This window comes from Rhizobium sp. BK418, assembly GCF_004341105.1.
Lineage (GTDB): Bacteria > Pseudomonadota > Alphaproteobacteria > Rhizobiales > Rhizobiaceae > Rhizobium.
The window spans coordinates 1-56,047 of sequence record NZ_SLZK01000003.1 but is presented as its reverse complement, the minus strand read 5'-3'; the positions used below and the strand labels follow the sequence as shown (position 1 = coordinate 56,047).

The 56,047-nt window shown below is 59.5% G+C and carries 55 protein-coding genes, 1 tRNA gene and 2 pseudogenes (1 of these 58 cut by a window edge); 27 read left to right on the top strand and 31 right to left on the bottom strand.

The features are described 5' to 3' along the window. The 4 genes in view from EV281_RS11800 to EV281_RS11785 are tightly spaced (at most 36 nt apart) and all read left to right on the top strand, a layout consistent with a single transcriptional unit that may run on beyond the window. Positions 1-54 carry the 3' end of an alpha/beta hydrolase gene (locus EV281_RS11800; protein WP_132653291.1) on the top strand. It extends 657 nt beyond the left edge of the window, so the window shows 54 of its 711 coding nt (coding positions 658-711); its start codon lies off the left edge, out of view; its stop codon occupies positions 52-54. Next, positions 47-400 (top strand): extradiol ring-cleavage dioxygenase, encoded by a 354-nt coding sequence (locus EV281_RS11795; protein ID WP_132653290.1) that lies wholly within the window; start codon positions 47-49, stop codon positions 398-400. Before EV281_RS11800 ends, EV281_RS11795 begins: the two co-directional genes overlap by 8 nt. A gap of 36 nt (positions 401-436) precedes the next feature. Further along, positions 437-1,234 carry a class III extradiol dioxygenase family protein gene (locus EV281_RS11790; RefSeq protein WP_348631026.1) on the top strand — a complete coding sequence of 266 codons (798 nt, stop codon included), beginning with the start codon at positions 437-439 and terminating at the stop codon, positions 1,232-1,234. Beyond that, the gene (locus tag EV281_RS11785) at positions 1,234-1,560 is read left to right on the top strand and encodes a YciI family protein (RefSeq protein ID WP_132653289.1); all 327 of its coding nucleotides are present in this window, start codon (positions 1,234-1,236) and stop codon (positions 1,558-1,560) included. The genes EV281_RS11790 and EV281_RS11785 overlap by 1 nt, the downstream gene beginning before the upstream one ends. Before the next feature lie 148 nt (positions 1,561-1,708). On the opposite strand, the gene EV281_RS11780 is transcribed toward EV281_RS11785, so the two are convergent. The 5 genes from EV281_RS11780 to EV281_RS11760 are packed head-to-tail and all read right to left on the bottom strand — an operon-like array spanning position 1,709 to position 6,034. Next, complete coding sequence (locus EV281_RS11780) at positions 1,709-2,575, bottom strand: DUF1932 domain-containing protein (protein WP_132653288.1); 867 nt, start codon at positions 2,573-2,575, stop codon at positions 1,709-1,711. 45 nt (positions 2,576-2,620) lie between these two features. Beyond that, entirely contained in the window at positions 2,621-3,667 is a 1,047-nt protein-coding gene (locus tag EV281_RS11775; protein WP_207896874.1) for a 4-oxalomesaconate tautomerase, read from the bottom strand. Positions 3,668-3,671: 4 nt separating this feature from the next. Beyond that, positions 3,672-4,343, bottom strand: coding sequence for a 4-carboxy-4-hydroxy-2-oxoadipate aldolase/oxaloacetate decarboxylase (locus EV281_RS11770; RefSeq protein ID WP_207896871.1), 672 nt, complete (start codon positions 4,341-4,343; stop codon positions 3,672-3,674). Next, positions 4,343-5,071 (bottom strand): PIG-L deacetylase family protein, encoded by a 729-nt coding sequence (locus tag EV281_RS11765; RefSeq protein WP_132653286.1) that lies wholly within the window; start codon positions 5,069-5,071, stop codon positions 4,343-4,345. The genes EV281_RS11770 and EV281_RS11765 overlap by 1 nt, the downstream gene beginning before the upstream one ends. A 3-nt stretch (positions 5,072-5,074) precedes the next feature. Then, positions 5,075-6,034, bottom strand: a complete 960-nt coding sequence (locus EV281_RS11760; protein WP_132653285.1) for a VOC family protein — start codon at positions 6,032-6,034, stop codon at positions 5,075-5,077. Between the two features lie 416 nt (positions 6,035-6,450). Between EV281_RS11760 and EV281_RS11755 the strand changes: the two genes are divergently transcribed. From EV281_RS11755 to EV281_RS11745, 3 genes are all read left to right on the top strand, one after another. After that, positions 6,451-7,371, top strand: coding sequence for a methylenetetrahydrofolate reductase (locus tag EV281_RS11755; protein ID WP_132653284.1), 921 nt, complete (start codon positions 6,451-6,453; stop codon positions 7,369-7,371). Between the two features lie 32 nt (positions 7,372-7,403). Continuing rightward, positions 7,404-8,600 carry a LysR family transcriptional regulator gene (locus EV281_RS11750; RefSeq protein ID WP_165911880.1) on the top strand — a complete coding sequence of 399 codons (1,197 nt, stop codon included), beginning with the start codon at positions 7,404-7,406 and terminating at the stop codon, positions 8,598-8,600. 80 nt (positions 8,601-8,680) lie between these two features. After that, complete coding sequence (locus EV281_RS11745; protein ID WP_132653282.1) at positions 8,681-9,640, top strand: NAD(P)-dependent oxidoreductase; 960 nt, start codon at positions 8,681-8,683, stop codon at positions 9,638-9,640. Positions 9,641-9,679: 39 nt separating this feature from the next. On the opposite strand, the gene EV281_RS11740 is transcribed toward EV281_RS11745, so the two are convergent. The 3 genes from EV281_RS11740 to EV281_RS11730 are packed head-to-tail and all read right to left on the bottom strand — an operon-like array spanning position 9,680 to position 12,097. Beyond that, on the bottom strand, positions 9,680-10,606 hold the full coding sequence (locus tag EV281_RS11740) for a dihydrodipicolinate synthase family protein (RefSeq protein ID WP_132653281.1): 927 nt from the start codon (positions 10,604-10,606) through the stop codon (positions 9,680-9,682). Beyond that, positions 10,603-11,307, bottom strand: coding sequence for a ribonuclease activity regulator RraA (locus EV281_RS11735; protein WP_132653280.1), 705 nt, complete (start codon positions 11,305-11,307; stop codon positions 10,603-10,605). The genes EV281_RS11740 and EV281_RS11735 overlap by 4 nt, the downstream gene beginning before the upstream one ends. A 10-nt stretch (positions 11,308-11,317) precedes the next feature. Next, complete coding sequence (locus EV281_RS11730; protein ID WP_132654260.1) at positions 11,318-12,097, bottom strand: SDR family oxidoreductase; 780 nt, start codon at positions 12,095-12,097, stop codon at positions 11,318-11,320. Between the two features lie 99 nt (positions 12,098-12,196). Between EV281_RS11730 and EV281_RS11725 the strand changes: the two genes are divergently transcribed. Next, positions 12,197-13,078, top strand: a complete 882-nt coding sequence (locus EV281_RS11725; protein WP_132653279.1) for a LysR family transcriptional regulator — start codon at positions 12,197-12,199, stop codon at positions 13,076-13,078. 3 nt (positions 13,079-13,081) lie between these two features. Here the strand turns inward: EV281_RS11725 and EV281_RS11720 are convergent, their stop codons facing one another. The 5 genes from EV281_RS11720 to EV281_RS11700 all read right to left on the bottom strand — a co-directional run bounded on the left by EV281_RS11720 (position 13,082) and on the right by EV281_RS11700 (position 19,028). After that, positions 13,082-13,906 (bottom strand): glycoside hydrolase family 16 protein, encoded by an 825-nt coding sequence (locus EV281_RS11720; RefSeq protein WP_132653278.1) that lies wholly within the window; start codon positions 13,904-13,906, stop codon positions 13,082-13,084. A 50-nt stretch (positions 13,907-13,956) separates the two neighbouring features. Next, entirely contained in the window at positions 13,957-15,438 is a 1,482-nt protein-coding gene (locus EV281_RS11715; RefSeq protein WP_132653277.1) for a lipopolysaccharide biosynthesis protein, read from the bottom strand. A gap of 94 nt (positions 15,439-15,532) precedes the next feature. Beyond that, positions 15,533-16,777, bottom strand: coding sequence for a glycosyltransferase family 4 protein (locus tag EV281_RS11710; protein ID WP_132653276.1), 1,245 nt, complete (start codon positions 16,775-16,777; stop codon positions 15,533-15,535). Further along, positions 16,774-18,165 carry a glycosyltransferase family 4 protein gene (locus EV281_RS11705; RefSeq protein ID WP_132653275.1) on the bottom strand — a complete coding sequence of 464 codons (1,392 nt, stop codon included), beginning with the start codon at positions 18,163-18,165 and terminating at the stop codon, positions 16,774-16,776. The genes EV281_RS11710 and EV281_RS11705 overlap by 4 nt, the downstream gene beginning before the upstream one ends. 119 nt (positions 18,166-18,284) lie before the next feature. Continuing rightward, positions 18,285-19,028 (bottom strand): Crp/Fnr family transcriptional regulator, encoded by a 744-nt coding sequence (locus EV281_RS11700; protein ID WP_184326759.1) that lies wholly within the window; start codon positions 19,026-19,028, stop codon positions 18,285-18,287. 465 nt (positions 19,029-19,493) lie between these two features. Between EV281_RS11700 and EV281_RS11695 the strand changes: the two genes are divergently transcribed. Continuing rightward, positions 19,494-20,207, top strand: coding sequence for a sugar transferase (locus EV281_RS11695; protein WP_132653274.1), 714 nt, complete (start codon positions 19,494-19,496; stop codon positions 20,205-20,207). A gap of 98 nt (positions 20,208-20,305) precedes the next feature. Here EV281_RS11695 and EV281_RS31995 read toward each other — a convergent pair whose 3' ends face one another. Further along, complete coding sequence (locus EV281_RS31995) at positions 20,306-20,428, bottom strand: hypothetical protein (protein ID WP_281026257.1); 123 nt, start codon at positions 20,426-20,428, stop codon at positions 20,306-20,308. Here EV281_RS31995 and EV281_RS11690 point away from each other — a divergent pair. The 4 genes from EV281_RS11690 (at position 20,418) to EV281_RS11675 (ending at position 25,960) form a co-directional block, all read left to right on the top strand. Continuing rightward, positions 20,418-22,046, top strand: a complete 1,629-nt coding sequence (locus EV281_RS11690) for a Wzz/FepE/Etk N-terminal domain-containing protein (protein ID WP_245508258.1) — start codon at positions 20,418-20,420, stop codon at positions 22,044-22,046. The genes EV281_RS31995 and EV281_RS11690 overlap by 11 nt on opposite strands. Further along, a complete protein-coding gene (locus tag EV281_RS11685) occupies positions 22,043-22,993 on the top strand; it encodes a glycosyltransferase (RefSeq protein ID WP_132653272.1) in 951 nt (316 codons plus the stop codon). The genes EV281_RS11690 and EV281_RS11685 overlap by 4 nt, the downstream gene beginning before the upstream one ends. An 8-nt stretch (positions 22,994-23,001) precedes the next feature. Further along, positions 23,002-24,375, top strand: coding sequence for a polysaccharide biosynthesis/export family protein (locus tag EV281_RS11680; protein WP_132653271.1), 1,374 nt, complete (start codon positions 23,002-23,004; stop codon positions 24,373-24,375). Positions 24,376-24,508: 133 nt separating this feature from the next. After that, on the top strand, positions 24,509-25,960 hold the full coding sequence (locus EV281_RS11675) for a hypothetical protein (RefSeq protein ID WP_132653270.1): 1,452 nt from the start codon (positions 24,509-24,511) through the stop codon (positions 25,958-25,960). Between the two features lie 29 nt (positions 25,961-25,989). Here EV281_RS11675 and EV281_RS11670 read toward each other — a convergent pair whose 3' ends face one another. Then, a complete protein-coding gene (locus tag EV281_RS11670; protein WP_132653269.1) occupies positions 25,990-26,286 on the bottom strand; it encodes a hypothetical protein in 297 nt (98 codons plus the stop codon). A 278-nt stretch (positions 26,287-26,564) separates the two neighbouring features. Here EV281_RS11670 and EV281_RS11665 point away from each other — a divergent pair, with 278 nt between their 5' ends. The 5 genes and pseudogenes from EV281_RS11665 to EV281_RS31410 all read left to right on the top strand — a co-directional run bounded on the left by EV281_RS11665 (position 26,565) and on the right by EV281_RS31410 (position 30,725). Continuing rightward, positions 26,565-27,476 carry a glycosyltransferase gene (locus EV281_RS11665; protein ID WP_132653268.1) on the top strand — a complete coding sequence of 304 codons (912 nt, stop codon included), beginning with the start codon at positions 26,565-26,567 and terminating at the stop codon, positions 27,474-27,476. 69 nt (positions 27,477-27,545) lie between these two features. After that, positions 27,546-28,559: pseudogene (locus EV281_RS11660) on the top strand (glycosyltransferase family 2 protein); the annotation flags it as partial. Positions 28,560-28,932: 373 nt separating this feature from the next. Beyond that, the gene (locus EV281_RS11650) at positions 28,933-30,144 is read left to right on the top strand and encodes an alpha/beta hydrolase (RefSeq protein WP_132653267.1); all 1,212 of its coding nucleotides are present in this window, start codon (positions 28,933-28,935) and stop codon (positions 30,142-30,144) included. 3 nt (positions 30,145-30,147) lie between these two features. Next, positions 30,148-30,554: pseudogene (locus EV281_RS32055) on the top strand (AAA family ATPase); the annotation flags it as partial. Further along, entirely contained in the window at positions 30,534-30,725 is a 192-nt protein-coding gene (locus tag EV281_RS31410; RefSeq protein ID WP_184327384.1) for a hypothetical protein, read from the top strand. The pseudogene EV281_RS32055 and the gene EV281_RS31410, both read left to right, overlap by 21 nt. 20 nt (positions 30,726-30,745) lie before the next feature. On the opposite strand, the gene EV281_RS11640 is transcribed toward EV281_RS31410, so the two are convergent. Beyond that, on the bottom strand, positions 30,746-31,501 hold the full coding sequence (locus tag EV281_RS11640) for a transporter (protein ID WP_132654256.1): 756 nt from the start codon (positions 31,499-31,501) through the stop codon (positions 30,746-30,748). Positions 31,502-32,227: 726 nt separating this feature from the next. Between EV281_RS11640 and EV281_RS11630 the strand changes: the two genes are divergently transcribed. Next, positions 32,228-34,168 (top strand): mechanosensitive ion channel family protein, encoded by a 1,941-nt coding sequence (locus tag EV281_RS11630; RefSeq protein WP_132653266.1) that lies wholly within the window; start codon positions 32,228-32,230, stop codon positions 34,166-34,168. Between the two features lie 37 nt (positions 34,169-34,205). On the opposite strand, the gene EV281_RS11625 is transcribed toward EV281_RS11630, so the two are convergent. The 4 genes from EV281_RS11625 to EV281_RS11610 all read right to left on the bottom strand — a co-directional run bounded on the left by EV281_RS11625 (position 34,206) and on the right by EV281_RS11610 (position 37,171). Next, on the bottom strand, positions 34,206-35,261 hold the full coding sequence (locus tag EV281_RS11625; protein ID WP_132654254.1) for a nitronate monooxygenase family protein: 1,056 nt from the start codon (positions 35,259-35,261) through the stop codon (positions 34,206-34,208). Between the two features lie 69 nt (positions 35,262-35,330). Next, on the bottom strand, positions 35,331-35,570 hold the full coding sequence (locus tag EV281_RS11620) for a 4-oxalocrotonate tautomerase family protein (RefSeq protein ID WP_132653265.1): 240 nt from the start codon (positions 35,568-35,570) through the stop codon (positions 35,331-35,333). A 57-nt stretch (positions 35,571-35,627) separates the two neighbouring features. Then, positions 35,628-36,341 (bottom strand): SDR family oxidoreductase, encoded by a 714-nt coding sequence (locus tag EV281_RS11615; RefSeq protein WP_132653264.1) that lies wholly within the window; start codon positions 36,339-36,341, stop codon positions 35,628-35,630. A 47-nt stretch (positions 36,342-36,388) separates the two neighbouring features. After that, positions 36,389-37,171 carry an MBL fold metallo-hydrolase gene (locus EV281_RS11610; protein WP_132653263.1) on the bottom strand — a complete coding sequence of 261 codons (783 nt, stop codon included), beginning with the start codon at positions 37,169-37,171 and terminating at the stop codon, positions 36,389-36,391. A 79-nt stretch (positions 37,172-37,250) separates the two neighbouring features. Here EV281_RS11610 and EV281_RS11605 point away from each other — a divergent pair, with 79 nt between their 5' ends. Next, complete coding sequence (locus tag EV281_RS11605) at positions 37,251-38,138, top strand: LysR family transcriptional regulator (RefSeq protein WP_132653262.1); 888 nt, start codon at positions 37,251-37,253, stop codon at positions 38,136-38,138. 33 nt (positions 38,139-38,171) lie between these two features. Here EV281_RS11605 and EV281_RS11600 read toward each other — a convergent pair whose 3' ends face one another. The 7 genes from EV281_RS11600 to EV281_RS11570 all read right to left on the bottom strand — a co-directional run bounded on the left by EV281_RS11600 (position 38,172) and on the right by EV281_RS11570 (position 45,707). After that, positions 38,172-38,936, bottom strand: coding sequence for a FadR/GntR family transcriptional regulator (locus tag EV281_RS11600; RefSeq protein WP_207896870.1), 765 nt, complete (start codon positions 38,934-38,936; stop codon positions 38,172-38,174). 24 nt (positions 38,937-38,960) lie between these two features. Next, positions 38,961-40,022: a four-carbon acid sugar kinase family protein gene (locus EV281_RS11595; RefSeq protein ID WP_132653260.1), complete on the bottom strand. Its 1,062-nt coding sequence runs from the start codon at positions 40,020-40,022 to the stop codon at positions 38,961-38,963. Next, positions 40,019-41,011: an oligopeptide/dipeptide ABC transporter ATP-binding protein gene (locus tag EV281_RS11590; RefSeq protein ID WP_132653259.1), complete on the bottom strand. Its 993-nt coding sequence runs from the start codon at positions 41,009-41,011 to the stop codon at positions 40,019-40,021. Before EV281_RS11590 ends, EV281_RS11595 begins: the two co-directional genes overlap by 4 nt. Further along, positions 41,011-42,018: an ABC transporter ATP-binding protein gene (locus EV281_RS11585; protein ID WP_132653258.1), complete on the bottom strand. Its 1,008-nt coding sequence runs from the start codon at positions 42,016-42,018 to the stop codon at positions 41,011-41,013. The genes EV281_RS11590 and EV281_RS11585 overlap by 1 nt, the downstream gene beginning before the upstream one ends. After that, positions 42,015-42,974 carry an ABC transporter permease gene (locus EV281_RS11580; protein WP_132653257.1) on the bottom strand — a complete coding sequence of 320 codons (960 nt, stop codon included), beginning with the start codon at positions 42,972-42,974 and terminating at the stop codon, positions 42,015-42,017. Before EV281_RS11580 ends, EV281_RS11585 begins: the two co-directional genes overlap by 4 nt. A 2-nt stretch (positions 42,975-42,976) precedes the next feature. Further along, complete coding sequence (locus EV281_RS11575) at positions 42,977-43,933, bottom strand: ABC transporter permease (RefSeq protein ID WP_132653256.1); 957 nt, start codon at positions 43,931-43,933, stop codon at positions 42,977-42,979. 133 nt (positions 43,934-44,066) lie between these two features. Next, positions 44,067-45,707 (bottom strand): ABC transporter substrate-binding protein, encoded by a 1,641-nt coding sequence (locus EV281_RS11570; protein ID WP_132653255.1) that lies wholly within the window; start codon positions 45,705-45,707, stop codon positions 44,067-44,069. A 275-nt stretch (positions 45,708-45,982) separates the two neighbouring features. Here EV281_RS11570 and EV281_RS11565 point away from each other — a divergent pair, with 275 nt between their 5' ends. From EV281_RS11565 to pdxA, 4 genes are all read left to right on the top strand, one after another. Continuing rightward, positions 45,983-46,888 carry a dihydrodipicolinate synthase family protein gene (locus tag EV281_RS11565; protein WP_132653254.1) on the top strand — a complete coding sequence of 302 codons (906 nt, stop codon included), beginning with the start codon at positions 45,983-45,985 and terminating at the stop codon, positions 46,886-46,888. A gap of 11 nt (positions 46,889-46,899) precedes the next feature. After that, positions 46,900-48,096, top strand: coding sequence for an exo-alpha-sialidase (locus EV281_RS11560; RefSeq protein WP_132653253.1), 1,197 nt, complete (start codon positions 46,900-46,902; stop codon positions 48,094-48,096). Positions 48,097-48,421: 325 nt separating this feature from the next. Then, the gene (locus EV281_RS11555) at positions 48,422-49,555 is read left to right on the top strand and encodes an iron-containing alcohol dehydrogenase (RefSeq protein WP_132653252.1); all 1,134 of its coding nucleotides are present in this window, start codon (positions 48,422-48,424) and stop codon (positions 49,553-49,555) included. Positions 49,556-49,583: 28 nt separating this feature from the next. Continuing rightward, a complete protein-coding gene (gene pdxA, locus EV281_RS11550; protein ID WP_132653251.1) occupies positions 49,584-50,579 on the top strand; it encodes a 4-hydroxythreonine-4-phosphate dehydrogenase PdxA in 996 nt (331 codons plus the stop codon). A 130-nt stretch (positions 50,580-50,709) separates the two neighbouring features. On the opposite strand, the gene EV281_RS11545 is transcribed toward pdxA, so the two are convergent. After that, positions 50,710-51,492, bottom strand: coding sequence for a FadR/GntR family transcriptional regulator (locus tag EV281_RS11545; protein ID WP_132653250.1), 783 nt, complete (start codon positions 51,490-51,492; stop codon positions 50,710-50,712). Between EV281_RS11545 and EV281_RS31105 the strand changes: the two genes are divergently transcribed. After that, positions 51,425-51,577, top strand: coding sequence for a hypothetical protein (locus EV281_RS31105; protein ID WP_165911876.1), 153 nt, complete (start codon positions 51,425-51,427; stop codon positions 51,575-51,577). The genes EV281_RS11545 and EV281_RS31105 overlap by 68 nt on opposite strands. 103 nt (positions 51,578-51,680) lie before the next feature. On the opposite strand, the gene EV281_RS11540 is transcribed toward EV281_RS31105, so the two are convergent. Then, a complete protein-coding gene (locus EV281_RS11540; RefSeq protein WP_132654252.1) occupies positions 51,681-52,667 on the bottom strand; it encodes a substrate-binding domain-containing protein in 987 nt (328 codons plus the stop codon). A 48-nt stretch (positions 52,668-52,715) separates the two neighbouring features. After that, positions 52,716-53,696 (bottom strand): NAD(P)-dependent oxidoreductase, encoded by a 981-nt coding sequence (locus EV281_RS11535; protein WP_132653249.1) that lies wholly within the window; start codon positions 53,694-53,696, stop codon positions 52,716-52,718. Positions 53,697-53,896: 200 nt separating this feature from the next. Between EV281_RS11535 and EV281_RS11530 the strand changes: the two genes are divergently transcribed. Together EV281_RS11530 and EV281_RS11525 are read left to right on the top strand one after the other, a co-directional pair. After that, positions 53,897-54,694 carry an ATP-binding cassette domain-containing protein gene (locus tag EV281_RS11530; RefSeq protein WP_245508291.1) on the top strand — a complete coding sequence of 266 codons (798 nt, stop codon included), beginning with the start codon at positions 53,897-53,899 and terminating at the stop codon, positions 54,692-54,694. Positions 54,695-54,734: 40 nt separating this feature from the next. Continuing rightward, positions 54,735-55,733, top strand: coding sequence for an ABC transporter permease (locus EV281_RS11525; protein WP_132653247.1), 999 nt, complete (start codon positions 54,735-54,737; stop codon positions 55,731-55,733). A gap of 229 nt (positions 55,734-55,962) precedes the next feature. On the opposite strand, the gene EV281_RS11520 is transcribed toward EV281_RS11525, so the two are convergent. Then, a tRNA-Met gene (locus EV281_RS11520) sits at positions 55,963-56,039 on the bottom strand. Between the last annotated feature and the right edge of the window lie 8 nt (positions 56,040-56,047).

Here is a 56,047-nt window from a genome sequence, read left to right as displayed (position 1 = left end):
ACGGCCGCAATCATCGGCTGGCTGACGCGCAGATTTGGAGGAGTGAATGCTTGAGAAGACCGCGACCATTCCCGATACGCCGCTCTTCGATCGAGCCGGCTCGATCCGTGGCTATCGGCTCAACAAGATGGCGATGGCGCTCAGTCAGCCGGAGAATCGCGAAGCCTTCAAAGCGGACGAAGATAGCTACCTCGCTCGGTTCGGCCTGGGTGACGAAGAGAAGACCGCTGTCAAAAATCGTGACTGGCGCGAAATGGTGCGCCTCGGCGGCAATCTGTTCTTCATCCTCAAGATCGCCGCTGTCGACCCGACGCCGATCACGGAGATCGGTGCCGCACAGGCCGGCATATCGCACGAGGATTTTCTCTACGGAAGATTGGGGAAGAAGAGACATGGCTAAGATCATCGGCGGCCTCGGAACAAGCACGTCCCCTCGATCGCCGCCGCACTCGACAAAGGCCTGCGCGACACGCCCGACTGGAAGCCTTTCTTCGACGGCTACGAGGCCGGCAAGCAGTGGATGCGCGAGGCGCGACCCGATATCGCCGTCGTTGCCTTCAACGATCACGGCAACAGCTTCTTCCTCGACCGTGTGCCGACCTTCGCCGTCGGCGTGGCGGAGACCTATCATCCGGTCGATGAAGGTTGGGGACCGCGGGCCATTCCGAGCTTCGAAGGCGCCGTCGATTTCTCCTGGCATTTCGTCGACAAGCTTGTCGAGCGTCATTTCGATCCGCTGATCTGCCGCGAAATCGAGGTCGATCACGGCCTGCAGGTGCCGATGGCGCTCTTCTTCGGCCGGCCGGAACGCTGGCCCGTCAAGGTCCTGCCGATCTGGGTGAACACAATCCAGTACCCGATCCCGACACCGCAGCGCTGCTGGGAGCTGGGCAAGGTGCTGCGTGAGGCAATTGAAAGCTGGCCGGGCGACGAACGCGTCGTCATCCTCGGTACCGGTGGCCTGTCGCACCAGCTTCAAAGTGCCCGCGCCGGATTCATCAACCAGGCAGCCGACCGCGCCTGGCTGAATGGCATTGCCATCAATCCGGAAACCTACAGCGCCATGAGCCGCGAAGATTACGTCGAGCAATTCGGTTCCGAAGGCGCCGAACTCATCATGTGGCTGGTCATGCGTGCTGCGATGGACGAGCGGGTCAACCTCATCCACAAGCACTATCATGCCCCGGCCTCCATGACCGGCGCCGGCATGGTCGTTCTGGAAAACGCCGCCTGATGCCCGCCTACTTCCTCATGCGCTGCCTGCATCACGCCGGTCAGGATGCGGCCCGCGATCTCCACCGGCCCGCTCATCGCGCCTGGGTGCAATCCGGTGGCGAGGGCCTTACGATCGTGTTGATCGGCTCTGCTCTCCAAGATGAGAACGATACCGCCATTGGCAATTTTGGCATATTGGAAGCGACCGGTATCTCAGAGGCGAAGGCCTTTGCAGAAGGCGACCCCTTCAACAAGGCAGGTATCGTGGCAAAGATCGAACTGACGGCGCTGCCCGCGACATTCCAGGCCGGACGCATCAGCGATCCGATGACGCCACGAGCATAGATCCGGGTTCCGCCAGGAGCGGTAGGGATGCCCCGGAGAGGGGCGATGAGGGGGCCGGCGAAGCAAGAGAGGGAACGGCCGGAACGCGAGGGACGGTCGCTTGCGAGCTACGGCCCCCTCACCCAAGCCGTGACGGACCCTTGCTTGCTCAGCTCTTGTCCGGCTTCAATCGAAGCTCCAGCACGCGTGCGACGGATTCTTCCAATCCTTCGGTCTGATCAACGCCGCAGCCGCCCATGCGCTCCTGCACTTCGGCGATCTCTGCCGCCAACCCGCCGCGAAGCCCGAGTGCATTGAGCGTTGCGGCACTCTCTCGCATTTCAGCCGCTCGCCGCCGGCCATGCCGGGTCGTCCGCTCCATCTGGTATTCGGCAAATTGCGGCCAGCTGAGACCGGGGAAAGAACCGGAGAGCGAGGAGAGGATTTCGTCGTAGCAACCGGATGCCTTTGCCGCGAGCAAAGCCTCGACGGTGATCGCCTCCAGTCCCTTCACGAAAAGCGAACGTACCATCTTGATCGCTGTCGCGGCACCGGGCGCTATGCCTACAATCTCGGCAGCAAAACCGAGGCCCAGAAGTTCAGGCAACAATCTTTCGGCCGGCGCTCCGGCAAGCAGTACCGGCGTCTGGTGCTTTCGCGGATGCACCGGCGCCATGACGGCCATATCGAGATAATCGCCGCCGGTCGCTTCCACAGCGGCGGCCGTTTCCCGCTTTCTGCCGGGAGAGACCGAATTGATATCGATCACCACCTGCCCTTGGCGCAGGTTCGGCAGGAGCGGCTCGATTGCCAGCAGGCTTTGATCGGCTGTGACGGCGCTGAACACCCAGTCAGCCGCCGAAAGCCCGGCAATAGTCTCCGAAATCTCGGCGCCGCGCGTCCGCATCGCGTCCCGCACGGCCTCTCCATTGGAGGCGAGCAGGATATCATAGGCAATGAAGCGCAGGTCAGGCCGGCTGAGTCCCTCGTGAAATGCCCTCGCCGCTTCGCCGTACCCAAGAAATCCGATCCTCATGCCAGCCTCCACCTGCAGGGGTCACGTCGCGCCCGCGTGCTGCGCCTATGCAAAGACATATCCATCAAAAAGCTTGCGAGCGGTGCGCAGCACGGCCGCACCAGTCACCACACCATCCCTGACCGTTGCAATCACGCTCATCTCGCCGGTCGGATGCTCGACCGAGATCAGCTTCTCGCCGCCATCGGGCACGACAGCCAGTTCTGCTGCCGGGCCTTCCGGCAGCAGGCAGGCCGTTGCCACACTGACGGCACCGAGCACGCCGATCGCATCATGGCAACGATGCGGAATGAAGGTGCGCGTCGAGATTGCACCGCCGGCTTTTGCAGGCGAGATCATGGTCATCTTCGGCACCGATTTCTTCGTGACATCACCGAGATTCATCTTCGGTCCGGCCTTTAGCCGGATCGCCTCAAGCTTCGACCGCAGTTCCTTATTGGCTTCGAGCTCGTCAGGCGTTTCCGTACCCGCGATGCCGAGATCGCTGGCCAGCATGACGACACAGGGCATACCGTTGTCGATCAGCGTGCACGCGATACCTTCCATGATATCGACCGCGTGCCCCGTCGGCAGAAGCGCACCGCAGCTCGAACCCGCGGTATCGGCAAAAGTGATCGGCACTGCAGCTGCCGCGCCCGGCACGCCGTCGATACGGGCATCCCCTGCATAGGTCACGCGACGACCCGGCGTTGATATCTTCGCGGTAGCGATCTGGCCGGTATTTTCCATGAAGATGCGCACATCCGTCTGCCCATCCCCAGCCTCGATCAGGCCGCGCTCGATGGCGAAGGGTCCGACACCGGCAAGGATGTTGCCGCAGTTCTGCGCATCGGTGACGATTGGCTCATCGACGAAAACCTGCAGGAAGAGGTAATCAACGTCGACGCCGAACCGCTCCGACCGTTTTATCACGGCCACCTTGGACGTCAGGGGGTCTGCACCTCCCATACCGTCGATCTGCCGTGGATCGGGCGACCCCATGACGCGGAGCAGAAAATCATCGCGGTCCTTCGGCAGGTCTTCTGCCAGAAAATAGCCGCCCTTGGACGTGCCGCCGCGCATCCACATGCAGCGTACACCCTCTGGCGCAATGGGCTTAGACATATTTCAGCCCCTTCTCCGCCAGTCGCTCCCGCATCTTATAGATATCAAGACCGAGTTCGCCGGCGGCAAGCCGCCGCCGCTTGTCTTCTTCTGCCGCAACACGCTGCTCCGCCTTTGCGGCAACCTCGGCCGCCTCTTCCCGCCGCACGACGCAGACCCCGTCGTCATCGGCGACCACAACGTCGCCGGGATTGACCAGCGCGCCGGCGCAGACGACTGGAATATTGACCGAACCCAGCGTCTCCTTGACCGTGCCCTGCGCAAAGATCGCCTTGGACCAGACCGGGAAATTCATCGTCTTGAGATCGGCAACGTCGCGCACACCGGCGTCGACCACGAGCCCGCGGCAGCCTCTTGCCATGGCCGACGTTGCCAAGAGATCGCCGAAATAGCCATCCTCGCAAGGGCTGGTCGGGGCGAGCAGCAGGAGATCTCCTTCCCTGATCTGTTCGATGGCCACATGCAGCATCCAGTTGTCGCCTGCAGGCGCGGAAATGGTAACGGCGCTCGCCGCAATCCTAGCGCCTGGATAAATCGGCCGCATGTAGCTCGCAAGCAGTCCCTTGCGACCCTGCGCCTCATGCACGGTCGCCACCCCGCAGGCAGCGAGGCGATCGATGACGGACTGCTCCGCCCGCTCGATGTTCTGAACGACGACACTCATCAGAGTTCATCCACGGTTCGCGGGAAGACGGACTGGAAGCCTTCAGCATGCGTCGCCTTGCGGCCGCCCGATTGACCGCCGGAATTGCGCATGAAGTGGTTGCCGCGGTTTTCTGCGACGTTCTTGTAATATTGCCAGAGGTGTTCCTGCCCCTCCATGCACTGGATCGCCGCCCACTTCTTCTCCCAGACCGGTGAAATATCGAGGAAGACGTCAGGCTTCCATTCCATCTGCTCGGTCTGGTGCGGCTCGAAGAGATAGAGCTGTGGTGCACCGAGGATCTTCTCGCCGGGATTATGCCCCCAGGCCTGCGCGATCATCCGAGCTTCGAGCGCCACCTGCGTCGCATACATGTGATCGGTATTGTAGGGATCCCACTTGGAATGGCTGAGCATGAATTCCGGCTGCACGGCACGGATCACATCGACCAGCCGGAACTTTGCCTCCTGATCGACGACCAGCGGATAGTCGCCGAGATCGAAGAACTGGATATCGTGCACACCAAGCGCCTTGGCCGCATTTTCGGCCTCGACGCGCCGCCCCGCCTTCACCTTCTCCAGCGTCATCCCGGCATTCTTCCAGAGCTTGGCGCTCTCGCCGCGTTCGCCGTAGGACAGGCAGAGGACGGTGACCTCGTAACCCTTTTCCTGATGCAGCGCGATCGCGCCGCCGCAGCGCCAGACGAAGTCCGCTGAATGGGCGCTGATGACCAAGGCCGTCTTTGCCATGAACTAGTCCTTCCTCGCCACAGGCGGCGTGCCATGCGTATGAAATGTTTCGATCGTCTTCAGGCCCCAGGCCTGACCCTTCTTGCGTTCCGTCTCCGTCCAGGTGACGGTCGGCCAGTCGGGCCTCAGGATCAGCCGCGCGCCGGCGTTGGCGAGCTCGACGCGATTGCCCGCCGGCTCCCAGACATAGAGGAAGAAGGTGCCCTGGATTGCGTGCTTGTGCGGTCCAGTTTCGATATGAACCCCGTTTTCCAGGAAGATATCTGCGGCACGCAGTATGTCCTCGCGCTGATCGACCGCATAGGTGACATGGTGGAAACGACCCCTCGCCCCCGTATGGTCCTCGGAATAGGCGATATCATAGGTCTTGTTGTTGACCGTGAACCAGCAGCCGCCAAGCCGTCCGTTGTCGAGCTGGATCTGCTCCGTCACCCGGCTGCCGAGCGCCCTGGTCATGAAATCACGGATCGCCCTGACATCGCTTGCAAGCAGATTGATATGATCGAGCCGACGCGGGCAGCAGCCACGGCCATGGTAGCGCTGCGCGATATTCTTCAGCGCCGGACGCTCGCCCTCGGGCGCCTCATAGATTTGCGTGTCGTAATAGAGCTCGAAAATATGGCCGTCCGGATCGGTGAAGCGATAGGCACGCCCATGCCCCGCATCGCCCTCCACCCAGCCGATACCGCAGCCCATCTTTTCGATCGCCTTCACCCGCCGTTCCAGGGCTTCCGGCGACCAGGTGCGATAGCCGACATGGCCGACACCGGTCGTATGGTGGCGCACAAGCTTCAACGTGTGGAATTCGTAATCGTCGAAGGCACGCAGATAGGCGACGCCGTCTTCGATCAGGCTGGGGGTGAGCCCGTAGACCCGCGTGAAGAAATCGAGGCTTTGCTCGAAACGGTCGCTATAGAGCTCCACATGCCCGAGATGGGCGACATCAAAGCAGGATTCGGTCATGCGACAAATCCCTGGTAGCCGCCTCGCCGGCCTTCAAAAATCTCATGATGATCCTCCTCGCGGGCGACCGCCTCCACATTCGTTTGCTGTCGAAAACACTAGGAAGGATGTCGGCAACAGACAATTTAGTTCTGCTGACGGGTCATAAGCTGGGGTTACAGATGACCATGGAAGCGGGCGGAAAGGACGGCCGCCAAAACTCTCCTCCGACGACCACCGACCCGGCCAGAAACTGTCGCGGATCAGGCCGCTTTCATGCAATTCAGTTCCCATTTCCGCGACAGAATGCATACTTATAATGCGATATGCCTGCTGAATTTCGGCAATTAATACGAATATCGACTCATAATGATTGAATTTGACTTTGTAATGTATACATTTTGAAGTGCGGAGGAGCGCTCGAAGGGAGCGAGGAAATGGCCTTACTAAATTTCGCCGGCAAGTCGAGAGGGCACGCTCCGGAACCGGAATTCGCAGACATGCTCGCCGGCTGGTCGATCGAGATCATGCCGCGCACCGCCGCTAAGATCGATGATTTCCGCGCGCTTCTGCCGATCGGGACACGTGTCTATATCGCACACCTCGACGGAACCCCGATCGAGGACATGGTGACGACGGCAAGGCGGCTGAACGCGCAGGGTTTTCCAGTCATGCCGCATATCCCGGCCCGCAGCATTCCCGATCGCAGCACGCTGGCAGAGTGGCTCGCACGCTACCGCAGCGAAGCCAATGTCCGCCAGGCGCTGCTGCTCGGCGGCGGCAGGGTTACGCCCATAGGCGATTTTCACAGCTCGATGCAATTGATCGAGACCGGCCTTTTCGATCATCACGGCTTCACGCATCTGCATTTTGCCGGCCATCCGGAGGGCAGCCGTGATGTCGATCCGGACGGATCGACTGCCCTTGCCGATCAGGCACTCCGCTGGAAGCAGGATTTCGCTTCTCGAACCGATGCGAAACTCGCCCTCACAACCCAGTTCACCTTCGACGCTCAACCTGTCATCGACTGGGCGGAGCGTATTCAGGAGGCCGGTGTCACAATGCCCATTCATATCGGCATCGCCGGCCCGGCAAAACTCCAGACATTGATCAAATACGCGATCTCCTGCGGTATCGGTCCATCCATGAAGGTGCTGCATAAGCGCGCCATGGACATAAGCAAACTGCTGCTTCCCTATGAACCAACCGATCTCGTCGCTGCCCTTGCCGATCATAAGGCGAGAAAGCCGGAAAGCCTCATCAGCCGGCTGCACATCTTCCCTCTAGGCGGCATCCAGGTGGCGGCAGACTGGATGAACAAACACCGTTCCGTCGAAACACCTATCGCGCTACCCTGATGGCGCCCGGCCGCGGGCTTTCAGGAAGATCCATGCCGACGCCGACCCATCCGAACCTCCGCCACATCAGGCTATTCGTCGCTTGCGCCGAGACCGGCTCGCTGACATCGGCGGCAGGTACCCTCGGCATCACCCAGCCGGCAGCCTCACAGGCCTTGCGACGACTGGAGGAGTTTCTGGACGCGCCCCTTATCGCGCGCGACGCCATGGCGCTAACGGCGGAAGGAACGATCGCCCTGCAGCGGTTGCGCCGCCTTTGTGACCTCATCCACCAGGCCTGTACGCTGATAGCAAAAGCGGCGAGCGGTATCATCGAAACGCGTCTGACGTGGTCGCACCTGCACGCCATCACGGGTTTTGCCGAGCACGGCAGTTTCAGCGCCGCTGCCCGCATGCTGGAACTATCAGAACCAGCCGTGCAGCGCGCCGCCCGCGAAGCAGAAGCTACGATCGGCATTCCCCTCTTCGAAAACTCCGGCAGGAATGTCCGCCTGACCTCCAACGGACTTTCCGCCGCTCGCTGGTTCAGCCTGACACTTTCCGAATTCGAAAGCCTGCGTGATGAACTCCTGGAGGCTCGCAACCACTATGCCGGCCGTATTTCGATCGGCACGCTGCCGCTGACCCGCACTTTCCTCGTACCCGACGTAATCGCTCTTCTCGCCAACCGCTATCCGCATGCGCGCTTCGAAATCATGGAAGGCAGTTATGAAGTCCTGATTGACGCCCTCGAGCGTGGCCGTATCGATATCCTCGTCGGCGCGTTGCGAAAGAACCTTGTCTCCAAGACACTGCGTCAGGAGCCACTCTTCGATTTCGAACTCAGCATCGTCGGACGGGCCGACCATCCGCTGAAACAGTGCCGGGAGATCGCTTCGAAGGATCTCGCGGACTATCCCTGGGTCGTCGCCCGCCGTGACACGCCTTCGCGCGAGACCTTCAACGCCATGGCCGCGAGCTTTCCTGCAGACAAGCCTGCACGCCAGAGCATCGAAACCGGGTCGCTCAATGCGATCAGGGGCGTGCTCCTGAAATCCGATCATCTGGCCCTGCTCTCCCGCCATCAGATCCGCTATGAACTGCAGGCGGGCTTCCTCTCCGTGATCAATTATCCGCTGCCGGCTTCCCGCCGCCCTGTCGGCGTCACGTTGCGCTGCCACTGGCTGCCGACAGCCCTTCAGGCAGAATTTCTGACTTTATTGAGGGAGTACTCGCTAGGGCTGGACTAGTCTTTGCGTCCCTCTTCCGGACTTTCGGCAAGCGACACAACGCAATATGTTGCTGCGCCTGACCCTCAGGGAAAGTGCATATGAGGCAAGAAAAATACCGCGTGCTCGTGACCAGCAATGCGCTGGCGAAACCAGCCTGCGAAAGATTGGAACAGGCTGGCATCTCACTCGAATTCACCAATGCGATGCCGGACGAGCGGGCTCTCCTCGAAGCCGTCAGTAAGCGACCGATCCACGCAATCCTGTTGCGCGGCAACCCGCCGATCACGCGCCGGATCATCGAAACGGCAACCTCTCTGAAGATCATCGCCAAGCACGGCGCTGGCGTCGATAGCGTCGATCTGCAAGCCGCCCGCGATGCCGGTGTCGCGGTCACGACGGCCGGGGAAGCCGGCGCCAGTGCGGTTGCCGAACTGGCGCTTTCGATGGTCATGGCTCTGGGCCGAGACTTACCGCGGCTGAGCGATCGCATGCGAAACGGTCATTGGGACCGAGGTGGGTATCAGAGCCGCGAACTTTCAGGCAGAACGCTTGGCATCGTCGGACTCGGCCTTATCGGCGGACGACTGGCGACAATGGCGCATGCGCTGGGCATGAGGGTGATTGCCGCGAGACCGGGTGGCGCACCGCGTACGGAAGGCCTTCCCGTGACCGCGGTTGCCTTCGAGGAGCTATTGGAAACAGCCGATATCATCAGCCTCCATTGCCCTGCAAAGCCGGAAACAGCGGGCCTTATCGGCGCGGCAGCGATCAGCCGGATGAAAGCAGGCGCGCTGCTGATCAACACAGCCCGCGGCGCATTGGTGGATGAGCGAGCCGTTGCCGCAGCGCTGCATTCCGGCAAGCTTGCGGGCGCTGCCTTCGACACTTTTTCGGAAGAGCCGATCAATCCGGAAAATCCGCTGCTGAAAGCGCCGAACGTCATCCTGACGCCGCATATCGCCTCGCAGACGACGGCTGCCGTCGAGCGGACGGGGCTTCAGACCGCAGACAACATCATTGCTGCACTGTGCGGGACGGAGGTCGAACCCGCATTCTGAACATCAATGGTTCCCCGCGTAACGCGAGGAGCCATCCCGTCAGACGGGTGCGCGCGGATCGTGCCGCGCGAGACGGCGCAGCAGATAATCGACCTCGGCGCGCGCCGTGGCACTGAGCGCACTTCCGGGTTTGCGTTGCGCATCCGAGGCGATGACACCCCGGCGCATGAGCACATGCTTGCGCACGGCGAGACCGATGCCGAGCTGCTGTTCATAGCGGATCAACGGCAGATGCGCGTCGAAAAGATCATGCGCGTCGTCACGTTTGCCGGCAGCAAAGAGGCCAACCAGTTCGACCAGCATATCGGGGAAACCGTAGCCGGTCATGGCGCCGTCCGCGCCGCGTTCCGGTTCGAAATCGAGGAACATGCCGCCATTGCCGCAAAGGATCGAGAAAGGCCGCAACTCGCCGGCTTTCTGCATGGCGCGCAGCTTCGAAATCTTCTCCAGCCCCGGCCAGTCCTCATGCTTGAGCATAACGCAGGAGGGGTGATCGGAAATGATCTTCGCAATCACGCTCGCCGACATAACGACCGTCAGCGTTAGCGGGTAATCCTGCAGTACCCAGGGAACGTCAGTACCGATGGCTTCGACCGCCTGCGCAAAATATTGGACGATCTGCTCGTCGGTGCGGAGCGCCGGTGGCGGCGCGATCATGACACCGGCGGCCCCCATGTCCATCGCATCCCGGGCAAGCGAGCGCATCGCCGCAAAACCCGGCGCCGAGACGCCGACGACGACCGGCACCGTCGAGCGACCGACGACCTGGCGGATGATCGCCCGCGATTCAGCGGGCTCCAGCTTCGGCGCTTCGCCCATGATACCGAGGATCGTCATGCCGGTGACGCCACTATCCTGATAGAAGTCGGTCAGCCGATCGATCGACGGCGGGTCGAGGGTGCCGTCCTGCAGGAACGGCGTGGTTGCGATTGCGTAGACGCCCTTTGCGTCGGTCCCGAAGCTCATTGTGCGTCCTTCCATGCCTGATAGCGTGCCTTTGTTTCGGCATTCATGGGATAGAGACCGGGAAGCGGTACGCCCCGGTCGATTTCGGTCATGATCCAGCCTTCCATACGCTCCTGTTCCGGCGCTTCGGCAAGCACGGCATCGAGGAGTCCCACCGGGATCAGCACTGCCCCGTCCTTATCGGCGACGACGACATCGCCAGGAAAGACTGCAACACCACCACAGGCGATCGGCTGTTGCCAGCCGACGAACGTCAATCCGGCAACGGAAGGCGGCGCCGCCATGCCGTCACACCAGACAGGCAATCCGCTGGCGAGCACGCCTTCCAGATCGCGCACCACGCCATCCGTAACGAGAGCCGCAACCTTGCGCTTCATCATCCGGGCACAGAGAATGTCGCCGAAGATGCCGGCATCCTGCACGCCCATCGCATCGACTACGGCGATACAACCTTCCGGCATATCCTCGATTGCCGCTCGCGTGGAGATTGGCGAGGCCCAGCTTTCGGGCGTTGCCAGATCCTCGCGCGCCGGCACGAAACGTAACGTGAAAGCGGGACCGACCACACGTTCCTGGCTAGGCTTCAACGGCTTGGTGCCGCGCATCCAGACATTCCTCAGCCCCTTTTTCAGGAGCACGGTCGTCAGCGTCGCCGTGGAGACGCCTTTCAGGGTCTCGATGGCTGCTGGATCGAGAGACATTTATCGCACCTCATATGCTCTGGATGAGCCCGCCATCGATGCGGATGACGGAGCCGGTAATATACGATGCACGCGGGCTCGCCAGAAAAGCAACCGTGTCCCCATATTCCTCCGGCCGCCCGTAACGCCCAACCGGGATGGAGGCGGTGCTTTCCGCGGTGACCTCTTCCACGGGCCGGTTCTCGCGCTTGGCCTTCTGTTCATCGAGAAAGGTAATGCGGCCGGTCGCGATACGCCCCGGCAACACAATATTGGCGGTGATCCCGTCGCGGCCGATCTCTCGGGCAAGCGTTTTCGACCAGCCGACCAGTGCCAGGCGCAGGCTGTTGGAGATCCCGAGATTGGCGATGGGCGCCACGACGCCCGAGGAGGTGGACGTGATGATACGACCCCAGCCGCGTGCCTTCATGCCGGGCAGCACCGCATCCGTCACGGCAATCACCGAGCGCACCATCATGTCGAAATATTTCGACCAGGTTTCGGCCGCCTGGCCGGCAGCCGGCGTCGGGGGCGGTCCACCCGTATTGTTGACGAGGATATCGACGGGTCCGAAAGCCTCGGAGACCGAAGCCAACCTTGCCTCGATCACGGAGAGATCGGCGATATCCCAGCCGATGGCCAGTGCCTTTCCCCCTGCGGCAACAATGCCTTCCGCCGTCTTTGCGGCAGCGGCCTCATCGATATCGGCAACGGCAACCCGAACGCCTTCGGCAGCCAGCGAGCGAGCGATCGCGCCACCCAATCCACCGCCTGCGCCAAAGACCAGCGCGGTCTTTCCATTCATTTGCATATCCAAGGCAGATACTCCTGTTCCGCTCGCATTATGGCGATCGCAAGAAGAAGAAAAATCTCGCCTTTTCTGATTTCAGAAGATAGAAAATCTATTCTTATGGAGACCCGCTTTCTCGATACTTTTCTTCTGGTTGCCGAACTTGGATCACTGGCGGAGGCCTCCCGCCGCCTTGGCATAACACCTGCCGCCGTTGCCCAGCGCATGCAGGCATTGGAAGACGATGTCGGCGTGCCACTGTTGACCCGCGTCGGCCGCCGCGTCCGGCCCACCGATACAGGTCACGCCATCATCGAAAAAAGCCGCAGGATTCTCGCTGAAGTCCGCGATCTGCGCAGCCTCGCCAATGCCGATCTGCCATCAGGCGAACTTCGCCTCGGCGCCATCACCACCGCGCTGACAGGCTTGCTGCCGTCCGCCTTGCATGAGGTCTTCGCCAGCATGCCGCTTGTCGAGGTCTTCTTGCTGCCCGGCCCCTCCACCGATCTCTATCAGAGGCTGATTGACAGGGATATCGACGCGGCGATCCTCGTGAAGCCGCCCTTCCTGATACCGAAGACATTGGAGTGGGAGCTCTTGCGGGCCGAACGCTTGGTTCTGCTCGCCCCCGCCGGTTGTCAGGGCGAGAACCCGCACGATCTTCTGAAAACCCGCCCCTTCATCCGCTACGATCGCAATAATTGGGGCGGACGCCTCGCCGATGAATATTTGCAGAAACAGGGCCTGAAGCCGGCCGAACGTCTGGAACTCGACTCGCTGGAAGCGATCTCGGTCATGGTTGCCAATGGGCTCGGTATTTCGCTGGTGCCGGATTGGGCGAGGCCCTGGCCGGAAGGCCTCAACATCGCCATCCTCGAACTGCCCGTGCCGTTCCCACCACGCGAGGTCGGTTTGCTGTGGCCGCGCAGTTCGCCATCCCGCCGGCTGACCGGCATCGTGCTCGATGCGCTGAAACGCTCGCAGACTGGTATCCGGCTCTAGCCGTTATCCGCCGGAAACCAGGCTCTTCCGCTGATAGACATGAATGTAGTCGACCAGCAGATAGGACGGATTCGGCGTTTCATCGATCGGCCAGCCCGATCCGAGAGCCAAATTGACCAGCGGATAGAAGGGCATCTGGAATTCTGGCGGCGTATCGAAACTCCAGAGCGGCTTGCGGTCCAGATAGAAGGTTGATCTCTGCAGGCCGATATCGACACCGAACGTATGGTAGTCGTTGCTGAGCGAACCTTCGGGCACATTCGTCAAATGGCCGTCCGTCGTGTGCTGGTTGCTTGGGCGCCAGACGTGATAGCCCATGCTGAACTCGCCGGGCGCACGCCCGTAATATTCGATCACGTCGATCTCCGAGGTGAACTTGGAGCGATCGAGCCCAATCAGCCAGAAAGCCGGCCAGACACCCTTGCCAGGCGGCAGCTTCATGCGCGCTTCGAAATAGCCGAACTTCTGCGAGAAGCCCTCGCCCTTCGGATTGGTCGAGGCGAGCAGACCGGAACGCCATTTACCATCCGCCTCTTTCCGCGCCTCGATCCGCAAGATGCCATCATTGACCGTGAAGGGGAAACCATCCATCGGATCGGTAAAACGCGCATCCCCAAAATCACCGTTCCACGGTGTATGAGCAATCCAGCGTGATCCATTCTCGCCCCACGCCGAAACGTCGAGCGTGTTGAAGTCTTCGGCAAAGGTCATCTGGAAATTGTCAAGGTTGAGCGGCTCTTCTGCCTCGCTGGGCCGCGGGCCTGGTGGGCCGAAAAGGCCGATAACGATCAGAAGCGCAAATCGTCCGGCAAATTTCGCGTGATGCATTTTTCTCTCTCCCGGAGAACTCGACTCCGTCGCAGGGTTTTGCGATCCGGTCATGAAACGACAACCCCGTTTCGCCAGGGCGTGAACTTCCTGATGACGATGGCTTCCAGCCCGTCGGGTTGCCCGACGGTCTGCCACAGCAAGAGCGAACAGATCCAGAAGATCGCAAGCGCAGCGCCGGTGCAAAGGCCGACGCCGGCGATAAGCTCAATACCGAGAGGCATCGCAGTCAGGACAGGCTGAACCCAGAGCAGGAAACCGATCATCGGCAAGCTGGCTGCAAGCGGCCGAACGAATGCGTAAAGCTGTGCGCCGATCGAAGCGCCGATCAGCCGCTGTGTGATGAGAAGGCAGACGACATAGGCAACGACGGCGGCGATGACGCGCGCCACCAAGGCCCCGTCAAGCCCGAACATCACCACGCCGAGCACAGTAACCGGCGCCCTAACTGCAAATTCCGCGAACATCCGCAGAGCCACATAGCGGGTCTTGTCGAGAACCATCACGAGCGGCGGCATGATGGTCGTCGGCAGGCCGATCAGGCTGACGATGCAGAACCATTGCAGGATTGGTGCCGCAGAAGCCCATTTTTCGCCGACCACAATGCGCAGGATCGGTTCTGCCAGGAAAATGATGACCAGCAGAATGGGCGACGCCACGACCATGATCGCATTGGTCGCCTTCAGATAGGCGGTAATCTGTTTGCTCCGGTCGCTGACATTGGAAAATGCAGCCATCAACGGACGCATCAGCGGACCGACGAATGTTTGATAGGGAATGCCTGCGAGATTGTCCGCGACGCTGAATGCGCCATAGGTGGAAAGGCTTGTAAAGCGCGGCAGCAGCAGCCGGTCCATCTGCCAGTTGAGCGAGTTCAGAACCTGCGAAACTGTGTTCCAGCCAATCATGTCCTGGAAGTGCTTCCATTCCGAGAGGCTGAGCCTCGGCCGCATGGGCGCGAAGATATAGGAAACGATGGTCGCCGCCGTCGGTCCGGCGACGGCCCCGATCGCCAGTCCCCAGTAGCTGTCGGTCGCAAGCGCAACGCCAACGCCGAAGATCAACGTCGATCCCTTGGTAATAAGATCGAGGGCGAATTCGCGCCGGAAATCGAACCGCTGCATGAAGAGCACCATGCGTGGGCTGATCACGCTCCGCATCGCAGGTGCGATCGAGATCACGGCAACCAGAGAAAAAAGTCGCGGATCGTTGTAGATGAGAGCCATCGGCCAGGCGATGATGATCAGCAGCAGGCTGATCGCCGTGCCTCTGATGAGGCTTAATGTGAAGGCAGTGGCAAACATCCGCTCGGACGGCGCCGCAACGCGCACGAGCGCCTGGGTGAGCGGCAGGTCGAGGACCGCCTCGACGATGACAAGAACCGACGTGGCAATAGCGACGATCCCAAAATCGGCCGGACTCAGGAGCCTCGCGAGAATGAGCAGGCTCACGAAATCGAGCAGTCGTGCCAGGAATTTTCCGCTGATTGTCCAGATGCTTGCTGTCGCGGTCCTATGCGATATGCTCGACACGATCTATTCCTTGGCCATGTGCAACGAACCTCTTATGAGGAGCGCCGGAGTACCCGGCGCTCTGGATTTTGCCGGCCGGCCTCTGGGCCGGAGGTCAGCTCACTTTCTTCCGGACAGCACTTGCGGCCTGATATCCATGCTTGGCGAGCTGTTCATCGATGAGGGCGCCAAGGCGGTCGCGAAAAACCGCAGCGGAGAATCTCAGGGCATGGTTACGGATCGCCGTCGGATCGAGCGTGTCCTCGACCGCTTCGAAGGCCGCCATCGTTTCCATCAATGCTTCCGCAGTCTGCTCCGCAAAGCGGAAGCCGACATGCGGCGCGCAGACGGTTTCGCGTGCGCCACCCGCATCGAAGGCCAAAACCGGCCGGCCGGACGCCATCGCCTCTACTGGCAGTATGCCGAAATCCTCGATGCCCGGAAACAGCAGTGCGCGGCAGCGCGACAGATGATCTCGAAGTGTCGCGAACGGCTGATGACCGAGAAACTGCACCGTCGGTCCGGCGATCGACTTCAGATAGGCTTCCTGCTCCCCCTCACCGATCACGACCAGGTTGCGGCCCATTTCGGTGCAAGCCTTCACGGCAATGTCCGGCCGCTTGTAGGCGGTGAGCTGGCCTGCACAGAGATAGAACTCGCCCTTGCCCTGCCCGATGGCGAAATCATCGGTCGCGACCGGCGGATAGATGACCACGGCATCGCGGTCATAGAACCGACGGATACGACCAGCGACATAGCTGGAATTCGCTACGAAAGTATCGACGCGCGAGGCGGTCGTGACATCCCAGGCGCGCAGCATCGGCGCAGTAAGCGACATCATTGCCTTGCCGATTCGCGAAACGCCGCGCCGGTACACATGGAACTGGTCCCAGATGTAACGCATGGGCGAATGGCAGTAGCAGATATGAAGCGCATCCGCCCGCGTAATGATACCCTTTGCGGGACCGGATTCGCTTGAAATGACAAGATCATAATCCTGCAGGTCGAAGTGCTCGAGCGCAAAGGGCATCAGCGGCAGCATCTTCGTGTAGTAGCGCTTCGAACGCGGGATCTTCTGCAGGAAGGATGTATGGATATTGCGGCTATTCAGAAAATCGCTGATACGATCGGGATCGTAGACTAGCGTGAATATATCTGCCTGCGGGAACATGCGGCAGAGTTCTTCCACCACCTTTTCGCCACCTCGCATCGACACCAGCCAATAGTGGACGATAGCGACGCGAGGCTGTTTTATGTCCGCTCTGCCGCCAGCATCGACCGTCCTGCTTTTTGCCAGGACAGGTGCATCGCCTCGGAAGGCCATTGCTTCGGAGAGAGAGCTTGCTGCTTTGACAGTCACCTGAACGCTCCTTGTACGATCGCCCCGCCCCTCGGCTCGGGCACCACATGTGTGGAAATCAGATTGCGGTATTGCGCGAGAAGGGCATCGCGCCATTCTTCATGCGTCGTTGCCAGATGGGGCGACAGCCGGAAGGCACGTTCGCTCATGAGGCGGACATCCTCTTTCGGCATGTTGCGGAAGACCGTCAGCGTTGCAGCGAAAGCTTCTTCGTCCATTGTGTTGCAGGAAATCGCCATGCCGGCACTTTCCATTTCTTCGGCCAGGAAGGCGCCCTTGGTCATGATGACAGGAAGTCCGCTGCGCGCCGCCTCGATCGCTACAAGGCCGAACGGCTCCGGATAGCGCGACGGCATGACGAGCGCGCTTGCACTGCGGATAATCCGGCCGATCTCGGGATGCGACTGCCAGCCCATGGCCCGGACATGAGCGCCGGCCGCCACGACCTTCGGCATCAGCGGTCCGTCGCCGATCACGCACAGCCTTGCTCGAGCCCTGTGCACCGCGGCAAGCGCGTCTTCGATTCCCTTTTCCTCGTCCAACCGTCCAATGAAGACGAACTCGTCGTTATCCTCGGCCGTGACCCGCTCGGCCGTCAGCGCCGCGATCGGATTGCGGATGGTGACGAGCCGTTCCGGCTGGTAGCCGGATCTCACGAGGAACTCGGCCATTTTTTCATGAAGCAGAATAATCTTGCCGAAGGCAGGGCGGCTTCTGAGCGCACGGAAGAGATTGGCGCCGCGGGCCGTCCGCCAGAGCTTTTGCGCATAGCTGCGCTTGTCGCAGGAAGTCGCAATGCAGCCTGTTCCGAGCGGGCGCCGCTTGCAGATCTGCTGCGCCTGATAATCGAAAAAAGCCCCATTGGGGCAACCAGTGAAGAAATCATGTGCGTGAACGACGCACCGCTCTGCAACAGGTGTAAGCGCGTCGAAGATGGCCGGTGACAGAATCTGATGCCAGCCATGGACATGATAGATCGTCTGGGGCGTATCGTTGGCACGCACCCAGGATGAAATCATGTTGCCTGCTGCAGGGTTGTGAATACCGGTTAGAAAGGCCCTGGCGCGGCTGGAACTCAAAAGATCACGACTGTTCAGCTTGACGATTGAAACGCCGAGAGACGTAAGTTCCTCGTTCGCTCCATCGTCGCCGCAGATATAAGTCACGGCAATGCCGAGCCCGCAAAGGAGCTTCGCCGATAGGACCGCAAGCGCGGTCGCCCCGCCCCTCGCCGTGGAATAATCATCAATGACGACCACGCGGTCGAGCACCGGTCGCGCGGCGACGCCGTCCCTCCATAATTTTGCATAGCGTCCGGACGCCGGCCACCGTAAGGTCGAAGCGGCAGATCCAGTCTCATCAGGACGCAGTTGGCCGATGTCGTTCATAGAAGCTCTCCGACGACAGACACGATGGATGCTTTGACGGCTGGGCCCCTATGCCGTCCATGAGAGGTGGAATGGTGATCGACCGGCTGCAGACGGCAGCCGAATACTGACGAAGTCTATTATTTTGCCGACACTGCACCATCGGCATAGGCTTCCAACGCCTTGCGGTTGAGGATACGGATCCTGCCTTGGCCTCCGTCGATCACCTTGCATTCGCGCAAGCGCCGCAAGCACTGGTTGACTTTCTCACGAGAAGCCGGAAGCGTCGCCGCCAGATCGTTCTGGGAGATGACCAGCACGTCCCGGTTGGCTGGCGTGTCCTTTCCGTAGACCGTAGATAGCCGCAGAAGCATTGCCGCCAGCCGCGATTGCAGGCTCGATCCGGCATTCGAAATGATGCGTCGTTCCAGTTCGGAAACGCGCGCAAGCGTTCTCGAAAAGACCTTCTCCTGGAACTGTGGATCGGTCGTGTACCTTTCGCGCAGCAGGCGCCCTTCGAAGAAGTATAGCTCGCAATCCGAACTTGCTCTATACTCCAGGTTCAGCATTTGCCTGCGCAATACTTCCAGTTCACCGATCAAACCTCCCCTCGGAATGATCTCGACGATGAATTCCCTGCCGTCCGGCAACATCGTACTGGCGCTGACAAGACCGCGTTGCACGCGGGCGAACATGTCCACGAGGATTCCAGCGCCTGCAATAAGTTCGCCGCGACGGAAGTTTCGAGCAGTCGCGCGGGAGAACGGGAAGTCGTCGTCACTTGAGATGCGATTGTTCAAAGATGTATCCGGAACAACGCTAATAGCCGCCTTGCCCACCGCGACCCTATATTCTCGAGTTTGTGTAGCTCCGTCCATGCGCATAACTCTCCAACAAAACAGATTGGTCGTAGCTGATGCTGCACTGCATCATTTATATTGTCTCAACTGGAGAGTCAAATAACAATCGAAGATGACAAGAGCATCTCAAATAATAGTGACGATACCAGCGGTTATAGAAATTATATCTTTTCTAATATCCGTCGAATTCGAGAATTCTATTATAACGAACTGGCCATTTCTGGGCTGATCGAAATCAAAATTGTCCAAAAAAACAAGTGCAACGCCCGACTTCATCTGCTGAAGCCGTGCGTCGCGACGACATATAGATTAAACTCTGGAATAAATTAGGAACTAGAAATGCTGTTTCGTCCAATCTGCAGAGAATTCCGTAGCATCAGAGTATTAGCATAAAGAATTTGCTAAGCATTATGACCGTGGTCACAGACAAGCACATTGCAGTGCACCAAACTTCATAAGGTTCTAATTGAAAACTTGTGGAGTCGGTCGATGACTTGGGAAGCACACAGTATTGAGGTTCGTGAGCCCTGGCCGAACGTTGACCAGTCCGGGTCGAATAGTGAGCGCAGCATAGTATCGCGGACTCATGTAGTCGGCCGGGCATCCAAGCGGGCAGTTGACATCGTGATTGCAACCACCGCTCTGGTTCTGCTGTCACCTCTCATGCTGATCGTGGCGCTCATCGTAAAGTTGAGCGACCGGGGACCAGTCTTCTATTCGCATACGCGCATTGGTTATGGAGGCACCCCTTTCGGCTGCCTCAAGTTTCGCACCATGAGGACCGATGCCGCCGCCCAGCTCGCCGAGTTGCTGCGCACCAATCCGTCAGCGCGGGCCGAATGGGAAACAACGCGGAAGCTGAGGAACGATCCGCGCATCACTGCAGTCGGCGAGATCTTGAGAAAGTCCAGTATTGATGAGCTGCCGCAGCTCATCAATATCCTGCGCGGCGAAATGAGCATTGTAGGTCCTCGGCCGGTGACGGCCGAAGAACTCGCCCGCTACGGCGAGCATGTCACGAGCTACATGGCCGCGAGACCAGGTCTGACGGGACAATGGCAGATCAGCGGCCGAAACGATGTCAGCTACGAATATCGAGTTGCACTCGATGTCCAATACGTCCGTGACTGGTCGCTCGCGCGCGATTTCATCATCATCGCGAAAACCGTTCCCGCCCTGTTTTCACAGCGCGGCTGCTACTAATCCAAGAACGACGTGTGGCCTGGCTGGCCATCCGCACCTGCTGGATATCAACGAAAAAAGACCCTCTAGCCCTTGGATCAGAACACGATGAACTCAAATCACGTCTTCAGCAGCGTCTCTCCAATCTCCTTGCCGACCACCGTCAGCGGTAGTTCGTCGCTGACGCTGCGGGACCTGTCCTTTTTCATCAGGATGCGCTGGCCTTGGATCGTGCTTACCACCCTGGTCTTCCTGGCGCTCGCTGCCACCTATCTCTTCGTCGCCAAGCCAACTTATGTGGCCAGCACACAACTCATGGTTTTCCCGCAGGTGAACGGCTCGGACGCTCAAAGGGCGTTCGCCGAAGACGCCTTCATCGATGCGCAGCTTGAAATAGCAAAGTCCAGCGACGTCCTTGGCGGTGCCGCCAGCGCACTGAATCTCGCCAGCGATCCGGCCTTCTCCGATCAGGCCACTTCCCTGCAGGACAAGGTCAAGGACTGGCTGACAGGCAACCTCACCAGCACTGTGCAGCCCCAGATGGTACCAGGCGACGCGACCTCAGGTAATACTCAGGCCGCCGCGGCAAACCAAGAAGCGACGCGGACGGACCGGGTGATCGCGCGGCTGCGCAATATCGTCGCAATGCGCCGCATCGGCCAGTCGACGATACTCGAGATATCCGCATCTGCCTCCAACCCGCAAAAAGCAGTCGAGATCGCCGATGCGGTGGCACAGCAGTACATCCGCAAGAATGTCCAGATGAAGGCTGCTGCGGCCCAGCAGTACAGCGAATGGCTCGAACAGTTCGTCAATGAACAGCAGCGCGGACTTGCCGATGCCGCGAACGCACTTGCTACGTTCAAGGCAAATCCGCGTGACCAGTTCAAGCTTGCCGAGCTGCAGAGCGCGACCGACGCCCGCCGCACGCTTTTCGAAAACACCCTTACGCAATACACCGAGGCCAAACAGCGCATTTCCTATCCGGTCTCCGACGCCACCATCGTTTCGCAGGCTACCTCACCGCTCTCCAAGGCGCAGCCGAACAATTCGCTGATCCTCGCCTTCGCGCTGGTCGTCGGCGCCGGTTCCGGCCTCGGCCTTGCTATGATCCGCCACGTTAGCGATAGGCGCATCATGCGTACGCAGCAGCTGTCGCAGGCGGCTGGCCTGCCTTTCGTCACACCTCTCGGGCGCGCAAAGAAGATTAGCCGCACGGGGGCCCTGCCTGCTGCCGACGAGGGCGGCACCGTCGCCTACCCGCTGATCCCCGGAATGGCCGAACTTGGTGCGACTGTGACCGGCTTCCGCCGCAGGCGACGAGTGGTGATCGGCATTGTTGCCGTCAACCCTGGCTGTGGCGCATCCACCATCGCCTGCGAACTCGCCGTACTCTCGGCAATATCAGGCTCGCGGACCCTGCTGATCGATGCTGCGGCGACAAAGTCCTCCCTGAGCAAGTCCATCGCGCCGAATAGTTCAGCCGGCCTGATCGATGTGCTCGACAATATAGAGGCGATCCGCACTGCCACTCTGTCGCTGACGCCGACGCTGAAGTTCCTGCCACTTGGCAAGGTCCGCGCCGTAACACCCGCCATCCGCCTGAGCTCGCGCCGCACCCAGCTAAGCTTCAACGACCTGAAGAAGGAGTTCGACGCCATATTCGTCGATATCTCCGCCTTCACCTCGTCGCCGGATGCCAATGCGATCGCTCCGGAGCTGGATGGCGTTCTCGTCGTAACCTCTTACGGCCGCACGTCTATTGACGAGACCGTTCGCGTCGTCGACAGCATGCGTAATGTCGGAGCAGAAATTCTCGGCGCGATCGTCAACAACACACCGTCGAGTGTTCGGATATGACTGCCCCGATCCCACAGTCCCCGAAACTGAAGATCGCCGTCGGCATTGCATCCGCGGGCCGGCCGGCGACGCTTCTGGAGACGGTAACCTATATCGACAGCCTCCAGCCTCAGCCGGAGCGCATCATCGTCTGCGTTCCCAATCTGGATGACGCCGGCGGGCTTGGCGGCCGCGAGAACGTGGAATTGATGGTCGGGCCTCGCGGCCTGACGTGCCAGCGCAACCGTATCATTGAGGCCGCAAGCGCAAACATAGACGTGCTGATCTTCCTCGACGACGACTTCATCCCCGCGCCCGGCTTCATTCCACGCATGACAGCCGTCTTCGCCGACAATCCGGATGTGGTCATCGCCACTGGTGACGTTCTTGCCGACGGCATTCTCGGCGAGGGGCTGACCCAGTCCGAAGCCATACGTATCATCACGACCGCAGGCGAAAGAGGCGCGCAGGTGACCGAAGTCTACAACGCCTACGGATGCAACATGGCGGTTCGGATGGCACCAATCATCAGCGACGGGCTGGCCTTCGACGAGGAATTGCCGCTCTATGGGTGGTTGGAAGACGTCGATTTCAGCCGGTCCATCGCGCGCTACGGACGGTCGGTGCGCATCTCGGGTGCCTGCGGCGTGCATCTCGGCGTCAAGTCCGGTCGCCAGCCAGGCAAGAGGCTCGGCTATTCGCAGGTCGCAAATCCCGCGCATCTGATGCGCAAGGGCACCATGTCCTGGACCCGTGCGCTCGCGCAGATCAGCCGCAATATCCTGGCGAACATCCGTGGTGTCCTGTTCAACGATCGCGCAGTCGACCGTCGTGGCCGGCTGAACGGCAATTTCCTGGCTTTGTCCGATCTCCTGATGGGACGTGCGTCTCCCATGCGCATCCTCGAACTCAGCCAACCCTCAAATCGCGATATGTCTTCGTCATTCATCGCGGTAAAACGGAGGTAACCGACGTTATGCGGCCCATCTCTTTGCTTGACCATCTTCCCTTCATTGGCCTTGCCGTCGTCTTTACCTGCACGATGGGATGGAGCGTTGCTCATGCCGACAGCTATACGCTCGTCCCGGAGGATAAGATAAAGCTGCGGATAGTGGAATGGCGTTCTACCGATTCAAAATATGCAAGCTGGGAAGCGCTCGATGGAGCCTACAGCGTCGATGATGCAGGCAATCTTTCGATCCCTATCGCCGGCCAGATCAGGGCTGCCGGTCAGACGACCGAGCAACTGTCGGATGCCATTTCGGACGCGCTGGCCGAAAAAGCCGACCTTCCCGGAAGGCCTTTCATCGCCGTTGAAATTGACCAGCACGCACCGATCTTCGTCAACGGCAGCATCGAACGGCCCGGACGCTACCCCTTCGAGCCCAATATGACCGTCATAAAAGCCGTCAGCATCGCAGGCGGCTACATGCGGGCGCGGGACGACAGCAGCTACTACGACAGGGACCGCATTCAGGCGGCCGGCGACTATCGTACAGCCGTCCTCAATCGCCGCGATCTCTTGATGCGTGCGGCACGCCTGCGCGCCGAGATTGCCGGTCAGTCCGATTTCGACATTCCCTCGGAGATCGCCGGCGTGCCCGATATCGGCAAGCTCAAGGCAGAGGAACTGAACCTGATGCGCCTGAGAGCTGTCGAGACCAACAGCAAGGTCGAGGCGGCTGATGATCTGAGCCGTCTTTACACACAGGAAATCCAGTCTCTCGAAGCCAAGGTCGTCTCCCAGAAGCGGCAGATCGATCTCGCACAGCAGGAGCTGAACAACGTCAACAGCCTCGTCAGCAAGGGTTTGACCAGCAATACCCGCCAATTTTCCGTCGATCGGAGCTTGGCAGAAACCCAGAGCGAACTGCTGGATCTGGAGATCGCGCTCACTAAATCCCGTCAGGGCCTGAATGAGAGCCAGCGCGAAAAGGCTGACGTCATCAACAAACGCAATGCCGAAAATCAGCAGGAACTGAATACGATCACCCTCGCGATCAACAAGGCGGGGATCGACATGCAGGTGGCGCAGCTCCTTGGCGATCAGGCCGGCTACAGCGCCGAACTCGCCCGCATGGGCGCGGAATCGACACTCCTTGGCACGACCAAAAAGAAATTCAAGATCGTTCGCCGCAACGAGGACGGCAGCTACAGCAATATCGTAGCAGATGAAAACACGGCCCTACTGCCGCACGACATCGTCGAGATCGGTGTCGAGGCCGCTGTCGATACCTCATCAGCCGCGTCGCCGACACCCCCGTCCCAGCAGCCGGCCGCCCTTGTTCCCAATATCGCCCGGAGCTACGCGCCTCCTCCGAACTGGGTATCGCAGACCGGATCGAACTAGGAGACCGCGGTAGGAATATGCCTGTTAGCGTAAGAATTGAGTTCATGCCCGCATTGAGCGTTTCGTTGCGCCGCACGCATGGTCTGCGCGGTGTGACGGCAACGAACCTTCGATCTATGTTGGAGATTCCGGCATGAGTATCGAACCGATCGGCTTCATCGTTCTTCTGCTCGGCCTGGCGCTTGTTTACTATGGATCCCGCTTCGCCATCACAGCGCTCTGCATTTCCACGCTGCTCGGCGCAGCTGCGGCCTTCCAGCTCCCGGTACTCGGCGGCAGCAGTATTCAGCCAAGCCATCTGCTGCTCCTCTTCGTCACGGTCGGTATATTACTGAGGCCGCGCCAGAAACAGGCGGCGCTGACGAGCCTGGCCTATCCCGGCCCCGGTTTCTGGTTCGCCGCCTATGTTCTGTTTTCCGCCGTGTCAGCCTTTTTCCTGCCGCGCATTTTCGCCGGGGCGACGCTGGTTTATTCGTCCGCCCGCAGCAGTTCAGGTCTGATGTCGATCATGGCGTCGCCGCTTGCGCCGGGCTCTTCCAATCTGACACAGTCCGTCTATCTGCTCGGCGATCTCGTCTGCTTCGCCATCGTCTGTGGTCTTGCACGGCTCGGATATGGTCGATTCATCGCTCACCAGCTCATCGTGACAGCGCTCGTCTGTCTGGGTTTTGCCCTCGCTGATATCGCAACATTCACGATTGGACAGCCTGACGTGCTCGATTTCATCCGCAACGCCAACTACACGATGCACACCGCCGAGGTTATCGGCGGCTTCAAACGCATCGTCGGCTCCTTTCCGGAAGCGAGCGCCTATGGCGCCGCTGCATTGGTGTTCTTCAGCTTCACCCTCATTCTCTGGCTTGAGCGCTTTCCGAGCCGGCTTACCGGTCTCGCGACGATATCGATCGGCCTGACCCTGGTCCTCTGCACCTCGACGACGGCCTATGTCGCCGGTCTCTTCATGATTGGCGTCGCAGTCTTGTTCAGCCTCAAGCGGCTGCTGAGCGGCCAGGCGACACGCCCTTATGCCATCTTCCTTTTGATCACCCTGCTTATGGTGCCCTGTGTCATCATGGCCGTGGCGCTGATCCCGAGTATCTGGAATGCTCTCGGAGATCTGGCAAACGTTACCCTGGCCAATAAGCTGGAGTCGCAGTCCGGCGAGGAGCGCGCTGCATGGAACACGCTGGCGCTGATCTCGTTCGTGGAAACGGCGACGTTTGGAGCAGGCCTTGGCACTGTCCGCACATCAAGCTTCGCTGCGGCACTTTTGTCGAATGTCGGCCTGACCGGCACGGCGCTCTTCCTGCTCTTCCTCTACAGCCTGCTGATGGCCGCTAGCCGCAGCAAGCTGGTGAACCGCGAAAACCGGGCAATCGGAATGGCCGCCGTCTTCGCTTCCGTCGCACAGATTGCTTCGGCGACGATCTCCGGAAGCAGCACAGACCTCGGCCTGCTTTTCAGCATCACGGCCGGTCTCGCAAGCGGCTGCCTGACCGTGCCTCACGCGTCGTCGCAGCGTACGACCCGCCTGCAGAGGACGCCGGCGTCTCTGATGAGTACGCCGGTGTTTTCATCGCGATGATGTACGGGGCAGAAAAGATGTCGGTGATGTCAGCTTTGTCTCTGTTTGCTTGGCACAGGCGCTGGATCGGCGATCGCACTTTCCTTGGCAGGCTTGCGGCTGCGGCGCCAGAGACCGGCCACGAAGACGCCCGTCACGTAGCAGACCTGCATCAGCACGAGGATGCCCAGGCCGTAAAGTGCCGCTTCCAGCAGCGAGGCGCTTTGATTGGCCACGATACCGAAACCAAGAGCTACGACGATCGCGAAAATGGCGAAGGCCCAGGCGCGAATAGCCGTTCCGGCTGCGAGCGAAATCAGAATCACAATGATCGTGCCGTTCAGCATTGCGATGCCTTATCCGTTTCTACCGCCCCACATGCGTCCCATACCAATCTTCACATTACAGGGCTCAATCTACAACACCTAGCTTTTGCTAGTGGAGCGACGGCAGCAGTTAATTTTCTCACAATCCGCCGCGATCAAAGTGCCGATGAGACGCGACTGGCTGCTGATTGGATGAGGAACTGCCCGAATCCAGCAAGTGCAGGACAGCGCTTCGGCAGCAAGAAACCTAGAGCAGTCCCAGCCACTTCCCGACGAAGAATTACGAGAAGGATTGTACCATGAGTAATCAGTGCGTGGCCTATGTTACGGATGTCGAATATTCCTTTCCGACTATTCTTTCGGCGCTTCAGGCCCGGAAATTTGCAAGTTCCGAGACCGATATTTGCGTTCTTATGTCGGAGCACCTCGACAATTTCGAGGAGCTGAAAAGCCTGCTGGCGCTGAGCGGCGTCAAATTGATGGACGCAACCGAAGCTCTGCAGGAATCTCTTGGCAAGCTCGATGGTTCACATTTCATGGGCCGCATCAGCGTCAGCACCATGGCCAAGTTGGTGCTGGCTCAGGTGCTGCCGGAAAACTATACGCAGATCATCTATCTGGATGGCGACACACAGATCGTCAGCAGCCTTGCCGACCTCGAAAATGCGTTTGCGCCTCCTGGAAAGTTCTTCGCAGCACGCGATTACACCTCCATTCACGGCCTGTTGCAGAACGGCAAGGACAGCAGCTATTTCAATGCTGGCGTTCTGAAATTCCACCGCGATGGCTGGATCGGACCGGAAGCGCTACAGCTCTTTGCCACGAACCCGGAAGCCTGCGATGGCAAGCATGATCAGGGCGCGCTGAACTATGTCTGCGGCTCCTCCCTCATTCTGGTCTCGAACCGTTGGAATTTCCCTAAGCAGTTCCTGCACCTGGTGGATATGTCCGCGCTCGCCATTGTCCATTACATGGCTCACCCGAAACCTTGGCACGGCACGTTCTTTCCTTGGAGCGACACCGAGAGCCAGGTCTATACCGATCTGCGCAGAACGCACCCCGCCTATAACGCTCTCTATCGAGGCATCAGCTTCGACCGCAAGGTGATCTATAAATACCGTTCGATCCGCGAGCGCATGCAACATGCCCTGCAGAACAAAGCCCCTAATCCGCATGTTCGGACCTTGCTCGTCGGCGACTATGTCTGCTGACGCGACGCCCGTCCGATCCCTGCAGGCAAAGCCGGAATTTGACGCCGGCACGAGTGTTCAGGAGCAGAAATGAGCGCTTTGACCACCAGTATCTCGCATTACGCCAAGGCCCGGCTGCGACGCTCGCTGAAGGCCGGCCAAGTCGGCTATGGCGGGCTGCGCGACAGCCTGAAACAGGCACGCCATGTCCTGATCTGCGTGATCCGCGACGAAGGACACCGCATGGAGTTCTTCCTGCAATATTATCGCAATCTCGGCGTCGAGCATTTCATCTGCATTGACAACGGCTCGAGTGACGGCACGGCCGAGCTCCTATCCGGCATGGAGGATGTTTCGCTGCTCTCGGCCACCGGCTCCTATAAGGCGGCTCGCTTTGGTAATGACTGGATCAACGCGGTCATGAACCGCCATTGCCAGGAAAAGTGGGTTCTCTATGTCGATGCGGACGAGTTTCTCGTCTATCCGCATTGCGATACGCGCTCGATTAGCCAGCTGACCGCCTATATGGAATCCGTCGACGCCTGCTCGCTACGCTCGGTCATGATCGATATGTACAGCCGCAACCCCGTCAGCGAAAATGTCTGCGAGCCTGGCCGCAACCCACTCGACGTGTGCAGCCTCTTCGACCGTTCAGGCTATGAATCGCATTTCGACAGCAACAGCCGGACCATCTGGATCAAGGGTGGAGTGCGCGGCCGTGTCTACTTCCGCGGCCGCACCTGGGATGGTCCGGCGCTCAATAAGATCCCACTGATCTACGTTTCCGGCGAACGCCTCTATCTCAAATCCTCGCACCAGGTCTGGCCACTCTCCCTTAATCTCGGCGAAATGCGCGGCACCGTCGGCATCACCGGCGCACTCCTCCACTTCAAGTTTCTGTCGAGTTTCCTGCACAAGGTCGCCGACACCGCAAATCGCGCAGAGCACACTGCCGAATATACGATGTATTCCTCCCCCGAAGACGCCCGCAACTTCGTCTACACCGGCACCGGCAGCTACAGTCACTGGAAGGACCTCTCCGACCATGGTCTGCTACAAGGTGAAGGCTGGCAGCATTGGCGCAGCCTTTCCGACGCGGAGATCAGACAAAAAAATCTCCGGGCTGGCGAACCGACCCAGCCGGCGGTTTCTCTGCCCACCGCGGTTCCGGATAAGGTTGCTTCATCCCGTTAAGAATGTCGGCGCTTCGTCGATGCCCTCTCGTTCGTCTGCCGTTTGGCAGTGGCGCCGTTGCCACAATCGAGGCCAGTCAAGCGTCAGATGCGGCAATTCTTGCCGAACGGCACAATATCTGGACCTTGACCGATTTTGTCCCGCGGTATTGCGGTCGCCTGGGAAAAAGGCAACTAATGAAAACGATCGTAAACGCCTGTTCAAAACAGGTATTTACGGTAACGTACTTCCACGCGCACGCGTGAGGCCTATGGTGCCATTCCGGTGAAACCAGGAAACAGTTATGCCGAGACGCATTCTCCTCGCCGGACTTTCGGTACTTGCAGGTTGCGGCCATCCGACCGGGGTGATGACTCCTGTTGCGCTCACAGCCAAGACTCCGAAAACCTCGCAGGTCGAGATGCTGGTGGCTACGACGCGCCAGCCATCCGGCGATCCTGCAACGCTTTTTAATGGTGAGCGGAGTCCCAAGCCCTACCTGACGGACATCGCCATTTCCATTCCGCCGAAGCGTGCGGCCGGCACGGTTCAATGGCCCGAGCGGCTGCCGCCTAACCCAGCGACCGATTTCGCCGTTACGCGTGTCGAGCCACTCGATACGCGAACGGAGGGACGTGCCTGGTTCAAACAGCATCTCGTAGACGGTCATGCTCTCGTCTTCGTGCATGGCTTCAACAATACCTATGAGGATTCAGTCTTCCGGCTGGCCCAAATCGTTCACGACAGCGGTATGAAGGCCACGCCGGTCCTTTTCACCTGGCCATCGCGCGCCCGGCTGACAGCCTATGAATACGACAAGGAAAGCACGAATTATTCGCGCACAGCGCTCGAACAGGCACTGCGGATTCTCGCGCAGGATCCGAGCGTCAAAGATATCACCATCCTTGCCCATTCCATGGGGACCTGGCTTGCGATGGAATCCCTGCGCCAGATGGGCATCCGCGACGGGCATGTGAATCCCAAGATCCGCGACGTCATTCTTGCCTCGCCCGATATCGACATCCAGGTCTTTGCCAAGCAATTCGTGGAGATGGGCACGCCACATCCGAAATTCACGATCTTCGTTTCTCAGGACGATCGGGCTCTGGCGGTCTCCAGCTTGATCACCGGCAAAGTATCCCGGCTCGGTGCCATTGACCCATCGAAGGAGCCCTATCGCAGCAAGCTGGAAGAGGCAGGCATTACCGCGATCGACCTGACCAAGGTCAACACCGGTGATAAGCTCAACCATGGTAAGTTTGCCGAAAGCCCCGAGATCGTACAGTTGATCGGCCAGCGGCTGATGACTGGCCAGCCGCTGACGGATTCCAATATAACCCTCGGCGATGGTGTCGCCGCCGTCGTCGGCGGCACGGTGCAAACGGTGGGCAAGGTCGCAGGCACGGCCGTCGCGGCCCCGCTGGCGATCGTGGAACATCCGCCGGTCGCCGCAAAGCCGGTGAAGGTTGAAGATACGCTGCACTCCGACCCGGAATCCGAGCCACTGACACAGTAACGCCACCTGCTCGTCGAAGGTCTGCCAGGTCTTGCGAAGACGCGGGCAATCAAGAGCCTGGCCAAAAAAACTCGATTCAGAACTGTCGCGCGTGCGAAGGCGGCAAGGGCGAATTCAAGTTTCAGCAAGGACCGATTTTCGCCAATCTCATCCCGCCGACGAGATCAACCGCGCGCCCGCCAAAGTGCAATCGGCCCTGCTCGAGGCGATGGAGGAACGACAGGTCACCGTCGGCGGCAAAAGCTATCCGCTGCCTGCCTCTTCATGGTCATGGCGACGCAAAACCGATAGAGCAGGAGGGCACCTATCCGCTGCTCGAAGCGCAGCTCGACCGTTTCCTCATGCATGTCGAGGTCTGCTATCCCGACGAACAATCGGAAGCCGCAATCATGCGGCTCAACCGGGACGAAGTCTTCGTACCCGACTTCTTCACCGCGCCTCCGCCCTTCAGTCTTGGGCCTGCGAGCTCGGATATCGAACCATCGCCGATTGGTTGGCGAGGCATGCTGATCGACGAGAAAAAACGATTGGTACTGCCGCCGCTCCATCCGACCGCGCCTGACAGAAGAGAGCTTGCCTGACAGCAGCGCTATGCCCATCCCTATTTGGGAAACAGGAACGTCATGCCGACGCGGAACGCCCAGCCTTCGGCCCCGTTATCGGACGCGTCGGCCCAATAGCGAACACCGGCGGTAAGGCTGACCGGCTGCTGGCCAAATTTCAAAAGCTTCGAAGCCTGCAGGTTGATTGGCACGGACCACTGGTTGGCTTCCCAGTCATAGGTGCTCTCCGTGTTGAGCGTGAAGGTCCATGCATTTTTCGTTGTGTAGGAGAGGAAAGGCTGCAGGAAGGTCGAACTTACGTCCGCCCTGTCGCTCTGGCCTGCAAAGGACCAGATGTGATTGGCAAGGATGCCATAGGTCCAGGGACCGTCCTGTTTCAGCAGCACTGCGGTCGGCCCCGCACCCCATTTGCCGCTCCCCAGCAATTCGTCCGTGGCTGTCGGAATAAGAAAGACCGGGCCGATGCCCCAGATCAGCCCGCTAGGTCCGGGCTGCTTGGGAGAGAAGAAGAAGCTCTGTGTGATATCGCCGATGCCGAACTGGTGGCCGGAGGAGCCCGCAATATCGTTCTGCCAGATCACCGGCAGAATGGTTCTCGATATGACGTTCCAGTCCTCGTTGATGGAAAACGGTATCACGGGCTGGATGTTGAGCGTCTCGCGGTTGCCATCCTCAGGGCCGAAGCCACGATCGTAGTTGAATTGGAAGGGAACGCTGATCAGCGAAGCGACTGGATTGCTGAGTTTCTTGGCAAGATCGCTGTCGGCCTCCTGCGCGCCGGCAGTGCCGATCATGCCAGAAAGGCCAAACGATAGCGCCAGCAAGCAAGGCGTGAACCTTATACGGCCCATCATGTCCCTCCGATATCCATGAGGCATCAAGACACAGGCACGATCCGGCAAACAAGTACGTTACCGTAAATTTACGCTGCCCATCTCATACAAGCGCATTTACGGTAACGTACTTCCGTCTTCTGTGCCGACGCGCGAAGCTTCCAGCTCACACCCCGGAGGTGACGATGGCATGGCTGGCATTTGGCGACGCACAGCTTCGAACGCGGCACCCGAAGGCATGATTTGGATTCCCAGACGAACCGTCACGATCGGATCGAACGATCACCTCCGAAGGAGGCGCCCGCCCACCCGTGAAGGTCGATGGTTTCTGGATCGACAAGATTCCGGTCACGAACCGGAGGATCACTCGCTGTCGTTCCGTAGCATGGAATCTGGGATCGGACAGAATTCGTGTTCGAGTTCCGCCCTGGCCTCCGCCGACGATACTTCGCACGCTGTGCAGTTTCCGTACCGTTCCGCCTGATGTCTTCTTCCGTAGCCATTGGAGATCCGGGCTCCTGTTCGTCCCGTCGATTGTAAAATGGCAGGGGCAAGATGGAAGTACGTTGCCGTAAATCCGCTGCCATTTACGCTTCTCCTCGACTTTACGCCGGAGTTTACAGTAACGTACTCCCATAAACGTATCGGCTGTGCTCATCCTTCCTCCATGAAATGGAGACATAGCGAATGATCAGGCTGGCGGTATTTCTTCTGGCTCTTCTCGTCATGACCTCGGCGACAGCGCAAACCGCACCATCACCACCCCAGCAGAAGATCGACCAGCTGATAGGCTTGCTGCAGGATCCCGAGATCCAGACCTGGCTGGAAAGCCGGAAAAAAGAGCAGGACGCAACGGCTGCAGCCGCTGCAGAACCGTCGGAATTTGCTGCGTGGGAAACGAAGGCACGGGCGCGTATCGACGGCATTCTGGCCGCGATTCCACGCATTCCCTCCGAAGTCTCCCAAGGCGCCGCACGTGCCCGCCAGGATGCCATTTCGCACGGCTATGCGCCCATCTTCCTGATTTTTTCGGGACTGATCGCCCTCGGCGCTGCTGCCGAATGGCTCTATAGACGCGCCCGGTCTCCATCGATTGGTCCGGTCGCCCGCCTTCTTCCAGTCGGGATTTTTGCGGTCGTCGTTGCGATCATCTTCTTTGCCGTTGAATGGCCGCCACTTGCCCGGCTTGTGCTCCTCGCCTATCTCGTCGCCTTCATCGTCTACCGTCTCGGCGCGGTGCTGATCGGCCTCGTGGAAAGCAATCGTCCCGCGCTCGCCGTGCGTGCCCGGATTTTTCTCGGCATCGCATTGTTTGCGGGAGCGACCGCATCGTTGGGAGCACCGCTTGGCATCGATCCTGCGGTCACCGAGGCCATCTCCTACTGCTTCTCGGTTCTGCTGCTGGCACTCGCGATCGAAGCGGTCTGGTCAGCATTGGCCCACTCGTTCGTTGTTAAGACTGGCCTCACTGTCTTTCTTGGTCTCCTCTGGCTTCTCTGGTGCCTGGGCCTGAAGGGCGCCTTTTGGATCGGCATTTATGCGCTCGTCGTGCCCGATCTCTTGCGTGCCGTCGGCAAGGCTGCAGCAACGCTCACATCGACGCCGCCCGAAAGCCCCAAAAGCATTTTGCTTGTGCGCGGCAGCCGGGCAATCGTCATCGCGCTCGCTGCTGGCTGGTTGGCTCTGGTTTGGCGCTTCAACCCAAGTTCGCTTGCAAATCAGAACACGACGATATCGGCCATCCTCAATGGGCTCCTGAAAGGCGTCATCGTGCTCTTGATTGCCGATCTTCTCTGGCAGCTAGCAAAAGGCTGGATCGACCGCACTATCAAGACGTCTGGGGACGCGACCGGTCTTGCTCCGGCCGAAGCCGCGAAGCGTGCGAGATTCCGGACGTTATTGCCGATCTTCCGAAATGCGCTTGCGGTCATGGTCGCCGTTATGGCCGCCCTTATCGTGCTCTCTCAGCTCGGCGTGGAGATCGGCCCGCTGATTGCTGGCGCCGGCATTTTCGGCGTAGCCATCGGCTTCGGCTCGCAGACTCTCGTTAAGGACATCATCAGCGGCGTTTTCTACATGTTCGACGATGCCTTCCGCGTCGGCGAATATATTCAGGCGAAGAACTACAAGGGAACGGTGGAAGGCTTCAGCTTACGCTCGGTACGCCTGCGCCACCATCGCGGCCCCGTCTTCACTGTGCCCTTCGGAGAACTCGGCGCGGTGGAAAACATGAGCCGCGATTGGGTGATCGACAAATTCCGCATCTCTGTCGCCTACAACACCGATATCAACAAGGCGCGCAAAATCACCAAGGCCATCGGCACGGAATTGAAGGAAGATGAAGAGGTCGGCCCGCTTTTCATCGAACCGCTCAAGATGAAGGGTGTCGAGGAATTCGGCGATTACGGCATCGTCCTGAGCTTCGCCATGACGACGGTGCCTGGCATGCAAACCTATATCCGCCGCAAGGCCTACGCTAAGATTCGTGAAGCCTTCCAGAATAACGGCATCGAATTTGCTCAGCCGATGGTGCAAGTCGGCGGCGACGACAAGAATGGCGCTGCAGCTGCAGCAACCACGCTGCGCACCGCCCAGCAGGCGAAGGCCGCCGGCGCGGCCGAAGGCTGAGACACCTCGGCTTCCTCGTTTGCGGCAGCATCTCTTGCTAATCGGCTTCGACGAGATATCGCGTCAGCTCGGCGCTCGACATTTCGCGAGCAAGGCTTGCGGCCTGGCCAGCCCACATATTGCTGAAATCCGACCTTCCTTCCTTTTCAGTTACCGCCCTCAGCGGCGCAAGCGCACCGCCGGCGGTCGGGAACGCCGGTGCGGTCTGCGACAGCGGGCCGATCTCCCGCATGATACGGTTGACGATGCCGCGTGCCGGACGACCGGTGAAAATGTTGGTCAAGGCGGTATTGTCGTCCCGCGCCGATTTCAACGCCTCGCGATGGAAGGCGGCGATCCTTGCTTCCGGCGTGAGCAGATAGGCCGTACCCACCTGAACGGCGGACGCGCCGAGTGCGAAGGCAGCGCGGACACCCCGTCGGTCGCTGATGCCGCCAGCCGCGATGACCGGCACAGAGACGGCATCGACGATCTGCGGCACGAGCGCCATCGTACCAACCTGCGTTATCATGTCGTGATCAAGGAAATTGCCCCGGTGTCCGCCGGCTTCCAGTCCCATGGCGATGACCGCATCGACACCACGCTCCACCAGCCAGCGCGCCTCCGCAACGGTCGTTGCCGAAGCGATGATCTTCGCGCCGGTGCGCCGCACGCGCTCCAGCAGATCCGGCGCCGGCAATCCGAAATGGAAGCTGACAATTTCGGGACGGTAGCTTTCCACGAGCACACAATAATCATTATCGAACGGCGCCCGTCCCGCCGCTGGAAGCGGTGCGGCAGGATCGAGCCCCAGTTCGACATAATAAGGTGTAAGCACGGTGCGCCACCGCATCTGGGCAACGGGATCGGCTGCCGGATTGGCGTGCACAAAGAAATTCACATTGATCGGCTTGGATGTCGCCGAGCGTATCCGGTCGAGAGCCGCTTTCGTCTGCTCGATCGTCAGCAATGCAGCAGGAAGTGACCCGAGGCCGCCGGCTTCGCTCACCGCGATAACCATCTCAGCCGTGGTCGCACCCGCCATCGGTGCCTGAATGATGGGAAGCTCGATACCGAAAAGCTCGATGATACGATTGTCCTGCCAGTTACCCATGACACGATGCCTCTGCATTTCATTGCCCGCAAAGCGAATGACGGCCTTGCGGCCGCCACCACACTATTTCTATTTCGCAGCCTTTTGCGCAAGCTGCTTGCGATATTCTGGCACAGGCAGGCCGCCCACACCCCAGCTCTCCATCTCGATTTCATCGATGACGACGAAGGTACTGTCATGCGGCTTGCCCATGATGTCGAAGAGCAGATCGCTGACGCCCTTGATGAGGGCTGCTTTCTGCTCCAGCGTGGTGCTGCTTGCGCCGGGAGCCGTGCCTTCACGCGTCACCTTGATATTCACATAAGGCATTGTCGTTCTCCTTGAAGGACGGTCGCTGTAGAGCGCTCCACCCGTTGCCTCCCTTGCTTACCAACGGCCGGCGTGCTGGCCGCCATCGACATTCAGCGTCTCGCCGGTTACGAAGCCGGCATGCTCGAGATAGAGCACGGCGTCGACGATTTCGCTGACCTCACCCATCCGGCCGACCGGATGCAGCGCGCTCAGGAAATCATGCGTTTCCGGAGCGTGCATCGGCGTACGGATGATGCCGGGTGCGACTGCATTCACGCGGATACCACTCTTGGCATATTCGATAGCAAGCCCGCGGGTGACGGCATCGAGCCCGCCCTTGGTCAGCGTCGCAAGACCTGAGGGAACGTTAGCGAGCGGTTGGTCCACAAGGGCAGTGGTGACCTGAACGATGTGCCCGTGGCCCTGCTTCGCCATCTGCACAAGGACGAACTGCGTGATATGGAAGAAGCCGCCGACGTTCACATTGATCACGTTGTTGAAGTCTTCGACCGTATAGTCGGTAAACGGCTTGCCGACGAAGATACCGGCATTGTTGACCAGTGTATCGACGCGACCGAAACGCTCGACAGCGGTCTTGACCACCTTCTCCGCTACTGCGCGATCGCCGATATTGCCGGGTACCGCGACGGTGCCTTCATCTGACGAGGGCTGAATGTTGCGGGAGTTGGCGACGACCGCATAGCCTTCGTTGCGATAGGCTTGGACAATGCCGGCGCCGATACCCTGCGAAGCACCGGTAATGATTGCAACTTTCTGTTCATTGCTCATGATATGTCTCCTTGGAAGATAGGCGCTTTGCGCCACGTATGAGATGCTCAGGCCGTCACGTCGACAGTGAGCGGTTTGCCTTTTTCGAAGAGCCTCAGGCGGTCCTCGAGATTGAAGACGGAAAAGCTGTGTGCGAGCTGGTCCTGATTTTCGCGGAAGTGCACCCAGCCTTCGTTGTGCGCGGGCACAAGCAGCGCGTTCGGGAAGGCATGCGCCGCCTCCAGCGCGTCCTCGCTGCCCATCGTCATGTGGAAGCGGCCACGGGGCTCGGCTGCGCCCGTAAACAGCAGCACGACTTTGGGAGAAAAGAGCCGCGCGACCTCGGCCGTGCCCTCGTACCAGACCGTGTCGCCGGTCACGTAGAGAAGGTCACCCGGCTTTTCGCGGCCGAGCGCGAAACCGACGACATCGCCCGAAATCGGCTCGATACCGACAGGGCCGTGGCGGGCCGGCGTTGCCGTGACCAGCAACCGCTCACCATCGGCGCCTTCCAGCGTGACGGTTTCGAACGGATCAAGTCCGAGCGCATTGCCGCCCAACCGCCCTGCTCCGGCCTTGGTTGTATAGGTGGTACCCACGGTCGACAGCATTGCCCGGCCGGCGTTATCGAGATTGTCGAGGTGCTGATCGTGGCTAAGGAGGGCTGCGTCCAGCCGGCCAAGTTCCTTGGCCGACAGGGCCGGACCAGACGTCTTTTCGAAACGCACAGGCTTTTCCCTATAGAGGCCCGGCGGGTCGAAGGTTGGATCGGTGAGAAGCCTGAACAGGCCATATTCGATCAGCACGGTCGGCCCGCCGACGAGCGTGAGCTTGAGACTGGAAGATGTCATGTAGGCAACCTTTCTGTTCTGAGGGTCGCCACCTATCTAGTCCCGTTCCTTTCTGCGGAAAATTTGCTATTCTTTGCCAATGGCTGATAAAAAACGCACAGAGCCGGATTGGCAGGACATCCGGGTTTTTCTCGCCCTTGGACGGCACGGCAGCCTGTCGGCAGCCGCCCGAACCCTGCGTGTCAACCACGCGACGATCGCCCGAAGGCTTCATTCACTGGAGGAAACGCTCGGTGAAAAACTCGTCGAGCGCCGCCCGGACGGGTATGTTCTGACGTCTGCGGGAACGCGCGCGCTGACAGCTGCAAGCGATATGGAAGCCTCCGTGCAAACACTCGGGCGCGGCTGGAAGGATGACACGCCGAAGGGCCTTGTGCGCATCAACGCCTCACCTGCACTTTCGCAAGGTTTTCTGATCACCCGTCTGGCGAAGATCACGACGCAATTTCCAGGCCTCGATATCGACCTTGCGACAGATTTGCGCACCATCAGCCTCGAACGCCACGAGGCCGACATCGCCATCCGCCTGGGAAAACCACAGGACGGCGATCTGATCGCCAAGCAGCTCGCGACGATCGGTTACGGCTATTATGGAACGCAGGAGATCTGCAGACAGATCGAGGATGGCGCAGAGCCGGTCTTCATCGGATTTGACGAAGTGAATGCCTATGTGCCTGAGGCGGTCTGGCTGGCCCGCCATTTTTCGCATGCACGCCTGTCCTTCCGTGCCAACAATCAGGTATCCCAGGCAATGGCTGCCAAGGCGGGCGCCGGTCTGGCGCTCCTGCCCCATTATCTTGGCCGCACGGAGAGAGATCTTTGTTTTTGCCCGCTCGAACCTGTCCCGCCGCCGCGAGAAATTTGGCTTCTTACCCGCCGCCAGCATCGCAAGGATCTGCCGATCCGGACCGTTGCCGAATACATCACCAAAATATTCGCGACGGAACGTGCCTTGTTTGAGGAATAAGACTGCGAGTTTCTATCCCGCAGCCGCATCTTATCAGAAGGACAGATCGAGCACGCGGCCTTCGAAAAGGCGATCCCTCGAACCCTCGAGATGGGCGCGCATCAGGTCGCGGGCGTCCTCTGCCCGGCCCTCGGCGATCGCTTTGTAGATCTCGTTGTGCTCCTGATACACCTGCTCCAGACCCGGCCGCGGACCGAGCAGCGAAAGCCCATGCAGATGCATGCCGACAGCAATATGCGCTTTCAGCGCATCCATGGAGGCCGTGTAATAGTGATTGTTGGCGGCCTCTGTGACGGCGCGATGGAAGACGAAATCGGCATCCACCCGGTGCAGTTGATGGCTCGTCGCTTCCCGCAGATCGGCAAGTGCTGCGGCGATCTTCTGGATCGCGGCATCGTCACGGCGCTTCGCCGCGAAATAGGCGGCCGCAGGTTCGATCGTCAGGCGGAATTCATAGCAACGCTGGATATCGGCAATCGTCTTGACCGGCGAATAGGCGAGCTGGGCTGCCGGCGAACCATGTGCACTGACGAAGGTGCCGGCCCCCTGTCTTGCATAGACGATCCCCTGCTCGCGCAGGCGCGCCAGCGCATCGCGCACGATGGGGCGCGAGACACCGAGCATCGAGGCCAATTCGTGCTCACCCGGAAGGCGTGAATCCGGCGGGTAATTCCCGGCGCGGATGCGTTCCATCAACTGGTCGAAGACACGATCGACCAGCTTCACGGCCCTGCCGCGCTCCGGTCGCGCCTGAGGCGCAGCTTCCGGATTTACCGATCCGCCATTCGCTTCATCCACTCTCATTCTCCCCGCTGGCATCCGTTACGCCGCCTGATTCCGAACGATCAGTCTTAGCAAACTATCGGAATTGCCAAAGCCCCCCGACTTGACGGCACATCGAAATTGCCGCCCGTTGACATCCTTTACGTCGAACCAGGGAATGCCGGCCTCGATTTCCCCCTTCGGCAACAAGACTGTAACGCCCAGTTCGCGAAAAACGGCAAGCGCGGTATCACCGCCCCCCACCACGATCATATCCGGCCTCGTATCATCTATGACCGATTTCACGCCCTTCGCAAATCGAGCGGCAACGAGCGCGGCATTGCCCTGCATCTCGCCCGTGCAACGCAGCAGCGCCGGCAGCGCCAGCCCCTCGCCGCTTTCGACTATACCCATGGGCGCATCGACAACGATACGCAGCGCCTGCGAAGCTACGAGACGCTCCATCTGCACAGCCGTAATCGGATCGCGTGAACCGAAGGCAAAGAGTGTCTTCCGCGTGGTCGGAAATTCCGGCACGACCCGTGCCGTCTCCCCGAGCCAGCGAGCGAGCGCAGAGCCCAAGCCGCGGGCACCGACAGCAAGCGTCGAAAGCCAGTCGTTTTCGGAAACGATCATATCGAGATCGGCGTCATCCTCGGCATCCGCGATATTGACGTTGCGGCCATATCCGGAAAACAGATCGGCGATCGGCAAGGGATGCTCGACGCCGCGCCCGACCACGCAACCGCGATAGGTAATGCGCTCCTGATCGGGAATGGCCGGTGCCATCAGGATATTCTTGAGGCCAAGCATGTCAGCCAGCGCAATGCTTTCGGCCGCGACATTGCCTTTCAGCCGGGAGTCGATCTTCTTCATGAAAATGGCCGACCCCGCGGAACCCAGGGCTTCGGCTGTTGCCCGCACGCGCGCGACAGCTTCTTCCTCTGAAAGGCCACGCGAAGCCGTATTGACGACGACGACTTCAGCACCGGTTTCAAGTGCCTTGCCGACCGCCTCGACATCGATCGCGACAGCCACTGACAGCCCGGCCTCCATAAAGGGGGTTCCCGTATCGAGCGAGCCGGTAAGGTCGTCGGCAATGATGGCGACTTTCAGCGTCATGAGGCCTGCCCCGGATTGACGGCATGACAGGCAACGAGATGGCCGGGCTTCCCTTCCTTCCATTCCGGAATGATTTTGCTGCAAACCTCCATCGCGATCGGGCAGCGCGTATGGAAACGGCAGCCTGCCGGCGGGTTCAGCGGGCTCGGCACATCGCCCTGCAGAATCTGGCGTTTGCGGCTGCGCTCCAGCTCCGGATCGGTTTCCGGCACGGCCGAAAGCAGTGCCTTCGTATAGGGATGCAGCGGATTGTCGAAAAGCTCTTCGCGTGTCGCAAGCTCGGTCAGGCGGCCGAGATACATGACGCCAACACGGGTGCTGATATGGCGCACGACGGCGAGGTCATGGGCGATGAAAAGATAAGTCAGGCCATATTTTTCCTGGAGATCGAGCAGCAGGTTGATGATCTGCGCCTGGATCGACACATCGAGTGCGGAGATCGCCTCGTCGCAGACGATGAACTTCGGCTGGCAGGCAAGCGCTCGCGCAATGACGACGCGCTGGCGCTGGCCGCCGGAAAGCTCATGCGGATAACGCTGGGCAAAGCGCGTCGGCAGGCCGACATCGGTGAGCAGTGCGGCAACCTTGTCCTTAAGCTCCGCCTTGGTAGCAAGCTTGTGGAAGAGGATTGGTTCACCAATCGCCTCGCCGACGGTCATGCGCGGGTTCAGCGTCGAATAGGGATCCTGGAAGACGATCTGCAGGTCGCGGCGGAAGGGCCGCATCTGCTTTTCATCCAACGTCGCAAGGTCCTGGCCCTTGTAGACCACCTTGCCGCTCGTCGCCTTGTAAAGATTGAGGATAGTGAAGCCGGTCGTCGATTTGCCGCAGCCCGATTCACCGACAAGGCTCAGCGTCTCGCCTTCCATGATCTCGAGATTGACATTGTCGAGGGCATAGACGGTCGCGGAGCGCTCGCCGAAAGCACCGAGCTTGACGTGGAAATGCTTGACGAGGTTTTCGACCTTCAGGAGCGGTTGGGCACTCATCACGCAGCCTCCTGCATTCTCTGGACGACAAAACAGGCGGCGCGATGTGCGCTGTTGCCGGAGACCGGCTCAAGCCGCGGCACCCGCTCGTGGCAGATGGCTTCGGCTAGCGGGCAGCGCGGCGCAAAAGGACAGCCCTTGGGGCGGCGACCGGGCTCCGGCGGCGTACCACCGATTGAGGAGAGACGGCTTGCCGGCGCGTCCGAGAGCTTCGGAATCGAGGACAACAGGCCGCGCGTATAGGGATGGCTGGGACGAGCATAGAGCTCGTCCACCGGCGCATCTTCCACGACCGTACCGGCATAGAGCACGGCGACGCGATCGACGAGGCCGGCGATCAGCGCGAGATCGTGGGTAATCCAGACGACGGACATGCCGAGCTTGGCGCGCAGATCCTTCACCAGATCGACGATCTGGGCCTGGATCGTCACGTCGAGCGCGGTCGTCGGCTCGTCGGCGATCAGAAGCTTCGGGTTGCAGGCAAGGCCGATCGCGATCATCACGCGCTGACGCATACCGCCGGAAAGCTCATGCGGATAGGCCATCAGCCGCTCTTCGGGGCCGGGAATCCCGACGAGGCGCAAAAGCTCGACGGCGCGCGCCCGCGCGTCCGCCTTCGACATCTTGCGATGATAGATGAGCGGTTCGCAGATCTGGTCGCCGATGCGCATGACCGGATTGAGCGAGGTCATCGGATCCTGGAAGACGAAGCCGACGTCGCCGCCACGCACCTTGCGCAGGTCGCGGTTCGACATCTTCCGCAGGTCGCGGCCGTCAAATGTCGCCGAACCCTTCGTCACCTTGATCTTGTTGGGCAGGAGCCGCATCAGGCTCAGCATCGTCAGGCTCTTGCCGCAGCCGGATTCACCGACGACGCCGAGCGTCTCGCCCTTGTTGACGTAGAGATCGATACCATCGACGACGACAGCGGGGCCGCGGCGCGTATCGATCTCGATGGTGAGATCCTTCACGTCCAGCAGGCGTTCATTGGTCGTTGCGTTTATCATTTGCCGCCCCGCGGATTGAGTGCGTCGTTGAGGCCGTCGCCGAGGAAGCTGAAGGCTACCGAGGCAAGACCGAGCACGGCCGCCGGAGCGGCGAGGAGATGCGGATAATGCTGCCAGACGCGCAAGCCGTCCGAGATCATGTTGCCCCAGCTTGGTGTGGGCGGATTGACGCCGACCCCGAGGAAGCTGAAGGCGCTTTCCAGCACCATGGCGGTACCGAGACCGGCGCTGACGGAAACGATCAGCGGACCAAGCGCATTCGGCACGATATAGCGCAGGATGATCAGCGAGTTGGAAAGGCCGAGCGCCTGTGCCGCCATGACATAGGGACGGTTGCGGATCGACAGAACTTGGGCGCGCACGAGACGTGCATAAGGCGGCCAGGAGATCAGCGCCATCGAGCCGAAGACCAGGATGAAATCCACCCAGACCGTCTGGCGATAAAAGGGATTGAGGGTCGCCAGATATTGCGCCTCCATCCATCTGGTGATCGGCGTCTTCAGGGATGCGTTGATCACGACGACGAGCAGCAGGTTCGGTACAGACATCGTCACATCGGTCAGCCACATGATGGCCCGGTCGTAGGGATTGCCGAAGAAGCCGGCGATGGCGCCGAGCAGAAGCCCGATCAGTACCGCGATGCAGGTCACGATGACGGCGACGAGGAAGGCAGTGCGCGTTCCGAATACGATACGGCTGAAGACGTCGCGGCCAAGATCGTCAGTCCCGAAAAAATGCGCGAGCGACGGCGGCGCGTTACGCGACGCGAGATCCTGGCTGAGGTAGTCGTAGGGTGTGAGAGACGGGCCGAAGATCGCCGTGAAGGCGAGGATGACGATCACGATGAGGCCAAAGATCGCAAGCTTGTTGCGCTTCAGGCGCTGCCAGGCATCACGCCACAGGTTGACCGGCGGCTCTTCTGCAGTTTCGACCGTCGAAAGAGGAATGGCGGACATGATCAGCGGCTCCTTCTGGAATCATTCGCGCGCGGATCGAGCAGCGGATAGAGCACATCGACCAGCAGGTTCGACACCATGACCAGGAAGGATCCGATCAGGGTAATCGCCAGAATGACAGGATAGTCGGAATTGGTGAGCGCCTGCACGGTCAACCGCCCAAGGCCCGGCAGACCAAAAACGAGCTCCACGAAAATGGCGCCGTTGACGATCGTAATCATGATCAGGCCGAGCTGTGTTACGACCGGCGTCAGAACCGGGCGCAGGATATGCTTCAGCGCCACAACGATTTCCGGCACGCCCTTGGCACGCGCCGTGCGGACGAAATCTTCAGACAACACTTCGATGACGGCGGCACGCGTCTGGCGCACGATCAGCGCGATCGGCTGGAAGGAGAGCACGATGAGCGGCAGGATGATGCGCACGTCGAAGACGCCGCCCCAGCCATAGGGAACCTTGATCATTGGCAAGAGAACGATCAGCGCCACCATGAGCAGCGGGCCGGCGACATAGGCCGGAATTGCCCAGAGGAACAGCGCTGTGCCGAGAATCGTATAATCGACGCGATTGTTCTGGTTCAGCGCGGCGATCATCCCGAGCGGGATCGCGATCACGGCCGTCAGGATGATGGAACAGAGTGCGAGCTGGAAGGAAACGGGAGCAGCAGCCGAAACCATCGCCCAGACGGCGCGGCCCGAAGTCAGCGAATTACCGAACTGCCCATGCAGCAGGTTCCAGATGTAAAGGCCGAACTGTTCGATGAAGGGCTTGTTGAGACCCGCACTTTCGCGGATGGCCTCAATACGTTGCGGGTTATAGGCGACATCACCGGGGGCGCGAAGGAAGATCAGCTTGATTGGATCGCCGGCACCGTAGAAAGCCATCGCGTAGACGGCCATCATCACGACCAGGACGGACGGAATCCAGATGGCAAACCGCGTCAGCACGTAGCGTAGCAAGGTCACCTCCCATTCTTATCCGGCGCATTCCCGCGAGAGGCCGCAGCCGCCGGTTCTTTTTGAAATAATGCGCGAAGGCCTTTCGACCTTCGCGCCGCTGCTTTAGCCGCGTCATGCGGCCCTGCTATCGGCTTCAGCCGATGGAAACGTCCCAGGGAGCGACGACCTGCCAGTCGAGGTTCTTTTCCATTGCCTTGACATCTTTGGTTGCCCAGCGCGACATCGCTTGAGAATACCATGGAAGGAAGGCCCAGTCGTCGCGGAAGACCTTCTGGGCTTCCTGTGCGAGCTTCACGCGATCCGGATCGTCGGCAGCCTTGGTTGCTGCTTCTGCAAGCAGGCTGTCCACCTTGTCGTTCTTGTAGCCGCCGAGCTTGTTCTGGGCATTGGACGAAGTGGAAGCGATGGAGCCGGCGAGATAGGAAACGGCGTCAGGAACGCGCGTGCCGACGTCGTCGCGGAAGATCTGCACCGCGTTCTGGTCCGGACCGGCATAGGCATCCTGCTGCGGCTTCATATCGACGGCGGTGATGCCGAGATTCTGGCGCCACTGCTCGGCGATGAACTGGGCGGCCGCCTGGATCGCCGGGCCGGAAATGCCGACGAACAGCAGCTTCGGAAGACGCTCCGGGCCGCCATAGCTCGATTCAGCCAGAAGCTTTTTGGCCGCTGCCGGATCATACGGATAGGGCTCGAAACCGGAATTATCCGCACCCGGTACCGAGTTCAGGATTTGGTCGGCCTTCTTGTGCGGACCATCCGGATAGGACGCCTTGAACAGACCATCGCGGTCGACCGCCATGATCAGCGCCTGACGAACCTTGGGATCGTCCATCGGCGCACGCGAGGTATTGAACCAGAAATGCTGGCTCGTCGGGATGAGCGGGCCGGCGGAGAATTCCGGGCCGAGATCCTGGATGATCGTTGAGGTGACGAGCTCGGTATGCGCATTGTATTCGCCTGATTTGATCAGCGACGTCGCAGTGACGTTGTCTTCGATCGAGCTGATCTCGATACGGGCGAGCTTCGGCTTCGGCCCGAAGAACTTTTCGTTCGGCTCGAAGGTCAGCGTGCCGGCATCGATATCGATTGCCGTCAGCTTGAACGGGCCGGAAAAGACGGCCTTGCTATCCGGCTTGTACCAGTCAGCCACTTCCTCGCCATCGCTGCCGCGCGACTGCTCGGCCTTGGTGATCGGCACGATATGGTTGGCAAGACGCATGAAGAAGATTGGATCGGCTTCCGTCAGCGTGCAGACGACGGTCGATTCATCCGGCGTTGCAACGCCGGTCAGCTCATTGGCGGAGCCGTCAGACATTTCCTTATAACCGGCGACCTTGCTCAGAACCTGATCGACGCGCTGGTTCTTCGTATTGGGCATGGAGGAAACTTCCCACGAGCCTTTGATGTCGGCCGCAGTGATCTTGCTGCCGTCGGAGAAGACGGCTTTCGGATCGATCTTGAAGGTCCAGACCTTCTTGTCCGGCGACTCCCAGCTTGTAAAGACGTAGGGCTGGAGTTTGCCGTCGGCGTCGAAATACATCGGCGAAGCCCACCAGAAGGAGTTCCAGCGGAAGGTTCTGCCGCCGCCGCGCAACGGCGACCAATCCTGGTCGAAGGCCGGATTGATGGCCTTGAGAACCTGACCGTCTTGCGCCATGACGATGCGGGCGCTCGCGCCGAAGAGCGAGAAGCCGACGCCGGCCGCGAGCCCGAGCTTCAGCGCGTCGCGGCGGGAAATCTGCGAAAAGTTTTGGTCGTTGCGAATTGTCATTTGCTCCTCCATGGCAAATAGCGCGCCTTTCGAAAGACCTCCCCGAAGCTGCGCGATATGCCACCGACATTTGCGCGATAATGTAAATCTGTCAATGGAAAATAACGGACAGAACATCAAAACAAGGCGACAGAATTATTTGTTAATAAAATTCAACATGTTATAAAACAGTTTCAGAAGATTTCAAATTTGTAAGATTGACAACTGCAGCGCATTACGATGAATACGGAAGCCTAGGAACGTGCCGGAAAGCCCGGTCTGACGAGGAGGATACCTTGAGCAATCACAAGATTACAGGCGTCTATAGCGCCGCCGCTACCCCCCTCAACACCGATGGCAACCCCGATATCGGCCTCTTTACCGAACATTGCCACCGGTTGATCAACGAAGGCTGCCACGGCGTTGCCTTGCTTGGAACGACCGGCGAAGCCAACTCCTTCTCTTCCGCCGAGCGCCACATGCTTCTTGAGGCAGCGCTGAACGCCGGAATCCCCGCGGACAAGTTGTTGCCTGGTACCGGCGTCGTCGCCATCCCTGAGACTGTCGAACTGACGAAGCATGCGCTGTCGCTCGGCGTCACCCAGGTCGTGATGCTGCCGCCCTTCTACTACAAGGGCGTTTCAGACGAGGGCCTGTTTACAGCCTACGCCCAGACTCTGGAAAAGATTGGCGATAACAGGCTGCAGGTGATCCTCTATCACATCCCGCAGGTTTCGGGCGTTCCGCTCTCAGTTCCGCTCATCAGCCGACTGGTCGAAGCCTTCCCGGACACTGTAGTCGGCATCAAGGAATCCGCAGGCGATTTCAATAACATGCAGGCTATTACCGCCGCCTGTCCGGGCTTTTCTGTGCTTTGCGGCGCCGATCCGCTGCTGCTGCCGCTCCTGAAAGCCGGCGGCGCCGGCTGCATCACCGCCACCTCGAACCTTGTCGCCAATTCGCTGCGCACGGTCTACGACAATATTCACGACGAAACGAAGAGCGCCGAGGTCGAAGCCGCACAGGCGCGCATCAATGCTTTCCGCACCTTGTCGAATTCCTACGTGCAGATCCCGACGATCAAGGCGATGGTCGGACTGAAAACCGGCAATGCCGCTTGGAAGCGCACGCGCCCGCCGCTGGTGCCGCTGAATGACGCGGAATATGCCGCGCTCGCCGAAGGTTATTCAAAGCTGCCGTAAGGAAGGAAGCCATGCAATCGTCAGGCTTGAAGCCCGAACAAGTTCCCGAATTGATGGATGGCACGCTGAAGGCAAATGGCGCCCAGGCCGGTCGTCTTGACGCCTATCTGCCCTCTCCATGTATTCAGAACCACGCCGCTAACCTCGCTTTTCTGGCGGATGGCACCCTAACTTGCGTCTGGTTCGGCGGCACGATGGAGGGCATGGGCGACATCTCTATCTACATGTCGCGTCTGGCACCCGACGCAGATCGTTGGTCCGAACCGGAAAAAATGTCCGACGACCCGACAAAATCCGAACAAAACCCTTTGATTTTCAATTCCCCGGATGGCCGTGTCTGGCTGCTTTATACCTCTCAGACGTCTGGCGATCAGGACGGCGCAGTTGTCAAATGCCGGATCTCCGAGGATGGCGGCAAGAACTTCGCTCCGCCTGAAATCCTCTGCAACCTCCCCGGGACGTTCGTCCGCCAACCCATTGTCGTCAACGGTAACGGCCATTGGCTGCTCCCCGTCTTTCGCTGCATCAGCCTGCCCGGCCAGCGCTGGAGCGGCGATGCAGACACCGCCGGTGTGCTAATCTCCCGCGACGACGGAAAAAATTGGCAAATGAAAGAGATAGCCGACAGTCTGGGCGCCGTGCACATGAATATCGTACCGCTTGAGGGGAACAAAATGGTTGCCTTCTTCCGCGACCGTTATTCGGAAAATATCCGCGCCTCCGTCTCTGACGACCAGGGCGAGACATGGACCGCGCCAGAGCACACCAATCTCCCCAACAACAACTCCTCAATCCAGGCTATCGGCCTCAAGGATAGGAGAATCGCGGTGGTTTACAACCACAGCAACGCCGCTTCGTCCGATGCGCGGCGTCTCTCGCTTTATGATGAGATCGAAAGCGACAAGGGTGAAAGCCAGCCGTCAGCAGTCGAAATAGCCCACACAGCAACTCGAAAGGCTATATGGGGCGTTCCGCGGGCACCTTTGAGCCTTGCCATTTCAACTGATCAGGGCGGCCATTTCGAGCGCAAATTCAATCTGGATACGGGCGACGGCTACTGCCTCAGCAACAATTCCAAAGACATGCTCAATCGCGAGTTCTCTTACCCCTCGATCACGCAGGGACCGGATGGCGCGCTTCATGTGGCCTACACCTACTATCGGCGCGCTATTAAATACGTACGTATCCCATTGGAAACAATCGCTTAGCGATTTCTTTCTTCAGGAATGACGTTCGGGGAGGCGCTGTGCTCGGGCACTTGGCCTCCTCATCCCATTTCGCCAATTTTTTTACAAATGCACGACAATTGCTCTACCGGCCCTGACCAAGGTTTTGTATAATCGCCACATTTCTCTATATCAAAATATTTCAATAGCTTACAGGAAAATAACCTGATCTTTCCGAGACCGGAGTCATCAAAATAAACTGCTAAACGAGAAAACACGCCATTCATTCTTGCCAAAAATCGGCGAACAGGATAACAAATTTACATCAGTGACGACCTAGTCCGTCGCGCATCGGGGAGGACCGCATATGGTCAGTTTGGATTCACCTATTACCGTTATCCGGCCGCACCTGATCGAATTCGGTCTCGAAATCGCTGGGAAGCTGGGCGGCTGGGCAGCAAACAAGGGCTATTCCCGAACGCTGGTCATCTCGGACGCGTTCAATGCAACGCGCGTCGATCTCCTGCAGTTGAAGGGCGAGGTTTCGGTCTTCTCGGACGTGACGCCTGAGCCGGATATCGCCAATCTCGACAAAGTACTCGCAGCTGCGGAAGCCGCACACGCCGACCTCATCGTCGGCTTCGGCGGCGGCAGCGCCATGGACCTTGCAAAGCTCGCTGCCGTACTGGCTGGCTCCTCGCAGAGCTTGCGCAATGTCGTCGGTCCGAACAAGGTGCAGGGACCGCGAAAGGTCGCGCTCGCACAAGTGCCGACAACCTCGGGCACGGGCAGCGAAGCCGGCATTCGTGCGCTGGTTACCGACCCGCAGACACAGGCGAAACTAGCGGTCGAGAGCATTCATATGCTCGCCGATATAGCCGTCATTGACCCGTCGCTCACCTTCTCCGTGCCGGCCCGTACAACGGCAGCAACGGGTGTGGATGCCATGGCGCATTGCGTCGAGGCCTTTACCAATCGCAAGGCACACCCGATGATCGATATCTACGCGATTGAGGGGACGCGGCTCGTCGGCAAATATCTCGCTCGTGCGGTACGCGACGGTTCGGATGCCGAAGCCCGTGCCGGTCTTTCGCTCGCTTCGCTCTATGGCGGCTTCTGCCTCGGGCCGGTCAATACGGCAGGCGGCCATGCTCTCGCCTACCCGCTCGGCACCCGCTGGCATGTTGCCCATGGTGCGGCCAACGCGCTAATCTTCCCACATGTTCTTGCCTTCAACACCCCGGCCGTACCCGAGAAAACGAGAGCGGTCATGGCCGCACTCGGCTATGAAACCTCCGATACCGTAAAATCGGTTTTCGATGCCGCCTATGCCTTCTGCGCCGAGCTTGGCATTGAGATGACCCTTTCGGGTCTCGGCGTGCCGCAAAACGATCTCGACGCCATGGCCGACGATGCTTTCGCCATCCGCAGGCTTCTGGATAACAACCCGCGCGAGCTGACGCGCACTGACATACGCTCGATCTACGAAGCAGCCTATTGAGGCGGGGCTTTCAAGAGGAATTTGACTGATGGACAGGAATGCAAAAGTCGCAGTAACCCTCGGCGATCCCGCCGGTGTCGGCCCTGAAGTGATCGTCAAGGCGCTGGCCGCACTGCCCGCAGATGAACGCCGCGACTTTGTCATTGTCGGCAATACCGAAGCGCTGGAACGGGCCGCACGCGCGACCGACATCAGCCTCAAATTCGGCGCCACCGCTTCTGAAAATGGCACCACGATCGCCGTAGACGAAGTTGCGCTCGACGCCCCCCTCCCCGAGATCGGCAAGGTCAGTCCAGTCGCCGGTGATGCATCTGTTCGTTACATCGCCCGTGCCGTCGATCTCGCCATGTCGAAGGAAGCCGACGTCATCGTCACGGCGCCGATCAACAAAGAAGCCATGAACCTTGCCGGCCACCATTACGACGGCCATACGGGTCTCCTGGCGCATCTGACCGGCTCGAAGAGCTCCTTCATGCTGCTCGCCTCCGAGCGACTGAATACCATTCACGTTTCGACTCATGTTTCGCTAAGGGGCGCAATCGAACGTGCCAAGACCGAGCGTGTGCTGGCAACGATCGAAGCCGGTCACAACCACTTCATGCGCCTCGGCAAAAAGGCACGCATCGCGGTCGCCGGTCTCAACCCGCATTGCGGTGAGAACGGCCTCTTCGGAACCGAGGATACGGAATTCCTCGCGCCTGCCGTCGAGCTGGCGCAGGCCAAGGGCATCGACGTTGTCGGCCCGATTTCCGCCGACACAGTCTTCGCGCGCGCCTATAACGGCGCTTTCGATCTGGTCATCGCCCAATATCACGATCAGGGCCATATCCCGATCAAGCTGGTCGCCTTCGAGACCGCCGTTAACGTCTCCCTCGGCCTTCCGATCGACCGCGTCTCCGTCGACCACGGCACCGCCTTCGACATCGCCGGAACCGGCCGCGCCAACCATGTCAACATGCTCTCGGCCATCGCCTATGCAAGGCTGATGGCAAAGTCGCCGCGCGGGGCAGCGCTGGTTTCCTGAGCAACTGCATTCCAAATCTCAGCCCTTGGCCAAGCCCCCTTGAGAGCGGGCTTTTCCGTCGGCTGCCATCCCATTTAGGGTACGCGCGCGGATTGGCGGCCACTTTTTCTACCAGACAGGATACAAACTCCTATCGTGACCACCGCGCTATCAGTTGGTCGGTATTCGCCAGCACCTTGCGGACAGCGTTACGCGCCATGTTCGGTCGCTGCAATCGGATGTTTTTCTCAATATTTTCATGAAGTTTCAGCACATATCGCAAGTCGTCTTCTTCTCGCGTGACATGAGTGAAGAGGTGGTTCAGGGCCGATTCGATCAATACGCCGAGCGGCACCAGCAGATCGTTTCCGGAGGCGCGCAAGATCGCGATATGAAATCGCGTATCGGATTCTGTTCGCTGCTGGAGTGATGTCGCCTGACCCATGTCATGCAGGGCTTGACTGATGGCCTTCATTTGCTCCTCAGTTCGACGCTCCGCAGCAAGCGCTGTTGCTTCCGGCTCGATCATATGCCTGAGTTCTTGCACAGTTCTTAGGAAGGCTTCCCGATCGGGAGACGCGGCATACCAGCCCAATACATCTCGATCCAGCAGGTTCCATCGCTCCCTGGGCTCGACCCAACTGCCGATTTTCGGACGGGAGGAAAGCAGGCCCTTGGCCATCAGCATCTTGATCGCTTCGCGCACCGCTGAGCGGCTGACTTCATAGACTTCTGACCATTTGGCTTCGTTAGGCAGGATCGTGCCCGGCGGGTAGTCGCCGCGCACGATTCGGAGGCCGATTTCGCCCGCCAATGACACATGAACACTCGCTCCAGCCATGCGGGGAGCATTTGGGCGCCTTGTGGTGGCCAAGTGGTCAACCGTCACCACCCCGACCGAAGCCGTCGCCTTTCCCGATTTCCTGTCAGGCATTTACGTCTACTGCCTCAGCATTCTTTCGACTGTCTGCACGTACTATCAAAACAATCGTAATAACGAGGAAGTCGCCTGCGATTGACTCTGACAAAAGGGCGCGGAATTCAGGGCGCGTCAAGCCCTCCGGATCCTTCGATCCGTCTCGTCAGACAGTCGGCGCACCCTGGGTGCGCCAAACCGTGAGCCTACTTTTGAATGCAGGTATCCACTGTATCCTTCGTGCACTCGTCGAGCCCGGTGAATACCGGATCATCAACCGTCTTGCCGGCGATAAGATCCATCATCACCGAGGGAGCCTTGTAGCCCATCTCGAAGGGCCGTTGGCCGACGAGCGCAGTCACCAGGCCTTCCTTCGCAATAGCAACCTCGTCGCCGATCGTGTCGGCGGCACCAATGACGAAATCGTTGCTGCCGATCTTGGCCGCCATCGGCTTGAACAGGTCGCGATAGGGTTGCGGCGCGCCAAACAATGGCCAGCCACCCATGATACCGAATGCGTCCAGGTCAGGATTGGCCGCGAGAATATCGGTCATTGCCTGAACCCCCTTGGCGCCGTCGTCATTGGTGAACACCGGACAGCCGGCAACTTCCGTCCAGCCGCCCTCGCCTTTCAGCGCGGTGAGGCCTTTCTGGCCGGTGAGTGTATCGCGCATACCTTGCGCGCGGCGTAGAATATTGTCTGCTCCAGGATTGCCTTCAATTGTGCAGATCTTACCGCCGTTCGGCTTTGCCTTCTTGATGTACTCGCCGATCCGTGCGCCCATGAGGTAGTTGTCCGTGCCGAGATAGGTCTTGCGTAACGCTGAATCCTCGGCTGCAAGATCGGCATCGAGCGTCATCACCGGAACCGTCGGATTGGCGGTCTTCAGGGTCTGGGCGATGAGCTTTGCATTTGACGGCGAAATTGCGATTGCAGCCGTGTCGGCCTTGCCCAACACATCTTGAACGATCTGCGCCTCGCCAGCTTCATCAGATGTCGATGCCGGACCGGTGTAGAAGCATTCGTATTCGGCCGTAGGGTTCTCCTTGTTCCACTTCTGGCATCCTTGATTGATTGCTTCGAAGAACGGATTGTCGAGGCCTTTGACGACGATGACGAGTTGCTTCTTAGCCAGGGCCTGCCCAGCGGTCAGCGCTAAAACTGCGGCAGTAAGTAGTAATGCCTTCCTCATGGTTTCCTCCCTTGAAACAGACGGGCACTGCGTGCCCGCCATCCGATATCAACCCGGATACCAGACGACGCGAGGCTCCACCTTCGAACGCTCGTATTGCCACGCCGAGTCGATAAGCTTTTCGAGATCATAGTGTGGCCGCCAATTCAGCAGGTATTTCGCCTTGCTGTTGTCCATCCAGTTGGAATGAAAGCGGCTTGGTATCTCGACAGAGCCGAGATTTCGCGTGCGCGACAGGTAGGCGGCCACTTCAGCATAGTCGACAGGCCGATCCATGCAGATATTGAAGAGCTGCCGCTCCGCCCGAGGATTGTCGATCGCTGCCAATATTGCAGACACGAGGTCATCGACATGCACGAAGTTGCGTTTTAGGGGACGACCGTCAGCATCGAGCAGCAATGGCACCGTACCCATGGCTGCGTAGCGCCGCGCGGCTTCTTCGGGAACGAGCGTCTTCCAGTCCGGGCCGCCAAAGACGTCGTCTCCGAAAGACAGCGAATATTTGAAGTCGTCTTTTTCCATGATCCAGGGCGCACGCAGACAACAGCCATTAAGGCCGTACTGAATGCCGAACTGCTCTAGCATCACCTCTTCCAGCACCTTGGAAAGCGCATAACTTCCTGGATAGGCACAATGGCGGACGCTCTCGGTAATTGGGCCGTCATGGCGATAATAGAAATGCCCTATGCCTGCATCCCCGCCGATCAGGATGACCTGGCGTGCAGTGACGCTCGTGCGAAACTCCTCGAGCAGCCAAAAGAGGCCCTTGACCGCAACATCCATGATGTCTTCAGGGGTTTCCTTGCAGGTGGCAAGATGGACGACATGGCTAGCGCCACGCACCGCAGCAGCCGCTACGTTGCGATCGGCGATCGAGCCGCGAATGACTTCGACACGGTCGGTCGCCTCGCACAAACGGTTATGACAAAGCGCGCGAATACGGGCTTTGGAAAATCTCGGATCGTCAAGCAGCCCAGCAATAAAGCGCTGCCCGACCTTGCCCGTCGCACCGGTAACAAGGATCAGCATGCTCTCTCTCCCAGCAATAGCTAATATTCGAGCACGACTTCCGTCAATTGATATTTGTCTGACAAAACAGATTTTTGCTACAATAGGCCCAGCACCCAGGACAATGAGTTGACGCTCTCGTCCGGTTTTGCGTAAATGCTAATAATCGCCTTTCCTGGGAGGATATTGGAACGGCGAATTCGCTTCAGCCTTGGGCCGAAATAAATTCGGGTTTGGAGCGGCGGAATAGCTGCAAGTTTTGGGAGGCCGGGAGGCTGGTGGCAGTTCTTGAACTCACCAATATTTCCAAACATTTCGGTGCCATCCAGGCTGTCAACGATGTTTCGTTTTCGCTTGAAGCGGGGCAGGTGGTCGGCCTTATGGGTGATAACGGAGCCGGTAAATCCACGTTGGTTAAGATGATTGCCGGCAATTTTCGGCCGAGCCACGGAACCATGCGTCTCGATGGCACCGAGATCGTGCTTCATCGGCCGAAAGAGGCTCGCAAGCACGGCATAGAGATCGTTCATCAGGATCTGGCGCTCTGTAACAATCTTACCGCGGCGGCGAACGTGTTTCTCGGACGAGAGCTGCGCCACGGCGTATGGCCTCTTCGCATCCTCGACTACAAAACCATGTACAAGCGCGCCGGGGAGATCTTTCGCGAGCTCAAATCGGAGACGCGGCCACGCGATCTCGTCAAGCAAATGTCAGGTGGCCAGCGGCAGGCTGTCGCCATCGCTCGCACGATGCTGTCGGAAGCGAAAATCGTGTTGATGGACGAACCGACAGCGGCGATCTCCGTGCGCCAGGTGGCCGAGGTTCTGAACTTGATCCGCCAATTGCGTGACCGGGGCATTGCCGTTGTTCTGATCAGCCACCGCATGCCCGACGTCTTTTCGGTCGCGGACCGCGTGATCGTGATGCGACGAGGCAGAAAAGTAGCCGACAAGCCAATTGCGGCAAGTTCGCCCGAGGAAGTGACGGGACTGATTACCGGCGCCATCGAACAGGTGTGATTGATGCGACCCGTTGCGGCAGGAAAGAAGAAGGTCGACGATGGCGATTACGCTTGATCAGACGATCGGACAGAAGCAGCGAAGCTGGCTTGGAGCCGTTCTGAGCGGTCAGACATTCTGGGTTCTCATCGCGGTCATTTTCGCTTGCATTTTTCTGTCGATGGCGACGGACTCCTTTGCAACGGCGAAGAATATCTACAACATCACCCGCAACGTCACGTTCGTCGCCATTATCGCCCTGGGCATGACACTGGTCATCATTACCGGAGGTATCGACTTGTCCGTCGGCTCCGTGCTGTGCCTGTGCAGCATGGTGCTGGCAGTCGTCATGCATGCAGGATATAGCATTGAAATCGGCATTGCCGCCTCGGTCGGGACTGCCCTTGTGGTGGGTGCGTTCAACGGCCTGTTAATTGCCTATCTCGGTTTTCCACCATTCGTCGTCACGCTCGGCATGCTTTCGATTGCGCGCAGCCTGGCGATGGTTGCATCCAACAACACTGTGGTTTTCCAGTTTGGGCCCGATCACGATAAACTGCTGGCGCTGGGTGGCGGCGCCTGGCTTTTCGGCATTGCCAATCCAGTGCTTTACATGGTTGTGCTGGCACTCGTGACCGGTTTTGTGCTGCGCTGGACGAAGTTCGGCCGCTACGTTTTTGCCATCGGCGGCAATGAGCATGCCGCGACACTGACGGGCGTTCCTGTGCAAAGGATTAAGGTCATCGTCTATATGATTTCCGCCCTCTCGGCGGGGATTGCCGGCATCATCCAAACCGGCTGGCTCGGCGCTGTCACCACGAATATCGGCGCCGGGATGGAACTTCAGGTCATTGCCGCCGCGGTTATCGGCGGCGCCAATCTCGCCGGCGGCGTCGGCACCGCCTTTGGGGCGCTGATCGGCGCAGCACTCATCGAGGTTATCCGCAACAGTCTTGGCCTTCTCGGCATCAACGCATTCTGGCAAGGTAGCTTTATTGGCGGGGCAATTGTGCTTGCCGTTCTCTTCGACCGAATCCGTAACCTGCGGCGGGACGAGTAAGCATACCGCAGACAACCGAAAGCCCTCCGAGATGGAGGGCTTTTTCGTCTTGGCCTCTAGGCCCGCTTGGTGCGAGCTTATATGTAAAGAGGGAAGCTCGGATTTGTTTTGCGGCTTTTCGGCTTGGGCCTTCGGGTTATGGTGTGCAGGAGGAGGAGCTAGCATTGGAGCGAAGATGAGGCTTTGCGCCGGCGATAACAGATGATCTGTGTCTGGATTGGGCAGGGTTTGGTTGCGGGGGCAGGATTTGAACCTGCGGCCTTCAGGTTATGAGCCTGACGAGCTACCGGGCTGCTCCACCCCGCGTTATCCAG

What these genes read in the sequence shown, in the direction of transcription:
- EV281_RS11795 (WP_132653290.1), top strand. Translation starts at nt 47, where the DNA reads ATGCTTGAGAAGACCGCGACCATTCCCGATACGCCGCTCTTCGATCGA.
- EV281_RS11785 (WP_132653289.1), top strand. Translation starts at nt 1,234, where the DNA reads ATGCCCGCCTACTTCCTCATGCGCTGCCTGCATCACGCCGGTCAGGAT.
- EV281_RS11780 (WP_132653288.1), bottom strand. Translation starts at nt 2,575, where the DNA reads ATGAGGATCGGATTTCTTGGGTACGGCGAAGCGGCGAGGGCATTTCAC.
- EV281_RS11770 (WP_207896871.1), bottom strand. Translation starts at nt 4,343, where the DNA reads ATGAGTGTCGTCGTTCAGAACATCGAGCGGGCGGAGCAGTCCGTCATC.
- EV281_RS11765 (WP_132653286.1), bottom strand. Translation starts at nt 5,071, where the DNA reads ATGGCAAAGACGGCCTTGGTCATCAGCGCCCATTCAGCGGACTTCGTC.
- EV281_RS11760 (WP_132653285.1), bottom strand. Translation starts at nt 6,034, where the DNA reads ATGACCGAATCCTGCTTTGATGTCGCCCATCTCGGGCATGTGGAGCTC.
- EV281_RS11755 (WP_132653284.1), top strand. Translation starts at nt 6,451, where the DNA reads ATGGCCTTACTAAATTTCGCCGGCAAGTCGAGAGGGCACGCTCCGGAA.
- EV281_RS11750 (WP_165911880.1), top strand. Translation starts at nt 7,404, where the DNA reads ATGCCGACGCCGACCCATCCGAACCTCCGCCACATCAGGCTATTCGTC.
- EV281_RS11745 (WP_132653282.1), top strand. Translation starts at nt 8,681, where the DNA reads ATGAGGCAAGAAAAATACCGCGTGCTCGTGACCAGCAATGCGCTGGCG.
- EV281_RS11740 (WP_132653281.1), bottom strand. Translation starts at nt 10,606, where the DNA reads ATGAGCTTCGGGACCGACGCAAAGGGCGTCTACGCAATCGCAACCACG.
- EV281_RS11735 (WP_132653280.1), bottom strand. Translation starts at nt 11,307, where the DNA reads ATGTCTCTCGATCCAGCAGCCATCGAGACCCTGAAAGGCGTCTCCACG.
- EV281_RS11730 (WP_132654260.1), bottom strand. Translation starts at nt 12,097, where the DNA reads ATGCAAATGAATGGAAAGACCGCGCTGGTCTTTGGCGCAGGCGGTGGA.
- EV281_RS11725 (WP_132653279.1), top strand. Translation starts at nt 12,197, where the DNA reads ATGGAGACCCGCTTTCTCGATACTTTTCTTCTGGTTGCCGAACTTGGA.
- EV281_RS11720 (WP_132653278.1), bottom strand. Translation starts at nt 13,906, where the DNA reads ATGCATCACGCGAAATTTGCCGGACGATTTGCGCTTCTGATCGTTATC.
- EV281_RS11705 (WP_132653275.1), bottom strand. Translation starts at nt 18,165, where the DNA reads ATGAACGACATCGGCCAACTGCGTCCTGATGAGACTGGATCTGCCGCT.
- EV281_RS11700 (WP_184326759.1), bottom strand. Translation starts at nt 19,028, where the DNA reads ATGCGCATGGACGGAGCTACACAAACTCGAGAATATAGGGTCGCGGTG.
- EV281_RS11695 (WP_132653274.1), top strand. Translation starts at nt 19,494, where the DNA reads ATGACTTGGGAAGCACACAGTATTGAGGTTCGTGAGCCCTGGCCGAAC.
- EV281_RS11685 (WP_132653272.1), top strand. Translation starts at nt 22,043, where the DNA reads ATGACTGCCCCGATCCCACAGTCCCCGAAACTGAAGATCGCCGTCGGC.
- EV281_RS11680 (WP_132653271.1), top strand. Translation starts at nt 23,002, where the DNA reads ATGCGGCCCATCTCTTTGCTTGACCATCTTCCCTTCATTGGCCTTGCC.
- EV281_RS11675 (WP_132653270.1), top strand. Translation starts at nt 24,509, where the DNA reads ATGAGTATCGAACCGATCGGCTTCATCGTTCTTCTGCTCGGCCTGGCG.
- EV281_RS11670 (WP_132653269.1), bottom strand. Translation starts at nt 26,286, where the DNA reads ATGCTGAACGGCACGATCATTGTGATTCTGATTTCGCTCGCAGCCGGA.
- EV281_RS11665 (WP_132653268.1), top strand. Translation starts at nt 26,565, where the DNA reads ATGAGTAATCAGTGCGTGGCCTATGTTACGGATGTCGAATATTCCTTT.
- EV281_RS11650 (WP_132653267.1), top strand. Translation starts at nt 28,933, where the DNA reads ATGCCGAGACGCATTCTCCTCGCCGGACTTTCGGTACTTGCAGGTTGC.
- EV281_RS31410 (WP_184327384.1), top strand. Translation starts at nt 30,534, where the DNA reads ATGCGGCTCAACCGGGACGAAGTCTTCGTACCCGACTTCTTCACCGCG.
- EV281_RS11640 (WP_132654256.1), bottom strand. Translation starts at nt 31,501, where the DNA reads ATGATCGGCACTGCCGGCGCGCAGGAGGCCGACAGCGATCTTGCCAAG.
- EV281_RS11630 (WP_132653266.1), top strand. Translation starts at nt 32,228, where the DNA reads ATGATCAGGCTGGCGGTATTTCTTCTGGCTCTTCTCGTCATGACCTCG.
- EV281_RS11625 (WP_132654254.1), bottom strand. Translation starts at nt 35,261, where the DNA reads ATGGGTAACTGGCAGGACAATCGTATCATCGAGCTTTTCGGTATCGAG.
- EV281_RS11620 (WP_132653265.1), bottom strand. Translation starts at nt 35,570, where the DNA reads ATGCCTTATGTGAATATCAAGGTGACGCGTGAAGGCACGGCTCCCGGC.
- EV281_RS11615 (WP_132653264.1), bottom strand. Translation starts at nt 36,341, where the DNA reads ATGAGCAATGAACAGAAAGTTGCAATCATTACCGGTGCTTCGCAGGGT.
- EV281_RS11610 (WP_132653263.1), bottom strand. Translation starts at nt 37,171, where the DNA reads ATGACATCTTCCAGTCTCAAGCTCACGCTCGTCGGCGGGCCGACCGTG.
- EV281_RS11605 (WP_132653262.1), top strand. Translation starts at nt 37,251, where the DNA reads ATGGCTGATAAAAAACGCACAGAGCCGGATTGGCAGGACATCCGGGTT.
- EV281_RS11595 (WP_132653260.1), bottom strand. Translation starts at nt 40,022, where the DNA reads ATGACGCTGAAAGTCGCCATCATTGCCGACGACCTTACCGGCTCGCTC.
- EV281_RS11590 (WP_132653259.1), bottom strand. Translation starts at nt 41,011, where the DNA reads ATGAGTGCCCAACCGCTCCTGAAGGTCGAAAACCTCGTCAAGCATTTC.
- EV281_RS11585 (WP_132653258.1), bottom strand. Translation starts at nt 42,018, where the DNA reads ATGATAAACGCAACGACCAATGAACGCCTGCTGGACGTGAAGGATCTC.
- EV281_RS11580 (WP_132653257.1), bottom strand. Translation starts at nt 42,974, where the DNA reads ATGTCCGCCATTCCTCTTTCGACGGTCGAAACTGCAGAAGAGCCGCCG.
- EV281_RS11570 (WP_132653255.1), bottom strand. Translation starts at nt 45,707, where the DNA reads ATGACAATTCGCAACGACCAAAACTTTTCGCAGATTTCCCGCCGCGAC.
- EV281_RS11560 (WP_132653253.1), top strand. Translation starts at nt 46,900, where the DNA reads ATGCAATCGTCAGGCTTGAAGCCCGAACAAGTTCCCGAATTGATGGAT.
- EV281_RS11555 (WP_132653252.1), top strand. Translation starts at nt 48,422, where the DNA reads ATGGTCAGTTTGGATTCACCTATTACCGTTATCCGGCCGCACCTGATC.
- pdxA (WP_132653251.1), top strand. Translation starts at nt 49,584, where the DNA reads ATGGACAGGAATGCAAAAGTCGCAGTAACCCTCGGCGATCCCGCCGGT.
- EV281_RS11545 (WP_132653250.1), bottom strand. Translation starts at nt 51,492, where the DNA reads ATGCCTGACAGGAAATCGGGAAAGGCGACGGCTTCGGTCGGGGTGGTG.
- EV281_RS11540 (WP_132654252.1), bottom strand. Translation starts at nt 52,667, where the DNA reads ATGAGGAAGGCATTACTACTTACTGCCGCAGTTTTAGCGCTGACCGCT.
- EV281_RS11535 (WP_132653249.1), bottom strand. Translation starts at nt 53,696, where the DNA reads ATGCTGATCCTTGTTACCGGTGCGACGGGCAAGGTCGGGCAGCGCTTT.
- EV281_RS11525 (WP_132653247.1), top strand. Translation starts at nt 54,735, where the DNA reads ATGGCGATTACGCTTGATCAGACGATCGGACAGAAGCAGCGAAGCTGG.